Genomic DNA, 57,671 nt, shown 5'->3' with positions numbered 1-57,671 from the left:
GATCCAGTTCATACTGGCGTAGGGATGGTGCGGATGCCGGCATATTTACCTGTTTTGATACTGTGGGTACGCCCCGTTTGTCATGGCGGGTTTGCCATTACCGGTCGGCATTTTTCATCAGCAGCCTCTCGCAGAACTGGGTCTCCATTGCCTTGATTGCAAAGGGGCCTTTTATGTCTGTTCCATCTACCAAAACCGATATCAGTATTGATGTCACCAGCGATGTTACAACCGGGCCGTTGCCCGCATCGCGCAAAATCCACATTACGGGATCGCACTTTCCCGATATTCGCGTACCGATGCGTGAAATTGCGGTTCATCCCACCGCAGGCGAACCACCGATCAGGGTTTATGATCCGTCGGGGCCTTATACCGACCCGGATGTTACGATTGACATTGCCAAGGGACTGCCACGACTGCGCCGAAGCTGGATCGCGGCGCGTGCTGATACCGAACGATATGCCGGGCGCGACATCAAACCCGAAGATAACGGCTTTGTCGAAAGTGAAAGCTATGCGGTTCCGGCATTTCCGCAAAGCCATGCGCCGTTGCGCGCAACTGGCGGGCGGGCAGTGACGCAGCTTGCCTATGCCCGGGCCGGGATCATTACCGCCGAAATGGAATATGTCGCGATCCGTGAAAATCTGGGCCGGGCGGAAATGCGCGCCAATGCCAAGCGTGATGGCGAGGCATTCGGGGCGGTGATCCCCGATCATGTGACGCCCGAATTCGTGCGTGAAGAAATTGCACGGGGGCGCGCGATCATCCCGGCCAATATCAACCATCCCGAAGCCGAACCGATGATCATCGGGCGGAATTTTTTGGTCAAGATCAATGCCAATATCGGCAATTCGGCGGTGACATCATCGATGGCCGAAGAAGTTGAAAAGATGGTCTGGGCAACGCGATGGGGGGCGGATACGGTGATGGACCTGTCGACCGGGCGCAATATCCACAATATCCGCGACTGGATCATCCGCAATTCGCCGGTGCCCATCGGGACGGTGCCGATCTATCAGGCCTTGGAAAAGGTTGGTGGTATTGCCGAGGACCTGACATGGGAAATATTCCGCGACACATTGATCGAGCAGGCCGAACAGGGCGTGGATTATTTTACCATCCATGCCGGATTGCGGTTACATCACATCCCGTTAACCGTGGACCGGGTGACGGGCATCGTATCGCGGGGTGGGTCGATCATGGCGAAATGGTGCCTGTATCATCATCGCGAAAGTTTCCTGTATGATCATTTCTCCGAGATTTGCGACATCTGCCGGGCGTATGACGTTTCCTTTTCACTGGGCGATGGATTGCGGCCCGGATCGATTGCCGATGCCAATGATGCCGCCCAGTTTGCCGAACTGGAAACACTGGGCGAGCTGACCCGCATCGCGTGGGATCACGATTGCCAGGTGATGATAGAGGGGCCGGGTCATGTGCCGATGCATAAAATTCGTGAAAACATGGACAAGCAATTGTCGATTTGCGGCGAAGCACCGTTTTACACGCTGGGGCCGCTAACCACCGATATTGCGCCCGGCTATGATCACATTACATCGGGGATCGGGGCGGCGATGATCGGCTGGTTCGGCACTGCGATGCTGTGTTACGTGACGCCCAAGGAACATCTGGGCCTGCCGGACCGGGATGATGTGAAGACCGGGGTGATCACCTATAAGATTGCTGCCCATGCCGCCGATCTTGCCAAGGGTCACCCGGCAGCGAAGGCACGCGATGATGCGCTTTCGCGTGCGCGGTTTGAATTTCGCTGGGAAGATCAGTTCAACCTGTCGCTGGACCCGGAAACCGCACGGGCATTTCATGATCAGACCCTGCCGAAAGAGGCGCACAAGGTCGCGCATTTCTGTTCGATGTGCGGGCCGAAATTCTGTTCGATGCGAATTTCGCATGAAATCCGGGCCGATGTGCAGAAGGAAGGCATGGCGGCGATGGCGGAAAAATACCGTGATGGCGGGGATTTATACATGCCCCGAAACATCGGGAAATAAGCCTGTGAAAATGGCGGGCCCGGTGACGGACCCGCCTTCTTCTTTTGGTTTGCCGTGCCGAAAGGTTAAAGGACGGTCAGCATGCTGGCGACCAGCGGATGACGGACGATGTCCCGATCAGCCAGTTTGACGCAGGCGATGTCTTCGACATTTTCAAGACGGTCGGACATTTCCGACAGGCCCGACATTTCCGGCAGAAGGTCTGTCTGGTCCGGGTCGCCGGTCAGGATCATGGTTGAATTCCAGCCAAGGCGGGTGACCAGCATCTTGAGCTGTCCGTAGGTGCAGTTCTGGGCCTCGTCAATCACGACGAAGGCATTGTTGAGCGTACGGCCACGCATATAACCGATGGGCGCGATTTCAATCGTGCCGTCCGAAAGGTACTGCCGCAGGCGTTTGGCACCGAGACGGTCATTCAGTGCATCGTAAAGCGGGCGAAGATAGGGAGCCATTTTGGCTTCGACGTCGCCGGGCAGGAAGCCGATATTTTCGCCCGCCTCGACCGCGGGGCGGGCCAGAACGATGCGGCCGATTTCGCCCTTGTCCAGCGCTTCGACGGCCTTGGAAACAGCGATGAAGGTTTTCCCGGTTCCCGCCGGGCCAAGTGCAAGGATGAGGTTGAAGGCATCGATTGCTTCCATCAGGGCCGCCTGATTTTCGCTTTTCGGGCGAATGTGGCGGCGGAAGCTTTGATCGCGTTGGCCGTTCTGAGGGACGTCACCCTGACCGTTCAGGGGATGCCAGTTTGACTTGTCACCGTCAAACAGCTCGTGAACGTTGGTGTCTGCCTGTTGCGGACGGCTACGACGGCGTGCTGCGCGCTTACCCATAAGTCACCTCATCAATTGTGCCAATAAAGCAAAACGCGCCATTCCATCATGGAAAGGCGCGCATTCAATTTTCATCTTGCGATGGAAGTGGCGGGTGGGTTCACCGCCGTTCGCAGCAACATGTTGCATCTGCGATCCGGGGGGCGAAAAATTCCGTTTTACAACGTGCTCTCGCGTCACTCGGGAACCCCTCCTGCGGTCCAGTTATTGACCGTACAACAGAATCGTACGCCTACATCCTGTGTTTTGTCACTGTTTTTTATCTGATTAAATTTAAATGAAATCGGAAAGTGAGTCTTTTCAGAGATTTATGCCGCATCTGCGAGATGATTTTTTTCTAATGCAGTGCTTCGGGCGTCCCGGATTGGTGTTTTGGCAGGCCAAAACTGATTATCCAGCCGATCAGAAGGAAGGCGGCCGAGACGGCCAGACAGCCAACCAGACCGCCATACATATAGGCCAGTCCTGACAGGATGGTGCCAGTCAGTCGCCCGACGGCATTGGACATGTAATAGAAGCCGACATTCATCGCGACCCTGTCACCATCGGCATAGGCAAGGATCAGATAGGAATGCAGCGATGAATTGACCGCAAAGACCAGCCCGAAGACCATCAAGCCGCCCAGAACGGCGATTTCGGGCGAGATATCAAACTGCACGGCGGCCGCAATGCCCGCGGTGACGATGATCAGGGCGAAAATCCACAGGCGCGCACTTTGGCCATCCGGGGTGCGCGTGCCTGCGCGCAGGATTTTGGGCGCAATCGTCTGGATGAAGCCATAGCCGATCACCCACAGCGCCATATAGGTGCCGACCTCGATATGGCCCCAGCCAAGATGGGTTGCCAGAAAGACCGGCAATCCGACGACAAACCAGATATCGCGCGATCCGAACAGGAACATGCGGGCGGCTGACAGGATATTGATCTTGCGATCCTTGGAGAAGACTTCGCGGAATTTGGGTTTCGGTTTGTTGGCCGGGGCGGCCATTTCGGGACCGATGGACAGGGCCACCGCAATCAGGATGACGGTCAGCCCGGTTGCCATCGCGAGCAGCGCCCCGCCAAAGCCAAGCCACGCCAGAAGCGCACCGCCCATGAAAAACCCGGCCCCTTTGAGCGCGTTTTTCGAGCCGGTCAGAAGGGCGACCCAGCGAAACAATGCCCCGTTGGCATTTTCGGGCACCAGAACCTTGATGGCCGACTTGCTGGACATTTTGGTCAGGTCCTTGGCGACACCCGATGCGGCCTGCAGGCCCATGACATAGGCAACCGATATCCACGGCAGCCAGTTTTCATTGGTCAGAGACAGGGCGGAAAGGGCGGCGATCTGGGTGATCAGCCCGGCAAACAGGGTAAAGCGCAATCCGCGCGCCTGTGCCAGCCAGCCACCGACCAGATTGGTGATGACCCCGGCACATTCATAAAGGACAAACAGAAGGGCGATTTCAAAGGCCGAGTATCCAAGGTCATTGAAATGCAGCAGAACCAGCATGCGCAAAGCCCCGTCCGTCAGGGTAAATCCCCAATAGGCGGATGTGACAAGGGCATAATTGCGAATGGCCGATGACATGAAAATGATCCTAAAGGCTTTGCGCGACTTTGGCGGCCAGATCAACCATCCGGCAGACATAGCCCCATTCATTGTCATACCAAGCGAAGATTTTGACCTGGCGTTTGTCGATCACCATGGTTGATCCGGCATCAATGATCGAGGAGCGCGGATCGTTGAGATAATCGCAACTGACCAGCGGGCGTTCCTCGTATCCGAGAATCCCGGCAAGATAGGTTTCCGAGGCGGTGCGCAGCAGGTTATTGACGGTTTCGACATCGGTATCGCAGGCGACTTCGAACACGCAATCAGTCAGCGACGCGTTCAGCAGCGGCACGCGCACGGCAATGCCGTTCAGCTTTCCGGCCAGTTCCGGGTAGATCATGGTGATGGCGGTGGCCGAGCCGGTGCTGGTGGGGATCAGCGATTGCAGGCTGGACCGGGCGCGGCGCAGATCCTTGTGCGGCAGGTCAACCACGGTTTGGGTGTTGGTCACATCATGGATGGTGGTGATGGCACCATGCACGATACCCAGTTTTTCGTGGATGACCTTGACCACCGGGGCCAGGCAGTTTGTCGTACAGCTTGCCGCGGTCAGAAGGTGATGGATTGCCGGATCATAGAGATCGTCATTGACGCCATAAACGATGTTAAGCGCGCCTTCCTTGACCGGGGCGGCGACGATGACTTTTTTCACTCCCTGATCAAAATAGGGCTGAAGCGTTTCGGGGGTTTTGAATTTGCCGGTACATTCGAAAACGATATCGCAGCCCTGCCCGACCCAGTCGGTATCGCCCGGTGTGGCATTTTCCGAAAAGGTCAGGGTGGTTTGGCCGTCGATAACGACCGTGTCATCAATACAGGCGACCTGATGATCCCAGCGCCCATGCACGGAATCGAATTCCAGCAGATGGGCGGCGGTTTTGGCACCGCCGCTGATTTCGTTGATATGGACGAACTCAAGGCCGGGATGGCCCCAGCCCGCGCGCAAGGCAAGACGCCCCATGCGGCCAAAGCCGTTGATGCCGATACGGATTTTGCGGCTCATTTCGAGGACTCCTGAATATCAGGTCACTAACGGGGGCCGTTAGTGACCGTTTCGCGTTTTATGCGCTTTCGTTCGCGGGCATTCCGGTTTTGCCAATGTCGTCGAGCTTCTGTTGCAGCGACATCCGGTCAAGGGATGCGAAAGGCAGGCTCATGAAAATTGAAATCCGGTTGCGCAGCATGCGATAGGCATCGGCAAAGGCAAGGCGGATTTCGGCCTCGGTTCCGGTGGCACTTGCCGGATCGGGTACGCCCCAATGGGCGGTCATCGGGGAGCCGGGGAAAATCGGGCAGCTTTCCTTTGCCGTCTGGTCACAGACCGTAAAGATGAAGTCGAATTTGATTTCGTCCTGCGCGGAATAGACTTCCATCGGCTTGGAGGAAAAGACAGACGGATCATCGCCCAGACTTTTGAGAAGGTCGATTGTATAGGGATGCAGATTGCCGCGCGGATGTGCCCCGGCGCTATAGGCATGAAAATGCCCTGCGCCTTCACGGTTCATGATGGCCTCGGCCATGATGGAACGTGCGGAATTCCCCTGACACAGGAACAGGATGTTATAGGTACCGCCAGTCATGATGATGTCTCCGTCCGGTTATGCCGGTTTGGCGTTTCAACAGCAGGTCGAGGTCGATGTTTTGCCGGAAACCGCGATACCGCAAAGTTCCGGGCGGCCCTGACAGCAATCATCGGCAAGAAATCCCAAAAGATCACGCATAACATCGGGGACGATCCGATAGATGATCGACCGGCCGTTGCGTTGCGATGTGATCAGTCCGGCCTGGCTTAGAACCGACAGATGAGTGGACATGGTGTTGTGCGGGACCGCAAGGCTGCGTGCGAGGTCGCCTGCGGCCATGCCTTCTTCGCCCACGCGCACCAGAATCCTGAATGCTGCCAGACGGTGTTCCTGTGCCAGTGCGCCAAGGGCGCTGATTGCTGTGTTTATTTCCATATATCGGGAAATATTGACATATTATGCAGAAGTAAAATGACGAATTTGTTTCAGCGATGGATGCGATCATGCCCGATATGACGATTTCACGGTGGCATGCGCGCCAAAAATCAGTACAGTGCGCGCCAACCCGAAATCATGATCAATGGATGAACCATGCCGACGATCGACGAGCAGGTATCGCGCCGCCGTACCTTTGCCATCATTGCCCACCCGGATGCGGGTAAAACGACACTGACTGAAAAGCTGCTGCTTTTCGGGGGTGCCATTCAGATGGCCGGTGCGGTGAAGGCGAAAAAGGAACAGCGTGGCGCACGTTCGGACTTCATGAAGATCGAACAGGACCGCGGTATTTCGGTGTCATCCGCCGTCATGACGTTCGAGTTTGAAAAGAACATCTTCAACCTGCTTGATACGCCGGGCCACGAAGACTTTTCCGAAGATACATACCGCGTTCTGACCGCAGTTGATTCCGCCGTCATGGTGATTGATGGTGCCAAGGGGATCGAGGCCCAGACGCGCAAGCTGTTTGAGGTCTGCCGTCTGCGCGATGTGCCGATCACGACATTTGTTAACAAGCTTGACCGTGAATCGCGTGATTTCTTTGAACTGATCGATCAGATCGAACGTGACCTTGCGCTTGATGTGTCGCCGGTGACATGGCCGATCGGATCGGGCCGGGATTTCCATGGCTGTTACGATCTGGTCAATGATCAGCTTCTGTTCATGGAAAAAGGCGGCAATGTCGTCAAGGAAGCCATTCCGATCAAGGGGCTTGATGATCCGAAGCTTGATGAACTGATCCCCGATTACCTTCTGGAGAAGCTTCGCGAAGAAGTCGAAATGGTGCGCGAAATCTGCCCGCCATTTGATTTGCAAAGCTACCGCGAGGGGCATCTGACGCCGGTATTTTTCGGGTCGGCGGTCAATAACTTTGGGGTGCGTGAATTGCTGCGCGGACTTGGCGATATCGCACCGACCCCGCGCCCGCAGGAAGCGGCAACGCGGCTGGTTGAGGCCAACGAGACAAAGGTTTCGGGCTTTGTGTTCAAGGTGCAGGCCAATATCGACCCGAACCATCGCGACCGCATCGCGTTCATTCGCCTGTGTTCCGGCCATTTCAAACGCGGCATGAAATTGAAGCACGTGCGCGCGGGCAAACAGATGGCGGTGCATAACCCGATGCTGTTCTTTGCCAATGAACGCGACATTGCCGAAGAAGCCTGGCCGGGCGATATCATCGGCATTCCGAACCACGGCACATTGCGCATTGGCGATACCCTGACCGAGGGCGAAGATCTTCGTTTCCGGGGTGTTCCGGCCTTTGCCCCGGAATTGTTGCAGAAGGTGCGCCTTGATGATCCGCTGAAGGGCAAACATCTTCAGCGCGCGCTTGAACAGCTTGCCGAAGAAGGCGCATCACAGGTGTTCAAGCCGATGATGGGGGCGGACTGGATCGTTGGTGTGGTCGGGCAGCTTCAGTTCGAGGTTCTGAAAGAACGCATCGCGGCCGAATACGGCATCAAGGTGCATTTCGAACCGACACCGGCCTATGCCGCGCGCTGGGTGATGGGCAGCGATCCGCTGGAAATCAAGAAATTCCGCGATGCCAACCAGTCGGCCCTGTTCGAGGATCACGACGAAACGCTGGTGTTTATCGCGCGCAATGCTTGGCATCTTGAAACCACGCAACGCGATTGGCCGAACCTGAAATTCGAAGCCACGCGCGAGCAGAATATGGTTGCGGCGTAAAGCCAACCACGATCACGAAAAAGGCCGCCCGGAATTTTCGGGGCGGCCTTTTTGCATGTTTGCGTGTTGTGTCTTTAGCCGAGGAAATACCGCCCCGCCGCGACAAGCACCATACCCGCGACCATCGCGGCAAACAGGTTGCGGGCGACAATCATCGTGATCACGGTGGCAGCAGCCCCGGCGATGCCGATGGGCCCGGCGGACAGGGCGCTTGGCACCCAGACGGAAATCAGGACCGCACCCGGAAGGCGTTCAAGTACATGTGCCCAGCGACCGTGTTGCGGCAGGCGGTCGGCCATCAGAAGGCCGCCAAGGCGCATGCCATAGGTCACAATCGCCATGCCAAGGATGGTCAGGACCGAGGCGGTGCTGAAGGTGGTCAGATCAGGGAAACTCATCATTTGCCGGCCTCCGTCGAATAGGTGCCTTCGGGGGCGCCATAAGCATCTGCTGCTATTTCAGTTTCGGGTGCGGTGTCGTCCATGTCCTCGCGCCATGTCAGGGCGGCAACAATCACCCCGGCCCCGGCCCCGGCAAGGATCGACCATGTGCCGGGCAAGGTGTAATGTCCGATCAATGATCCGATGGCGGCGGCCAGCCACGGCAGAAGATCAACCCGGCCCTTCCACATGCCAACCGTGAGTGCGGCAAAGACCGCGGTAAAGGCGAAATCAAGCGCATAGACATTCGGGTCGGGTATGCCCCCGCCCAGCAGATATCCGATGGTGTTGCCCGCCGCCCAGACAACGCCAAGAAAAATTCCGCCGCCCAGCAGGAAGCCCGGATTGGCAAGGTTTTCCTGGGTCATGGTCACCGCCCAGTTTTCATCAGCCACCATATGCATGCCGCAGATTTTGACCCAGAGCGGACGGCCACGAAACACCGGGCGCAGCGACGCCCCGATCAGGACATAGCGCAGATTGATCACCGCGGTGGCGATGATGATCGTTACACTGGGGATGGTTTCACGCCACAGATCGACCGAAACGAATTGTGCCGATCCGGCAAAGACCGTGAGGCTCATGAACAGAAGTTCACCCAGCGACAGACCGCGCTGGGTGGCGAGCACGCCAAGCACCGCACCAAAGATCATGGTGCTGGGCAGCAGGGGCAGACAGGCGATGGCACCGCGTCTTATGGTGTCGGCATCGAAATGCCGGGTCGGGGCAGATCCGGGGCGAGACATCTTGTGCGTTTCCGTTTCAGTCTTTTCATTGTGATCGCTGGTGGCGACTTATGACTATTGGTGGTGGGCGAGGAGCCTGCCCTTAATCTAGGGAAGTTCCAAACAGGAATATTGGATAATATTGCTATTGCGATTTAACGGATTTCATCGCCAGCGTGGCCAAAATCATCGATCAGCATGTCGAGAAACAGCTTGGTGATCGGATCGGTCTGTTTGCTGTCATCAAAGCATGCCTGAAAGGTGACTTTGACCGTGAACTGGTCGCGTTGGATCATGCGCATGCGTCCGTCGTCGACGAATTGCCGGGCATAGTGTTCGGGCAGATACCCCAGATACGCCCCTGACAGGATCAGGCGGGCTTCGGCCTCCATATCGGATACGGTTGCATGTGGCCGGGCGATTGCGAATTCCTTTAAATCACGCCCCAGCCAAGGTTTGCGCCCGATCAGGCGATAACGCCGTATTTCATCAATATTGATTTCGGGGTCGGGCCGCGCAAACAGCGGATGCGCCGACCCGCAGTAAAAGCGATGGATTTCGGTATAAAGCGGGATATAGCGCAGGCCGAGAACCGTTTTGGGAAAACTGCAAATCCCGATCTGGATATTGTCGGTCACCACCTCGCGCAGCAGATCATTGGGCGGGAGGGTTTCCACATTCAGTGTGACATCGGGGGCGCGTTCGATGAACCGGGCGATGGTTTTTTCAAATCGGCGCGTGCCAGGATCGGTGATGGTGTTATCGGTCAACCCGATGGTCAGCGTGCCACTTAGCTTGTCACGCAGGGCACGCATCTTGGTTTCATATTGTGCAATAGATTTGAAAATCCGGTGGGCTTCGTCAAATACGACCTGACCCTCGGCAGTCAGGGCAAAGCCGCTGCGCCCGCGTTTGCACAGCGTAAATCCCAAGCGGGTTTCAAGGGCAGTGACATAGCTTGAGATTGTTGAAAGTGAAAGGTTCAGATCGCTTTGCGCGGCGGCAAATCCCCCAGCCTCTACAATGGTTGCGAAGATGCGCAACAGTTTCAGATCGGCCTGTTCTGTGATCACCGGGCGGTTTCCCCACGCAAATGAAATTACTTTGATAATTACCAAAGTAAAGTTCAGGAATATGTGATTTTTTTAGAGCGTGCAATTTGATCTGATGGCCCGATCAGACAAATTCTGCGGTCCTGCCTGTTTGTGCGGGGCAAAGGGCGTGCAGTGATCAGGAGGTTCCATGTTCACAGATGACAAGCTTGCCAGGCTGCGCGAAAAATATGGCAATGCCAAAGGGGCGGATGTGTTCGATCCGCATTTCAGCGAGGTTGCCCGGTCGCAGTTTTCTGAAAGTGGCGGGCGGAAATGGCCGTTTGCCGGGGTGCCGACCTTTCTGGATGCGCCATATGCCGTCGATGCGGCACAAAACAACTTTGCCGGTCTGGATGTCGTGCTTGTTGGTGTCCCGATGGATTTGGGGGTTAGTAACCGCGCAGGCGCACGCCTTGGCCCGCGCGCCGTGCGCAATATTGAACGGATTGGCCCATATGAACATGTGATGCGCATGGTGCCGGGGGCGATTGCCCGTATTGCCGATATCGGCGATGTGCCATTTCGCAGCCGTTATTCGCTGGAAAAATGTCACGAGGATATCGAGGCCTATTTCAACAGGATTGTTGATGCGGGGGTGATCCCGATTGCAGTCGGCGGCGATCATTCGATCAGCTATTCGATCCTGAAGGCGATTGGCCGGGATCGTCCGGTTGGCATGATCCATCTTGATGCCCATTGTGATACCTGTGGGGCATATGATGGTTCGAAATTCCATCACGGCGGGCCGTTCCGTGAGGCGGTGATGGATGGCGTTCTGGACCCCGAACGCACCATTCAGATCGGTATTCGTGGGCCGTCGGAATATGTCTGGGAGTTTTCCTATGACAGCGGCATGACCGTGATCCATGCCGAAGACGTGCCCCAGATGGGCGTGGAAGCCGTCATTGCCAGGGCTTGCAAAGTTATTGGCGATGGTCCGGTTTACCTGTCGTTTGATGTGGACTGCCTTGATCCGTCATTTGCACCGGGTACGGGGACACCCGAAATCGGCGGCCTGACTTCGCGCGAGGCATTGGCGATTTTGCGCGGGTTGCGCGGTCTTGATTTTGTTGGTGCGGATGTTGTCGAAGTTGCCCCGCAATATGACGCGACAAGCAACACGGCCCATGTCGGGGCACAGATTTTGTTCGAGGAACTTTGCCTGATTGCAGACAGCCTGAAGACCCGCGCGGCAAGGTCGGAAGCCTGACGAGGAACATTCCCGGTGCGGTTTAACCCGGTTTGTGTCCCAGATTAGCGATGAAGGCACCGGGGCTGACACCCCACATGGTTTTGAAATGACGGTTGAGGTGGCTTTGATCGGCATAGCCGGTGGCCGCCGCGACATCGGCGATGCCAAAGCCGTCAAACAGCATGCGTTTTGCCCGGCGCAGGCGCATGTGATTGAAATAGGTGTGCGGTGGCAAGCCGGTGGCGTGGCGGAAGACGCGTAGCAGGTGAAAGCGGCTGAGCCCGGTCAGGCTTGCCAGTTCATCAAGCGATATGTTGGCATCAAGATGGTCGGCCATATAGTCGATGACCGCACGCACACGTTTGTCTTCGGAGCCCGGTTGATAGGAAAAGGGCGGCGCATCGGCATGGCGAAGGGCGAGGCGGGCGGCACTGTATAGAAGCTGGCTGTCACGTTCGAGCAGGGTTGTTGTCTGATCAAGGTCGGGGCGGAACATGCGGTGCAGGGATTGCAGTTGCAGATGCAGTTCCGGGTCATCGACCACATGATTGCCAAAAAACGGCAGCCCGGTACTGTTGGGGGAGAGTTCGGCCACCAGATCGCCAAAGATTTCAGGCGCGATAAACATGATCTGATACTGGTAACCGTCATCGGATGCCGGGCCGCCGTCATGAACCTGCATCGGGTTCATCATCAGCAACTGCCCGCGTCTGGCGACATAGTTGGTGCCGCCGGTCATGAATTGTTCGGCTCCGTTCAGGATGGTGCCGAACGCATAATAATCATGACTGTGTTTGGGAAAGGAAAACCGTTTGTAATCGGCTTCGAACAAATCAATGCCGTCTGCCGCCCGCCAGTGACGGGCGACTTCGCGGGAGGGGTTTGATTTCCGTGCGCCGCGCGACGGATCATGTCGAAGTGAATGCGCCATGGCGCAAGTATAAACATCCGATGGCCTTTCGGCTTGGACAATATTGTCACCGATACATTTGTCGGTTTTGCCGGTTTGATCGACCAGAAACGAATCGGTAAACAGAGTGTAAATTTTGCCCGAAAGGGCCGCGGACATACGGATATGGTGCGCCTGAACGATGGTATAGAGTGCTTTCGTGTCGGGGATTTTGCGGCGCGGCAAATGTTCGAATGAACATTCAAAAGTCCCCATCTGTCCGTGTTGGCATAGACAAATGCGGATTTCATCTAACTGTTACAAAAACGACGGGAAACTCGGGTTAGAGACACGGGAAATATGTCCCCCATTCCGGATCATTGGAGATCCCATGTTTCTTGACCGTATTCGTATCGGTTACCGCATTTTCGCGGGGTTTCTTGCGCTTGTCATCATGCTGATCGGGTTAAGCGCCCTTTCATCATGGTATCTGCTGGGTTTTGGTGGTCATGCGGACCGTATTGCCAAAAGCACCCAGCTTGTCGGGCTTGCAAACGAATATGCGTTGAAGCTTGAACGGTTGTCGAACCAGGTTCTGCTGTTTGCCCAGACGGTTGATCCGCTGGACCGCGAAGGTATTGCGACAATTCGTGAAAGTGCAGAAGCCAGTGGTGCCGCGCTGATTGGTCAGCTTCGCGCCGAGGGCGATACCGAAAAAGCCGACGCGCTTGAAAGTCTGAATGCGGAATATATCGCAACCCTGGAGCCGCTTGTCCTGCGTGCCGAGAATTTGACGGCGGCGTCCGATACGATGCTGCTTGGTGCGCATCAGCTTGGCAAGTCGGCAGGCGAGCTGGTGGATTTCATCAGCAAACGTGATCCGGCACTGGCGGAAAAATATGCCGATAAACTTGGTGCCGCCAACCTGAGCGCAATTGTGAACAATCTGCAATATGCGATCCTGCGGACACCTGAATCGCTTGATACGGCGCGTACGCAAACCTCGGCGTTGACCGATCTTCAGGAAGAAATCAAAGGCTCGGTCGATGGGTTGAAACGCGCGGATAAAAAGCTGTTTTCCTATGCGATCCGCGATAATGACCTTTTAAAGCAGGGAGCGAACCAGCTTGAAGGGTCGATCGCGGGGTTCCGTCAGTCGATGGATGACTTCAAATCCGCCGTTCGCGAAGTTCAGGCAATTACCCAGAATATCCGCGAGGAAGCGGTTGCCGGTCAGAACATGCTGGTCGAGGCGGCGCATAGCGAGTCCGAAAGCAAGGCGATCACCAATATGGTGGTGGCCGGGATCGGGGCGCTGATTGCCTTTGGTCTGGCGATTGGCATCGCACTTAGCATTCTGCGTCCATTGGGACGTGTGAATGGCGATATGACGCGGTTGAGCGAAAACAACACCGATATCGATCTGATTGATTTCAATCGTGGTGATGAATTTGGCGCGATGTCACGCACGGTCGCGATCTTCCGCGAAAATGCCCTTAAGATCGAACAGATGGCCGAGGAACGCATCGCCCTTCAGCGCGAGGAAGAGGAAAAACGCCGGGCGTCGCTGGGTGCGATGGCCGAAACCATCGAAGGCGAAACTGCCGGGCTTGTCCAATCCGTCACCCATCAGGTCACAAGGATGCGGGACGCGGTTGGCGAAGTGGCCGCCGCCGCAGAACGTGTGACAGGCCAGACCGAAATGGCAACCAGTGCGGCCACGCAAAGCCAGTCGCACGCCCATTCGATCAGCGAGGCGGCGACGCGGTTGTCCGATGCCATCGGATCGATTGCCAACCGGGTGGATCGACAGCGCGCCATTGCGCAGAATGCGGTTAGTTCGACCAAGCAATCCGCAGAGGCGGTCGATGACCTTCGCGAAGTGGCAACCAGTATCGAGCAGATTGTCGATCTGATCCGCGGGATTGCCGGGCAGACCAACCTTCTGGCGCTGAACGCGACCATCGAGGCCGCACGCGCGGGCGAAGCGGGAAAAGGATTTGCCGTGGTGGCCGCCGAGGTCAAGAACCTTGCAGGCCAGACGGCACAGGCAACCGAACAGATCACCGCCCATGTCAGTGCGATGGGCAATGTGACGGATCGTTGTGTGCGGTCGATGGAAGAGGTCGGTGTGACCGTGCGCGACATGATGTCGATTTCCGAAGAAGTGGCAGGTGACGTTGAACATCAGCGCCGCGAGACAGAGGAAATCAGCCTTGCGATTGCATCAGCGAGCGATGCGGCCCTTCATGTCAGCAACGCCATCCAGGAGGTATCGCGCGATATCGAGGTCACGCGGAAACTGAGCGTTGATCTGACCCGCCGGGCCGATGAGGTTGACCGTAATGTGACGGAACTTTCGGGGTCGCTTGACCGGGCGGTGGAATCGGCCGCCAGCGACGAAAGCCGCGATGATGGCAGCGATGCCAATGATGCCGACATCGTCGAAAAGGACGCGCAATCCAATCTTGTTGATTTTCCGGCGCAGTATATGCGCGGGGCGGCCTGAACCAGCCCGTTTTCGCCGTTTTTGACAACGGATTTCATGGTTGATGAGCCAAAAGCCTGTGCAGATCGTGCACGGGCTTTTGTGCTTTTGGGATGACAGGAGTGATCCGGATCGGTTGAAGGAGCCTATTACCTGATGAGTACAAGTTGCGACATTTCTGATACAATTTTACGGTCGCTGCCCTTGGGGAACTAAAGTAAGTTCTATAGTCTTGAATTCAAGACATATTCAGCGATGTCTTTGTATCTTTCCAGAACACACAAGAACGGGCATTTGATGTCACGCACAGGTAGGCTAGCCGTATTTCTGTTGATTATTGCCGCAGTCGGGGGCGGCTGGTTTGCCTATGACAAAGGGATGCTGCCCTTTGTCGCGTCAAAAAGCCAAACCGAAGGCGATGCTGCAAAGCGCACCGGCAACCCGGCACTGCCGGTGATTGCCGAATATGCCAGCATCATGGAAGAAAAGACGGTTGTTGAAGCGGTTGGAACCGGCAGGTCGACACTGGGCGTTTCGATTTATCCGGCGGTTTCGGGCGAAGTCGATGATGTTCTGTTTCATGCCGGTGAAAATGTATCGCGCGGGCAGGTTTTGCTGATCCTTGATTCGGATCGCGAACGGCTGGCGCGGGATCTGGCGTCCGTGCAGGTCAAGGATGCCAAGCAGCTTCTGGATCGTTACGAGCAGGCAAGGCCGCTTGGCGCGGTATCTGCAAGCGAGGTTGATGCGGCACGCACCGCCCTTGCCGAGGCGCGCATCCGGCTCGATCAGGCGGAAGTGGACCTGGCCGACCGGACCATTCTGGCACCGTTCAACGGCACGGTTGGTATTCCGCAGGTGGAGCCGGGCGACCGGGTAGACAGTTCCAGCCTGATCGCGACACTGGATAACGTTGAAAGTGTTCTGGTGGATTTCGAGGTTCCCGAAACCCGGTTTGACAATGTGAAGATCGGCCAGTCGCTTCGGGTTGAGACATGGAGCCTTCCGGGGGAGTGGTTTGAAGGCACGGTCGATTCCATCGCCAGCCGTATTGATGCGGAAAGCCGCACCTTCAAGGTGCGCGCGCGCATTCCGAACCCGACCGGGCGGCTTTTGTCGGGCATGTCCTTTGCGGTTTATGTCGATATCGAAGGTAAAACCTATCCGTCGGTGCCGGAAATTTCCGTCCTGTGGGGTGATGGCGGGACCTATATCTGGCGGATCAAGGATGACAAGGTCGAACGTGTTCCGGTTCGCGTCGTAAAGCGGACACAGGGGCGTATCCTGCTTGAGGGGCCGATTGCCAAGGGTGATCTGATTGTGGTCGAAGGCGTGCTTCGCCTGCGGCCCGGCCGGGATGTGGCGGCAACCATCCGTGGTGGCGATGAAACCGGCGTTGCGCAGCGCAACGGCACCGGCGAAGGGTCGTAACATGCAGGACGGAAATCAGAACGAAAACCAGAATGATCTGGCGTCACTCAGCATCCGTCGCCCTGTTCTTATTTCCGTGGTGTCGCTTCTGATCATTCTGGCGGGCCTTGCGGCGATGCTCGGCGTTGAAATTCGTGAACTGCCCAACGTGGATCAGCCGACCGTGACGGTTTATGCGACCTATGACGGGGCTTCGCCGGAAACGGTTGATGCCGAGGTGACCAGCATCCTTGAAGGGGCGGCATCGCGGGTCAGCGGTGTCAAACGCATCAGTTCCAACAGCGAAGAGGGCACATCGCGGGTTCGGGTTGAATTTTACCCCGACATTGAAATCAATGACGCCGCCAATGACATCCGCGAGGCGGTCAGTCGTGCGTCAAGAAGCCTTCCGGACGAGGTCGAGGATGTCCGCGTGGTCAAGGCCGATGCCGATGCCAGCGCGATCATGCGCCTTGCCGTGGTCAGCAACCGCCTGACCGAGGAAGAGCTTGCCAATATCGTGGATGACCAGATCAGCCCGGCGCTGCTTTCGGTGCCTGGTGTGGCCGAAATCACCGTCAATGGCGAACGCGAGAAGGTTTTGCATGTCCGGGTCGATCCGCTGCGTCTGGCCAGTTACGGTTTTTCGGTTCAGGACGTTGCGGATGTCCTGAAAACCGCCAAGTTCGACATTCCCGCCGGCAGTTTTGATTCCAGTGATCAGAAGCTTTTTGTCCGTGCCGATGCGTCGGTCTGGCAGGTCGAAGACGTCAAACAGATGTTTATCCGCAATCAGGTCCGGCTGGGCGATGTGGCGGATGTCTATTACGGGCCCGATGATGCAACGTCCTATGTGCGTCTGGATGGCCGGACCGTGATCGGGCTTGGCGTCGTGCGCCAGGCGCAATCGAACACTATTGCGATATCGGACGGCATTCGGGACGTGGCCGAACGCCTGAACAATCAGTACGACGATATCAATGTTTTCGTGAATTCCGACGATGCGGTGTTTATCGAAGGCGCGCTTTGGGAAGTTCTGAACAGTCTGGCGCTGGCGATTATCATCGTGATCGGCGTGCTTTATCTGTTCCTGCGGTCCTTTACCGCGACGCTGATTCCGACGGTGACCATTCCGATTGCGCTGGTCGGGACGGTGGCCGCGATCTGGATGATGGGCTTTTCGATCAATATCCTGACATTGCTGGCCCTTGTTCTGGCAACGGGGATGATTGTCGATGATGCGATTGTGGTTCTGGAAAATATCCAGCGCCGCCGTCATCAGGGATTGGGATCGATGGCGGCCGCGGTTCTGGGCACGCGGCAGGTGTTTTTTGCGGTGATTGCCACCACCCTGACGCTGGTATCGGTGTTCGTGCCGATTTCGTTTTTGCCGAGCACGGCGGGGCGGCTTTTCAGGGAATTCGGGTTCGTGCTGGCGTTTTCGGTGGCGGTGTCGTCGTTTGTGGCACTGTCGCTTTGTCCGATGCTGGCGTCGCGCTTAAAGCATATTGACCCGCATGACGGGGACAAGGATGCCAAGCCGAACTTTTTGGAACGGGTCGGGTTTTACTGTTCGGGGATTTACAAAAACATTCTTGAATGGGTTTTGCGGTTCCCGCTGATTACCCTGATCGTGTCGATCTTTGCCGGTGTGCTGGCCTTTGGGGTTTATAACAGCGTCACGCAGGAACTTCTGCCCGACGAGGATCGCGGCCGTATTCTTGTATCGCTGCGCGGGCCGGACGGGGTTGGCATTGATTACATGGACCGGCAGGTTGAAACGGTTGAAAACATCCTGCGTCCGATTGTCGAGGCCGGCGATGCCTATAACATCTATACGATTGTCGGTCTTTGGGACCCGAACCGTGCGCTGGTGATTGCGCCCCTGGTGCCGTGGGATGAACGCAGCCGCAGCCAGCAGGAAATCACCGGTTCGATCCGTGGGGCGCTTAATGCACTGCCCGGTGTGCAGGCCTTTGTCTATCAGCCCAACAGCCTTGGGCTTCACGGCGGGACCGGCGAAGGATTTGAATTTGCCCTGACCGGTACGAATTACCGCACATTGGCGGCGAATGCGCGCGCCATGCAGCAGGAGCTTGAGGCGAATTATCCGCAGTTTGTCGGGCTTCGGGTTTCCTATCAGACGACACAGCCGCAATTGCTGGTCAATATTGACCGGCAGCGGGCATCCGACCTTGGCATTCCGATCGAAAGCCTTGATACGACGCTGCGTGCGATGATCGAGGGATATGAAGTTACCGAGATTACGGTCGATGATGAAAACATCCCGGTCAAACTGCGCAGCAGTGCGGGCAGCATCAATGATCCGTCGGATCTGGAGAATCTGTTTGTCAGCAACCGGGATGGTCGTATTTTACCGCTATCTTCGGTGATCAATCTGAGCGAAGAGGCGGTGGCATCGGAACTGGATCGCGAGGGACAGCAGCGCGCAGTCAAAATTTCGGGCAACCTTGCGCCGGGATATACGTTGCAGCAGGCAGTGGTCGATATTGATCAGGTCGGTGACAAGGTCCTGCCGCCCGGGGTGAATGTTCTGTTTCTGGGCGATGCGGCGACACTGGGCGAAACATCGCATGATGTGCAGATCACCTTCCTGATTGCGGTTCTTGTGGTGTTGCTGGTTCTCGCCGCACAGTTTGAAAGCTTCATGTCTGCCCTTGTCGTGGTTCTGACCGTTCCGTTCGGTCTGGCGGCGGCGATTTATGCGCTGGGCATCAGTGGCACGTCGATCAATATCTATAGCCAGATCGGGTTGGTGATGCTGGTTGGGCTTATGGCCAAGAACGGTATTCTTGTTGTCGAATTTGCCGACCAGTTGCGCGATGCCGGGAAATCCGTGCGCGAAGCGGTGCATGATGCGGCGATGATCCGCCTGCGCCCGATCATGATGACAATGATTTCAACCGTTCTGGGTGGTTTGCCGCTTGTGCTCGGCACCGGGGCCGGGGCGGAGGCGCGTGCCGCGATTGGCTGGGTGGTGTTTGGCGGGCTTGGTTTTGCGACGGTCTTTACCCTGTTCTTAACACCGGTTTTATACCTTTTGCTGGCGCCGCTGGTGTCAGCCCGTGCCGATGGCGGCAAGAAACTGCAAAGCCAGTTGCGGGCTGCGGAAAGCATCCCGGACAAGGGCGAGATCGAAGGAAGTGCCAGCTAGAATGTCTGTAAAACGTCTTTCAATCTGTTGTGCCCTGCCGCTTATGATCGGACTTTCGGCCTGTCAGACGGTCGGCCCGGATTATGTTGCGCCGAAATTTGATCTTGTCGGGGCCTATACCCCGGCAGTACCGGTGATCGCCGCCAATCAGGCCGATCATGGCCGTTGGTGGGAAAGTACGCGTGATCCGGTTCTTTCTGAGCTGATTGCGCTTGGGCTTGCCAATAACCTTGATTTGCGGATCGCGGCCAGCCGGATCGAGGAAGCCCGGGCGGTGGCGCGCGGTGTTTCGGGGGCAAATGGCATCGAGGTCGGTGCCAGTGTTAACGGCGATGCCGAACGCGGCACATCGTCGCGCGAACGCGGCAGCCAGACCACCGATATCGGATACCGGGCCGGGATTGATTTTTCATGGACGGCGGATGTCTGGGGCGGGCAGCAGCGCGAGGACGAAGTCGCGTTGGCGGATTATCTGGAACAGGTTTATCTGCGCGAAGACGTTTACCTGACGGTGATTGCCGATATCGTACGCAACTATATCGAGCTGCGCGGCACGCAGAAACGGCAGGAATTGCTGCGCAGTTCGCTTGATCTGCAACGTCAGACCAGCAACATCGTTGAGGTCCGGATGCAGACGGGGCTGGCGTCCGAACTTGATCTTTCGCGCGCCCGTGCCGAGGTTTCCGATATTGAGGCGACATTGCCGACATTGCAGACCGATATTGATCGGTCGATCAATGCGATTGGAATCCTTCTGGGGGCGCAGCCGGGAAGCTATCGCGACCGTCTGGTCGATGTGCAGCCCCTGCCGGAATTTGACAGTGCGCCGCCGATTGGCATTCCAGCCGACCTTTTGCGCCGTCGCCCCGATGTCCGCGCGGCCGAGCTTTCACTGATTTCCGCCACCGCCGAAATCGGGGTTCAGACCGCCGATCTTTATCCTGAATTGACGCTGGACGGGTCACTTGCCCTTGGGGCGACGGGGTATGGCACCGGGCCGATTGTCCGTACCGCAATGGCCGCCATCGGGGCGCTGATTGATGCGACGCTTTATGATAGTGGTGCCCGGCAGGCCGATATCGATGTTGCCGAACAACAGGCGCAGCAGGCATTTTATGGCTATCAGCAGACGCTTCTGGTCGCCATTCAGGATGTTGAAAGTGCGATTTACGGCTATGTCGGGGCGGTCCAGCAACGCGATTCCCTGATTTCATCGGTGCAGTATCACCGTCAGGCGTTCGAGCAGTCGCGGGTGCGATATGTTCAGGGGCTTTCAAACTTCCTTGATGTTCTTGATTCGCAGCGCACCCTGACGCAGTCGCAGCAGGACCTGGCGGATGCGGAAACCGATCTGGAACTGGAAACCATCAATCTTTATGCCGCGGTCGGACTTAGCGTTGATGATGTCGAACGTTATGCCGACAAGGCCGGGATTGACATGAATAATGGCTAGCGCCGCCAAACATCTGTAATAACGCTGATTTCCATAAGCTGTTGCTTGTTTTCGCCGCCAGTTCGGCCTAGGTCTTGGGTATCGTGAACCGGGGAAGAAAATGACGGGAGATCTGTTTGCCAATGAGCCACCACACAATCTGCTGCCCTTTGATGGGGAGGCATTGCTGCTGCGTGAGGTTATGGCGGCAGGCGACGCGGATCGAACGTTTGAGCGGCTTTTAAGCGGCATTGTCTGGCAGCAGGAAGTTGCCAGATTGATGGGGCGCGAAATTGCCGTGCCGCGATTGACGGCGTGGTATGGCGATGTGGCCTATCGTTATAGCGGTGTCTATCACCCGGCATCACCATTTCCAAAAATTGTCGTGCCACTTCGTGAACTGGTCGAAGAAAAATCCGATGCGTCGTTCAACACGGTTTTGCTGAACCAGTATCGCGACGGGCGCGACAGCGTTGCATGGCATGCCGATGACGAGGATGTGCTGGGCGAAAATCCGGTCATTGCCAGCCTGTCATTTGGTGAGGAACGCCGGTTCCATTTCCGGCACAAGAAAACCGGGGATCGGGTCAGTGTCGATCTGCCGCATAATTCGTTGCTGATCATGCGGGGCGCGACACAGCATCACTGGTTACATCAGATTCCCAAAACCGCGCGCCAGATCGGGCCCCGGATCAACCTGACATTCCGTCATACCGCGCCGGAAAACAAGGTGCGCGGCCGATGAGTTCGGGGGGGCTTCGAAAAAAGCCGCCCCGGTCAGGGCGGCTTGAAGTCAGCAATTCGAGATTGCCGGGAAAACCGTCAACACCGGGGTGCAAACGGACAAACATATCGGTGGTTGTGCAATCGGTGCGCACAATAATGAATCGATTCAATGAATGCAGTGTGGCGGTCCGAAAGGGGTTCTGTCAATATCGGGATGAAACGATTCAAAAAAAATGTCACGTGATTGCCGGTTAATCCGTAAGCCGGGGTGAATGAAGGGGAGACATCGCAAGCATGGCAGAACGGGTACGTCTTCTGGATGTGGCCAAGGCGGCCGGGGTATCGCAAGGCACGGCATCGAATGCCTTTGGCAAGCCCGATCTGGTCCGCAAGGAAGTCCGGGAACGCATTCTGGAAGTTGCCAGGGAGCTTGGCTATCGCGGGCCGCATGTGATGGCGCGGATGCTCCGCACCGGCAAGGCCGGGGCGCTTGGCGTGGTGTTTCCCGATAACCTTGAATATGCGTTCAGTGATCCGGTGGCGATTGAGCTTCTGCGCGGTGTCGGGCGGGAATGTGCCCGTCAGGCGGTCAATATGATGATCATTTCCGCAGAAAACCCTGAACAGGCGATTACGGCGATCAACAATGCGGCGGTTGATGCCTTTCTGGTGCATTGTTATTCCGATGACAATGACATCATTTCCGCCATTCAGCGCCGCAACCAGCCGCTGGTCTGCATTGATACAGATATTGCCGGGGCGGCGGGGACCGTGGTGCTTGATGATTTTGCCGGTGCGCAAATGGCGGCCCAGCATTTGATTGATTGTGGTGCGCTCAAATTCGCCATCCTGTCCCTGCAGGCCAACAAGGCGGAAAATTTCGGCCCGATGAATGCCAAGCGCCGCGGGGCGGTCAGCCACCGTGTGGTGCGCGAACGGCTTGGCGGATATCACGCGGCCCTTAAAAAGGCCGGGATTGCGATTGAGGATATCGTCCATATCGAATGCGAAAACATGTCATCGCACAGTGCCGAAATGGTCGAAACCATGTTACGCGACCACCCGGAAATCGACGGCATTCTGGCGATGTCCGATGTGATTGCCATCGGGGCACTTGATGGTGCACGCGCAAGCGGGCGCAAAATCCCCGATGATCTTAAAGTGATCGGCTTTGACGGCATTGCCGAAGGCGAACGCACCGACCCGCCATTATCGAGCATCCGTCAGGATTCCGTTGAAAAGGGACGTCTGGCCGCCGAAATGGCGCTTGGCGAAGCGCAGGGCGACAACAATCGCGTGCTTGAAACCAGTCTGCTTGTCAGGGGATCGACGTGTTAAGCCGAAAGTGCCGGGTAGCAGTGGCAATCGGTGGTGTGGTCCATTACAAGACCGGTGGCCTGCATGAAGGAATAGATGATTGTCGTGCCGACAAACTTCATGCCGCGTTTTTTGAGGTCCTTGGACAGGGCGTCGCTGAGTTCCGTCGATACGGGCACGTCGGACATGGCGTTCCAGTGATTTATGATGGGGTTGCCGCCGATGAAATTCCAGATATAGGCATCGAAGCTGCCAAATTCCTTCTGGATTCCGATGAAGGCCCTGGCGTTCAGGATGCTTGCCGCGACCTTGGCCCGGTTGCGGATGATGCCGGGATCGGCCAGAAGGGCCTGTTGTTTGGCCTCGTCATACTTGGCGATCTTCTGGACATCAAAATTGTCATAGGCCGCGCGATAGGTATCGCGCCGTGCAAGGATCGTCAGCCAGCTTAGGCCTGCCTGCGCGCCTTCGAGGATCAGCATTTCGAAAAAATGCCGGTCATCATGAACCGGAACGCCCCATTCCTGATCGTGGTAATCGACGTAAAACGGCTTGTCGAGATGGGTTTCGGCCCATTTGCAACGGAGGAGCGTGTTTGCCGACATGGTCGATCCTTCTTTGTCGTTTGATGGCGGGGCATTGTTGGCTGGGATCGGCGGGGCTGGCAAGCCTGATGACTTTATCCTGACATTTCTCCTGACAGAAACTGTCGGGGCGGGGATGTTCGGAGAACCATTTTGGCGAAAAGGTCGTGCCAAAATCGCGCAATGTCTGGTGAAGCATGTCACATCATGTGGAAAACTTGATCAAAGCATCGGAAAATAGGTGCTCTGTGCTTGCGCCCGGAGCCAAGGCCGACTAGGTTTTGCAGCGTGTTAACACAATTCCGATCAGATCGGCCCGATCTGGACCGACTGCTACAAGGAGCGGCGATGCTGGCGATTTTTTGGCTTATTGACACCGTTATCGGTATCTACATTTTCATGCTGATTGCGTCGGCAATCCTGTCATGGCTTGTGGCATTTGACGTGATCAATTCCAGCAACCGGTTCGTTTATATGGTTGGCGATTTCCTCTATCGGATTACCGAACCGGCATTACGACCGATCCGCCGGATCATTCCGAATCTGGGCGGCATCGATATTTCGCCGATCATCCTGATCCTGATCCTGCAGTTTGCCAATATGCTGATCCAGACAGACGTGCGTGCGGCGTTGCTGGGTTACTAAGCCCGCAGATGGGTAAACCGTTCTGCGAGAAGCTTTCGGATGGTACCGGCATCAAGGTGTTTTTGCGACTGACGCCAAAGGCTTCGCGAAATGCGATTGCCGGGGTGGGCGTTGATGGCAACGGGCAGAAGCAGGTCAGGGCGACGGTTACGGCGGTGCCTGAAAATGGCAAGGCGAATACAGCCCTGATAAAGCTTTTGGCAAAAACGGCCAAATGGCCTAAATCGTCAGTCGAAATTGTTGCCGGGCATACGGACCGCAACAAGGTGCTGGAAATTTCAGGCGATCCGGACGCACTGATTGCGCAACTTCATGAATTGACGGGCGGACAAGACATATGAGCGACGCAAAAATCATCGACGGCAAAGCATTCGCAGCCAAATTGCGCGGCGACATCGCAGCAGAAGTGGCCAAGATCAAAGATGCGCACGGCATCACGCCGGGCCTTGCGGTTATTCTGGTCGGTGAAGACCCGGCAAGCCAGGTTTATGTCCGTAACAAGGGCAAGCAGACCCTTGAATGCGGCATGAATTCGTATGAGCACAAGCTTTCGGCTGATACGTCGCAGGAAGATCTGCTGGCGCTGATTGCCAAGCTGAACGCTGATCCGAATGTGCATGGCATTCTGTGCCAGTTGCCGGTGCCCAAACATATCGACGATCAGGCGATCCTTGCGGCCATCGATCCGGCCAAGGATGTTGACGGCTTCCATGTCGTCAATGCCGGTGCGCTGGCAACCGGGGGCGAGGGATTTGCCCCCTGTACGCCTTATGGTTGCCTGATGCTGCTTAAGGACACGCTTGGTGATCTTTCGGGGATGCGGGCGGTGGTTGTTGGCCGGTCCAATATCGTCGGCAAGCCGATGGCGCAGTTGCTTCTGAAAGAAAGCTGCACGGTGACCATCGCGCATTCGCGCACCCGTGACCTGCCCGAAGAAGTCCGACGTGCGGACATCGTCGTTGCCGCCGTCGGCCGCCCGAACATGATCAAGGGCGACTGGATCGCGCCCGGTGCCACTGTGATTGATGTTGGCATCAACCGCGTTGAAGGGGCAGAAGGCAAGATGAAGCTGGTTGGCGATGTCGAATTTGAAACCGCATCCAAAGTTGCCGGTGCGATCACCCCGGTGCCGGGCGGTGTTGGCCCGATGACGATTGCCTGCTTGTTGAACAATACTCTGATTTCGGCGTGTCGTGCCAATGGGCTCGCGGTGCCAAATCTTGGCTTTGACAGCTAAGTCGTCATCAAATCGAATTTTAAAAGGGCAGCTTCGGGCTGCCCTTTTGCGTTTCAAGTTAAAATGTATGGATACTCAATGATAGGCTAACTTTGATCGCTCAATAGCAGTTATTAAGGTGATGAGTAGATGAAGGCATGGAAGAAATATCAAGAAGATGTGAGAGATCTATTTAGGGCCCTTGGACTGCAGGCGGAAACAGATTTCTCGGTGGAAGGTGTTCGCACATCGCATGATATTGACGTCTTCGTCTCCACGGAATTCAAAGGATTTCGCGTAAAATGGCTTGTTGAATGCAAGCTCTGGAAAACGCCGGTAACTAAACTCCACGTACTTGCCCTTAGGGAGATTGTAACTGACGTCGGTGCAGACCGTGGAATTATATTGTCGGAGTCCGGCTTTCAAAGGGGAGCCCAAGAGGCGGCCAACCTTACAAACGTACATCTAGCGAGTCTTACTTCAATCGGAGACAGTGCTTCTCAAGAATTCAGCTTGATGGAAATTCATGAGCTATATGACAAGGCTGAAGAAAATAAGATAATTTATTGGGATATACCCAAATCAACGCGGATTAAATACGGGTTAAGGTTCGATGTTGGAGGTCCGGTTGGGTACTCCGGCAATATAATTAGCGAATTCTGCCTGGATGTTCTCGCGAAGGCGTTAAGGGGAGTATACCCGTTCACAAGTACTTCGAACGAGGGATATCAGCTCTTTGGGAAGGACATGGAGTTTGGAAATGTGAAAGATGTCCTTAGTATTGTTCAGCCACTTGTAGATGAGCTATCCGAAAAGCTTGAGTTTTGCCGTGCTCAAGAGTCGAAGTGATAATCAATTGATTCGTTCACAACGGCCAAACCCACAGAAGCATCGGCACACCAACCGCCACGACGATGATTTCAATCGGCAGGCCGAGCCGCCAGTAATCGCCAAAGCGGAAGCCGCCGGGGCCGAGGATGAGGGTGTTGTTCTGGTGGCCGATCGGGGTCAGGAAGGCACAGGATGCGCCGATGGCGACCGCCATCAGGAAGGCGTCGGGATTGGCGTCGAGTTGCGCGGCACTGCCAATCGCAATCGGGCACATGACGGCCGCCGTGGCGGCATTGTTCATGAAGTCCGAGAGCGTCATGGTGATGATCAGGATCAGGCCAAGGGCGATGATGGCATTCCCCTGTGCGACCCAGTTTAACAGAAAGCGGGCAACCAGATCGGCCGTGCCGGTGGTTTCCATGGCATTTGCCACCGGGATCAGGGCGGCAAGCAAAACAATTACCGGCCAGTCCACCGCGTCATAGACATTGCGCGGTGCGACCACGCGCGTCACCATGGCGATCAGAACCCCGATGGCAAAGGCAACGGCAGCGGGCATGACGCCAAAGGCGGCAGCACCGATGGCCGCGGCCATGATGCCCGTGGCCTTTAGCGCCTGTGCATTGTCGGGGATGCGAAGCGCGCGTTGCGCCAGCGGCACACAGCCAAGGCGCGATGCAAAATCATGAATGGCTTCGGGCGGACCTTGCATCAAAAGCACGTCGCCGGCCTTCATTGACATGGTACGCAACCGCGCCATCGAGCGTTGCCCCTGCCGCGACACCGCCAAAAGGTTTACGCCATACCGGGTGCGCAGATGGATATCGGTGGCGGACCGGCCGATAAAGCCGGAGTTCGGCAAAATCGCCAGTTCCATGAGCGCAATGTCATCGGACTGGATCGCGCCGCGGCGGCCATCATCGGGCTTTTGCGTATCGGTTTCGGGCGTGTCGGCTTTCTTTTCGGCCTTTGCTGATTTGGTGGCAATTGTCTTTGTATTTTTGGCTTCCGGGGCTTCCGGTGCATCCGTATCGCCTTTATCTTCCTGTTGTTCCGCCGCCTTTGCCTGTGCCTCCAGATCGCGTAATTCTTCCTCAAGCTTCAAATCAAGGGCGGACAGGGCAATGGCCAGTGCTTCGGGATCGGCTTCGATGATCAGGATGTCGTTTTCATAAAGTTCGCGAAACGGATTGGGGGCGGGAATGCGTTTTTCGTTGCGGATCAGGCCGATGACCTGCGCGTCGCCCTTTTCAAGTTCGCGGTTTACATCGCGCAGCATCATGCCAATCGCTTTGCTGCCCGCGGCAATGCGCGCCTCGGTCAGGTAGGAGCCGGTTTCAAAGCCCTCCGCCCCGGCGCGTTCGCGGGTGGGAACAAGCCAGCGGCCAAACACCATGACGAAAATCAGACCGGCGGCGGCGACAACAATCCCGACCGGGGTATAATCAAACATCGTAAAGCCGCCATCCCCGGCCTCGGCCCGGAAACCGGCGACAATCAGGTTGGGCGGGGTCCCGATCAGGGTGGTCATGCCGCCCAGGATCGACCCGAAGGCCAGCGGCATCAGGATTTTACCCGGCGGCAGGTTTTGTTTGGCGGCGATTTGCAGGGCGACGGGCATCAGAAGCGCCAGCGCGCCGACATTGTTCATGAAGGCCGACAGGATCGCGGCCAGCAGGCTGAGTGCGGCCATGGTCACGACCGGACCGGCGGATTGCGGTAGAACCATGCGGGTCAGGTTATCGACCGCGCCCGATTGCTGGAGTGCCGATGACAGGATCAGGATACAGGCAACCGTGATCACCGCCGGATGACCGAAACCCTGAAAGGCATTATCGATTGGCACCAGACCGACCACCACACAGCACAGCAGCGACCCCATCGCGACCATGTCATGACGCCAGCGCCCCCACAGGAACATGACGACCGTTCCGACAAGAATGGCAAGGATCAGGATTTGTTTGAGTTCCATGGATGCCTGTCTGGTTGCGTTATCGGGTTGAGAACATGGTCAGGATCAAAGATGGCAGAAACATAGATGCCACAGGGAATAGAAACCGCAGGGAATAGAAACCGGCCATAGGAAACGATTCGACCCATCGAAATGTTCCTGTAACCTACTGACATAATTGTCAGGAGGGTATGATACCATCACACTGTTTTTCTTTGCGATTTTTCAAAGGCCACCATGATTAACGACAAAGCCGCGATTTCCGTATCCGCCCGGCAGGCGCGCAATCTGGCCCTTGCCGCACAAGGGTTTGATCAGGACGAAAGCCGCCCGGTGACGAAGCGCCGGATCATGAAAGCCATCCGCCAGACCGGCATGTTACAGGTCGACAGTGTCAATGTTCTGACGCGTGCGCATTACATGCCGGTCTTTTCGCGGCTTGGCGTTTATGACCCGGCGGACCTTGATCAACTGAGCTGGGGTAACGCCCGGCAGCGGCGATTGTTTGAATATTGGGGCCACGAGGCATCGATGATCCCGGTTGAGGATTACGGGCTTTATCGATGGCGCATGGCGGATGCCGCCGAGGGCAAAGGCACCTGGGGGCAGATCGCCAAAATGATCCGTGATCATCCTGAATTTGTGCGCAGCATTCTGGACCGGATCGAAAAGGAAGGGGCACTTGCCGCCAGTGATCTGGAACAGGAAGGCGCATCAAGTTCGAAATGGTGGGGATGGTCGAAAACCAAAACCGCGATGGAATTCCTGTTCTGGAGCGGGCAGGTGATGGCGCGCAAACGGCGCACCAGTTTCGAGCGGGTTTATGACCTGCCCGAACGGATCATCGGCCCGGAGGCGCTTGAACCGCCAATGCCGCGTGCCGAGGCCCAGCGTGCCCTGATCCGCAACGGGATTGCCGCGATGGGGATCGCGACCGAGGCCGACCTTCGGAAGTATTTCCGCCTGCCGACCGACGATGCCAAGGCGCGCGTTGCCGAAATGGTCGAGGACGGCACGTTGTTGCAGGCGAATGTCGAGGGTTGGAAACAGCCGGGATATTTGTGCCCGCATGTCAACCCGCGGTGCCGTGCCAAACCGACCGCCTTGATGGTGCCGTTCGATCCGATCATGTGGGAACGCGACCGGGTGGAACGGATATTCGGTTTCAATTACCGCATCGAAATCTATGTTCCGGCGGAAAAGCGGCAATATGGTTATTACGTTCTGCCGTTCATGCAGAACGGCGAATTTGTCGCGCGAGTTGATCTGAAAGCGGATCGGCAGGAAGGGGTTCTTCGGGTGCAGAGCGCACATCTGGAAGATGGGTGTGATGGGGCAACTGTTGCGGGCAATCTGATGGTGAATCTGTCGCGACTGGCGCGGTTTCTGGGGCTTTCGGGCGTTGTCGTTGTCCCGTGCAATCCGTTTTCGGTGTATCTTGGCCGCCAGTGTGAAGGCTGAAAAGGTGAACGGGGCGAAGGTCCCACAACCACGCCCCGTTCTACCACAGTCCTGACCTGATCGCAGAAGCTTCAGGACAATGCGATCAACAGTTTTACCTGTGCCTTACCAGCAGGTATAACCCCCATCAGCCAGGACAATGGAGCCGGTCATCAGGCTGGACGCGTCGGATGCCAGGAACAGCACAACCGATCCGATTTCCTCGGTCAGGCCAAGGCGGGCCATCGGGGTGCCATTGATCCAGGCGTCATACATGTCCGGCTTGGATTTCACGAATTCATTTAGCGGGGTTGCGATATAGGTCGGTGCAACCGCATTGACGCGCACGCCACGCCCGCCCCATTCGGCAGCCAGCGATTTGGTCAGATGATGCACGGCGGCCTTGGATGCGTTGTAATAGGCCTGTTCCTGCGGTTTGTTGACGATGAAGCCCGACATGGAGCCGACATTGACGATCACGCCGTTTTTCTTGGCCAGCATCTGTTTGCCAAATTCGCGGCAGCACCAGAATGTGCCGTTCAGGTTGACGTCAATGACGTTGAGCCAATGTTCATCGGTGACGGTTTCGGCCGGGGTTTCGGAACGTGCGATACCGGCATTGTTGACCAGAATGTCAACGCCGCCTTCACGGCCCATTTTTTCGGCACTGGTGCGAACCTGATCGGTGTTGGTGACGTCCATGATGTCGATATCGGCGGTGTAACCCTTTGATTTCAGGTAATCACGGCCTTCTTCGGCTACACCTTCGCTGATGTCACCGATAATGACATGCGCGCCTGCTTCTGCCAGTGCCTCGCAGCATGACAGGCCAATTGCGCGACCGCCCCCGGTGACATAGGCGCGGCGTCCGGTAAGATCGAACTTTTTGAGGTACATTTTGGTCTCACATTCTTGTGGTGGTCAGGCTGGGTCGCATGGCGTATGGGGCAATGCGATCCGGTTTTTTGAAAGTCTCAGGGGTTTCCAAGAGCGATACCGTTCGCATCAAAACGATGGATGCGGTCCTGTTCCGGGGTCAGCCAGATTTTGTCATGTTCGCCCAGCGGGACTTCGCCGGTTGCGCGCACCGTCATCGGGCCAAAGCCGTCGGCATTGACGTGCAGATAGGTTTCGGCACCAAGATGTTCGGCAATCTTGACGGTTGCGGGAAGATCGCCGCTTTCGGTACTGACGGCGACATGTTCGGGGCGAATGCCGACTTCGTGGCAGTCATATTTTCGGGCGTAGTCGCCACCGAGGAAGTTCATTTTCGGCGACCCGATAAAGCCCGCGACAAACTTGTTGGCGGGATTGTTATACAGTTCCATCGGTTTGCCGACCTGTTCGACCCGGCCGGCCTGCAACACGACGATCTTGTCGGCCATGGTCATGGCTTCGACCTGATCATGGGTCACATAGATCATCGTGGTTTTCAGTTCCTGATGAAGGCCGGTGATTTCAAGGCGCATATTGACGCGAAGGGCGGCATCAAGGTTTGACAACGGTTCGTCAAACAGGAAGGCCGCCGGGTTACGCACAATCGCACGACCGATTGCGACACGCTGGCGCTGCCCCCCGGAAAGCGCGCCGGGGCGGCGTTCCAGATAATCCGTCAGGTTAAGGATTTTGGCCGCGTTCTGAACTTTTTCTTCAATCACGGCCTTGCTTTCCCCGGCCATTTTCAGGCCAAAGGCAATGTTGTTATAGACCGTCATATGCGGATAAAGCGCATAGGACTGAAACACCATCGAAAGACCGCGTTTTGCCGGTGCCTCGTTGGCGACGTCGGTACCGTTGATCAGGATTTTGCCATCAGTGACGTCTTCAAGACCGGCGATCAGGCGCAGCAAAGTGGATTTGCCACAGCCTGACGGGCCGACAAAGACAACAAATTCACCATCATTGATATCAAGGTCCACACCCGGAATAACATCTAGCGTTCCGAAGGTTTTCTTGACTTTTTCCAGTCGGATAGCACCCATTTCGGTGTTCCTTCTTGTTGAATTTCGATCAGGCGGCGGTTACTTGACCGCGCCAAATGTCAGGCCACGCACAAGCTGTTTCTGCGAGAACCAGCCGATGATAAGGATCGGTGCAACCGCCATCGTCGATGCGGCTGAAAGCTTTGCCCAGAACAGCCCTTCGGGGCTGGAATAGGAGGCGATGAAAGCGGTCAGCGGGGCAGCATCGGCGGTGGTCAGGTTCAGGGTCCAGAAAGCTTCGTTCCAGGCCAGGATGATGTTGAGCAGCATGGTCGATGCGATGCCCGGAACCGCCATTGGCAACAGCACAAAGATGATTTCCTTGGGCAAAGTGGCCCCATCCATGCGGGCGGCTTCAAGGATGTCGGCCGGGATTTCCTTGAAATAGGTGTAAAGCATCCAGACCATGATCGGCAGGTTCATCAGGAACAGAACCATGATCAGACCGAACCGGGTATCGAGCAGGCCCCAGTCGCGAAACACCAGATAGATCGGGACCAATACCCCGACTGGCGGCATCATCTTGGTCGACAGCATCCAAAGAAGCGCATCCTTGGTCCGTTTGGTCGGATTGAAGGCCATCGCCCATGCACATGGCACGGCAAAAAGCAGACCCACCAGGGTAGAGCCAACCGACAGGATGACCGAATTCATGGCGAACCGGAAATAATCGGACCGTGCCTGTACCTCGGCGTAGTTTTCGAGAGTCCAGTCAAACGAAATGAAGCTTGGCGGGATCGATACGGCTTCAAGCTCGGTCTTGAAGCTGGTCAGGACCATCCAGAAAATCGGGAAGAAAATCAGAAGCCCGACAATCCACGCAAAGATCGAAAAACCGATATGGCCAAGGGCTGTTTGTTTGTTTTCCATCTCGTGTCCCCTACCTGTCCAGGTTCTTGCCAATGAGGCGGATCAGGAAGATCGCCACGATATTTGCCAGAACGACCGCAACGATACCGCCCGCCGATGCCCCGCCAATGTCGTATTGCAGCAGGGCCTGCGTATAGACGAGGAAGGCGATATTGGTGGTTGCAAGGCCGGGACCGCCGCCTGTTGTCACGAAAATCTCGGCAAACACGGTCAGCAGGAAGATCGTTTCGATCAGCACGACCACCGTGATCGCACGGCTGAGATGGGGCAGCGTGATATAGAAGAAAATCGAAACCGGGCCGGCACCATCCATCTGGGCGGCTTCCTTCTGATCGCGGTCAAGCGATTGAAGAGCGGTCAGCAGGATCAGCACGGCAAAGGGCAGCCATTGCCACGACACCATGATGATGATGGCCGTTAGCGGGGCTTCGGAAAACCAGTCGATTGACTGGAAACCCAAACCGGTGGCGATCCAGGCAAACATACCCGATACCGGATGCATCAGAAGGTTTTTCCAAACCAGCGCATTCACGGTCGGCATGATGAAGAAGGGGGCAATCACCAGCAGGCGCAGGATGCCACGGCCGAAAATCGGCTGATCCAGCATCAGGCCCAGCAGAACACCGCCGACCACCGTGATCACAAGTACCGATCCGACGAGCAGAAGCGTATTGGCCAGCGACGCAAAGAAGGCCGGGTCGGTCAGGAAGAATTCATAGTTCAGCGTACCAACCCATTCTTCCATACCGGGCGAAAGAAGGTTGTAACGCAGGAACGAAAAATAAATTGTCATGCCCAACGGCACGATCATCCACAAAAACAAGGCGATGATCGACGGTGCAGACATAATGCGCCCGGTCAGGGTAGAGGACCGTGTCGACATGATGTGCTCCCTGTTTGAAGTCCCTGTTGCCTCGATCCGGATGGAAAGAGGGTGGCGGTCAGATGTGCCGCCACCCCAAGTTCATCAGGTCAAGGAGGCACAGGCCAGAATTCATTGCACTAGGTGCGGCATCCTGGCCTGTCATGCATCAGTAGTAACCAGCCTTGCGCATGGTGCGGTCGGTGCTTGACTGTGCGGATGCAAGCGCATCTTCAACAGTCGAGGAACCGGCCAATGCGGCAGAGAACTGCTGGCCTACCGTGGTGCCGATACCCTGGAATTCAGGGATCGCGGCAAACTGAACGCCGACATAGGGCTTCGGCTTCATGGTCGAATTGATCGGATCAGCACTGTCGATGGCGAGAAGGGTTTCGTCAGCGAACGGTGCGGCTTCCAGATATTTCGGGTTTTCGTACAGGGACATACGGGTACCCGGCGGAACGTTGGCCCAGCCTTCTTTGGAGGCTACGAGTTCCAGATAGTCTTTGGAGGTTGCCCAGGCGATGAATTTCTGGGCGGCTTCGACTTTCTGGGAACCGGTCGGAATGCCAAGGTTCCATGCCCAGAGCCAGTTGGCGCCAGTGCAGGTTTCAGCGCACGGGGCTTCGGTGAAGCCGACCTTGTCTGCAACGGTCGATTCCTTGGGGTTGCTGACAAAGGATGCTGCAACGGTTGCATCGATCCACATGCCGCATTTGCCCGAGTTGAACAGCGAAAGGTTTTCGTTAAAGCCGTTCGACGTTGCCCCCGGAGGACCATATTTGCCGAGGATTTCGACATACATGTCGAGGGCGTTTTTCCATTCGGCACTGTCGAAGGTCGGGTTCCAGTTCTCGTCAAACAGGCGCGCGCCATAGGCATTGCCCATGGTGGTGATCAGCGCCATGTTTTCGCCCCAGCCAGCCTTGCCGCGCAGGCAGATGCCATAAACACCGTTATCCGGATCATGGAGCTTTTTGGCAATGTCGAGAGTCTGGTCCCAGGTCAGGCGACCATTGATGGTGATGCCTGCTTTTTCAAACAGATCGGTGCGGTACATCATCATCGAGCTTTCGGCATAGAAAGGTGCCGCATAAAGCTTGCCATCGTTGCTTACGGCGGAACGGATGGCGGGCATGATGTCATCGGTATCGTAATCGGCACCAAGGTTATCGAGCGGTGCCAGCCAGCCCTTTTCCGCCCAGATCGGAACCTCGTAGGTGCCAATCGTCATGATGTCATACTGACCGCCCTTGGTGGCGATGTCGGTGGTGACACGCTGACGCAGGGTGTTTTCTTCGAGCGTAACCCATTCAAGGGAAATGTCGGGGTTTTTGGAGGTGAAGTCATCCGTCAGCTTCTGCATGCGGATCATGTCACCGTTGTTCACGGTAGCAATGGTAAGTTTTGTTTCGGCATTGGCGGAGAATGCGACACCGCCTGCCAACAGCGCGCAAAGCGCTGCTCCCGTTACGCGTTTCATAGTTCCTCCCAAAGGACTGTGTACCCGATGGGCAAATTATCTTGCCCGTTTGATCATTTGTTCAGGTAATGAGCATTCACTCAATTTAAGGATGCCTTGTCAAACGAAATCGTTTTTGCGCTGCAACAAGAAAACCCCGCCAAAAGCTTTGGCGGGGTTGATTTCTGTATTGATTCAAAACGTGTTTTGCGGTGCCTAGCTTTGCAGCAAAGCTTCGGCGGTGGCTTCGTCGGTGATCAGTGTGGTGATCAGTTTGCCGCGCATTGCCCCGCGAATCGCGGCGACCTTTTTGGCCCCCTTGGCGACAGCAATCGTGTTTTGCGCGGGAATATGGATTGGCGCACTGGTGACGCGGTGATTGACATCGTGATCAAGGATCGCGCCGTTTTCATCAAATGACCAGCTGACGACTTCGCCGATACCGCCGTTTTTTTGCAGGGATTGCAATTCATCCCTGCTGATGAAGCCATCGATATAAAGCGGTGCGTCGGTGCCAAGATCACCCACCCCGACAAAACGCACATCGGCCTTGGCGGCAAGATGCATGATATTGTCCATCGGCGGCTGTTGCTGCATCTGGGCGCGCACATCGGCACTTTCGACAATTACCGGGATCGGCAATGGATAGTGAGGCGCGCGGGTGCGATCCGCCAGATCGGTGACCGCATCATAGAAACTTGCAGCCCCGTCATGGGCAATGGTCCCGACAAGGGATACGATCTTGTGATGGCGGGCATCGACGCGTTGAACTTCATCGACCATGCCGCGCATCGCACGCCCGGTGCCAATCGCAATGATCTTGGGATCGGAGGATTGCAGAACGCGTTCAAGATAGGTCGCGGCCGTCTGCGCCATGCCAAACATGGCATCGGGGGCGGCGGGATCGGTCGGCACCACTTCGCAGTTGGCTAGGCCAAATTGCTCGCACAGCGATGCAGCCAGTTCCATGCAGCGCGCAATCGGATGATCAAGGCGGACTTTGACCAGACCTTCGCTAATGGCGGCCGATACCAGACGCTGTGCGGTCGGGCGTGAAACGCCAAGTTTGGTGGCGATTTCGTCCTGCGTGTTACCGGCGCAATAATAAAGCCAACCCGCGCGGGCGGCTTCGTCAAGCCTTGCAGCTTCTTTGCGTGTTCGTTTTACCATCCCTGTCCTCGATTTATTTTTCTTTATGGATCGCAGCGCTGATGGCGGGAGCGCCGGTTAATCGATATAAATTCCCTATCGTTTTTTTGCGGTTCTGACCAGCGGGAATGATCCGGGCAAAAAGAAACCCGCCGATCCCGGCGGGTTTCAAAGACGTTTATTAGGCGCGCGATTATTTCTTTGGCAGATATTCCGCAACCAGCATTTCGGCGATCTGAACCGCGTTAAGGGCGGCCCCTTTGCGCAGGTTGTCACCAACACACCAAAGCGAAAGCCCGTTTTCAACCGTCGGGTCCTTACGCACGCGGGAGACGAAAACATTGTCTTCGCCCTGGACTTCCTGCGGCGTGACATATCCCTCGTCCTGGCGATAATCCACCACGGAAACACCGGGGAAAGCTTTCATTGCCTTGCGGGCTTCTTCGACGGTGACTGGCTGTTCGAATTCGATATTGATGGCTTCGGCATGACCGACAAAGACCGGCACCCGCACGCAGGTCGCATGGACCGCGATATCCGGATCAAGGATTTTGCGGGTTTCGGCGGTCATTTTCCACTCTTCGCGGGTAGCACCATCATCCATGAATTCGTCGATATGCGGGATGACGTTAAAGGCGATCTGTTTGGTGAACTGTTCTTTGACCGGCAGGTCGTTGACGTAAATGCCCTTGGTCTGATTGAACAGCTCATCCATCGCCAACCGACCGGCACCGGAAACCGACTGATAGGTTGCAACGACAACGCGTTTGATCGGTTGCAGGTCATGCAGGGGTTTAAGCGCCATGACCATCTGAATGGTCGAGCAGTTCGGATTGGCGATGATGTTTTTCTTGGCGTAACCGGCCAGCGCGGCACCATTTACCTCTGGCACGACCAGCGGTACACCGGGCTCCATTCGCCAGTAGCTGGAATTGTCGATGACAACGCAACCCGCAGCAGCAGCCTTGGGCGCCAGCGTTTTGGCCGTTGTGCCACCGGCAGAGAACAGCGCGATATCGACCTTGGAAAAATCGAAGGTTGCGGCATCTACGACCTTGATTTCCTTGTCACCGTAATCCAGTTCGCGGCCGACCGAACGCGAGGAGGCGAGTGCGAAAATTTCATCGGCCGGAAATTGGCGTTCTTCAAGCGTATTGAGCATCTCGCGCCCGACATTTCCGGTCGCGCCGACAACGGCGATTTTATAGCCCATCAGGAGCCTCTTTCAGTCTTTCTGGCATTGCTTATACGCGTTGCCCCTCTTTGGTATGGGGCGTCGTGATTTGCATATGCCTGTGGATAATCGTCTGTACAGTATGGGGCGAGATGTAAGGTTTTATCGAGTACCACGCAAGGAGTTCGTTGGCTTTTACCTCTTGAGATTGCAAAAAATTCTGGCAGAATTACCCACGGGGTTCGAGTACCGAACCCTAAATCAGAATCGTTCGGCCCCGGCTTTGAGTTTTCTGTTTTCAATGTCTGTGGGTAAGTTGCCTGCGACTGTGCTGTTTCCGCATTTCCTTTTTCGAACGATTGACCAGACGATCCTGATTTAGGGTCCGGTGCTTATGTGAAATCCGGAAACGGGTTTTATGTGGGGCGATGGCATTTCCGGCTTAAAAAGGACGGCAGATGACGTACCCGATGACATTGGACTGGACACAGAAAAAGGTTCTCGATTTTTTCCGGGAACATGTCACGCGCGGAACACTGGTATTCCGGGCAGACGATAGACACGAGATTGTTCTGGGTGATGGCAGCGATCCCAGGGCAACAATGACTGTACCGAACTGGACCGACACATTGAAAATGGCGCTAAGTCCCGATCCGGGATTTGGTGAAGCCTATATGCGTGGCGGTTTTGACGTTGTTTCAGGCGAGATGGAAGACCTGATCAGGGTCTTGCGGCTTAACTTCGAAGGTGGTCATTCGGCAAACGGATTTGGCCTGTTTATCGAAAAGCTGCAATCGCTTAAATTCCAGATCGCGCAATTTACCTCGGTCAAGGCCGCGTCCCGGCGCGTGCGCCATCATTATGATATCGGCAATGATCTTTATACCCGTTTCCTTGATCCGGAAATGCAGTATTCCTGCGCCTTCTGGGACGATGGTGCCCAGACGCTGGAAGAAGCGCAGAACCGCAAAATGACTTTGACCACCCAGCGGCTGAAGATTGACCAGCCGGGCCTTCGGGTGGTTGATGTCGGGTGCGGTTGGGGCGGGTTGAGCCGCTTTATCCGGCGGACCACCGGGGCGGAGGTGCACGGTATTACGCTTTCGACCGAGCAATATAACTGGGCGCTGGAACGCAAAGAGGAACTGCCCGATAACTTCCACGAAGGTCTTGGTTATCATCTTCTGGATTACCGGCTGTTTGCCGATGCGAATGAAGGGAAATACGACCGGGTTGTTTCGGTTGGCATGTTTGAACATGTCGGGCGGCCGCAGTTCAAAACCTATTTCGAGAAGGTCGGCAAATTGCTGAAAGCCGGGGGGCGGGCTGTGATCCATACGATCATCAAGCCGCGCCCGGAATTCACATCGCCGTGGATTGATCGCTATATTTTCCCCGGTGGTTATATTCCGGCGGTGCATGAAGTGATCGAGGCCGCGGAAAACGCCGACCTTAAAGTCGAAGCATCGCATTTCCATGCCGGACTGAACTATGCCCGAACTTTGGTGGCGTGGCGCGACCGGTTCCGCGAGATTGCCGATCAGCTTGACCCGGAAAAATACGACACCGAATTCAAACGGATGTGGGAGTTCTATCTGGCGGGCTGCATCAATGCCTTTGACGAGCGTGAAGGCGGTGGCGGGATGCGGGTCGGGCAGTTTGTTTTCACCAAACCCGGTTATCGTTTTACGTAAAAACGCATCGGTCGGACTGTCGTTTTGCGGCAGTCCGACCCATATAGAATTATTAACGGGCCAAAGAGCCCGGACAGCGTGAACCGTGAAACAACCGGCACGGTGTAGAACGCGACCAACCGGTTGTTCCTTCGGGAGGAAACAACATGCAGAACATGACACACCGGGAAACCCCGGGCGCACGTGCATATTCCACCCAGATCACCCATCGTACCGGCCCCCATATCGGCCGCGTTGAGGACTATGTCCGGGCGCTTCAATCCATTGATATGTCAAGTTGCGAACGCGACATGCTGCGCGCCCATGCCAAGGCACCGGGGCGCGAAATTACCGGTAATCAACTGGCAAATACGATTGGTCATTTCGGGTCCCGGATCGGGAACAGGAAATACGGCAAACTGGCGCAAAAAATCGCCCTCGCGGCCGAATTGCCGATGTGCAAATCCGATGTCAGCGATTATCTGGCGGCGGTCTTTACGCTGGCAGATGGTGAACAGCAAAATAGCGAAGACTGGCATTGGGTCATGCATGACGAGGTGGTCGAGGCGCTTAAAAAGGCGCGGATCGTCTAGTTTTTGCGGGCGGCCAAAGTTTTGTCCATGTGTGTAACACGGGGCTAAGCTGTCTCGTCCTGATTGCAAAGGGGGATTTTCCCCGGTTTGCAACAAGGACGAAACATGATGAGCCGTTTTGACTTTCCGAAATCCAGCCCTAAACTTTTCGAAGCCATGCTGGGACTTGCCGGCAAGCTTGACGACAACCCGAGAATCCCGCGTGTTTTGCGCGATCTGGTGGAATGCCGGGTGTCGCAGATCAATGGATGTTCGCATTGCCTGCGGATGCATGCCAAAAGCCATGCCGATCACGGTGGGGATGCCATCAAGGTAACCATGCTGGCGGTCTGGCGCGCGGCCAAGGGATATGACGAGGCCGAACGTGCCGCACTTGATTGGGCCGAATGCCTGACCGAAGCGGTTGATCAGGACCGCATTTCGCAAAGCTATCGCAATCTTGTCGATCATTTTGAAGCAGACGCCATTTCCGAACTGACCTGCATCATTTCAACGATGAATGCATGGAACCGTCTTGGTATTGCGCAGCATGAGCTTGCCTGATCGCAAACCCCCATCCGATAGGCCCTTTGCTTCAACGGACCTATCGGGCAGGATGACCACCCAATCGGCGATACGGGCCTGTCCCGTATCGCTTCATGTGTTTGACGGGGATCGCATGGCGGATCAGGTTTTCGAAACCCATCGCGGGCGGCTGCATGCCCTTGCCTATCGCATGCTGGGCAGCCATGCCGATGCCGAAGATGCCGTGCAGGATGTCTGGTTACGCTGGCGGGCGGCGGCAAAGGATGACATCCGCGATGCGACCGGCTGGCTGGTGCGGGTCTGCAGCAATATCTGCCTTGATGTTCTGAAATCGGCACGTCGCAGGCGTGAACATTATGTTGGGCAATGGTTGCCCGAACCCTGGGTGCCGCCAGTTTTTCCTGAAGCGGAAAACAACCTGATCGAACGGGATGGCCTGGGGCAGGCCTATGTCATGATGCTGGAACGGTTGGGGCCGGTTGAACGGGTGGCACTTGTTCTGCATGACGTTTTTGACTGGTCACACGAAGATATCGCCCCGGTGATCGAGCGGACCGAAAACAATACCCGCCAGATCCTGTTTCGCGCACGCCGCAAGGTGAACCGCGAAGACGACCGTGATCCAACCCCCGTTCCAGACAGCGAGACCGCAAACAGGGAACAGGTCACAGCCTTTGTCGATGCCCTGATCCACGGTGATCTGAACGCGTTGATCGGGCAACTGGCCCCGAACGTGATCATGCATTCCGATGGCGGAGGCAAGGCAAGTGCGGCGGTTAATCCGATATTCGGTGCAGATAAGGTTGCGCGGTTCTTTGTCGGTATCTGGCGCAAGAATCCGGTGTACGACATTGAATTCAGGGCCGTTGACGGGCGGGAATACTGGGTGCTTGTGCGTGAAGGCGACCGGGTGGCGACCGCCATCAGTATGGCCATGCACCAAAACGCAATAACGGATGTTTTCATCCACCGAAACCCCGACAAACTGGCGCGTTTCGATGAGCTTGGATCGCGAACATGATAACGGGCCGGATCATTACGATCCGGCCCGTTATTTTTATTCTGCGGCTGTCATTGGCCGTTGGCGGTGATACGAAGGCCCAGCATTTGCGCCCCCATCTGCGGGAACATCAGGCCACCGGCCGCCATGCCCATCGCAACCGGTTCCTGCGGTGCCAGTTCGATCAGCAGGTGGCGCGGATCATCAACCCATGCCAGCAATTCGCCGAACGCATCATAAAGCGTTGCGTCATCGGCAAATTGTTCCTGCGCCTGCATCAGGTTCATGGTGACCAGCATTTTCATGTCTTCGGCGGTGTTGCCATTAAGCAGGGAGGCAACGCCCAGAGCAAAAGGCAACATTTTCTCACCTGAAATTTCAAGGCGTGCACCGCGGAAGGCCGCGTCGACCGTCAGGGCCTGTTCGAGTGCCGCGTCATCGCCGATCCGGGTTTTCAGAAGACGGGTCATGACATCATCGTTGATCCCGGTGACCGTGACCGAAAGGCCGATCTGGCCGATATCGCGCAGGGCAACCTTGTCGATGCTGTAAACAAAATCGCCAGCCGTCTCATCCCAGATAATGCTGTTGGAGACATCCAGCACAAGATCATCGAAGCTGTTGATACCAAGGTAGATTGCGGTATCGTTGCCACCGGTAATGCTGTCATCAAGGGTGGCATGCAGCCCTTCGAGGGTGCTGTTGTTGATTTTGACAAATGTCAGTGCGCTGTTTTCAGGGGTGAAAGGCTTTTCAAGGGTGCTTTTGAAGCTGTCGAGCCGGATTTCGACCTTTTCACCGTCCGGCGCGCCCGAGAATGAGAGGCCATTTATGGAAAACGCACCGTAAAGCGCCTGACTGAGCGGCAGGTTCATCTGACCCAGTGTGAAATCTTCGAACTGGTCGATATGTTGACCAACCATTTCATCGGCAACGTCGTAAATTTCGCCAAAGCCGGTGATTGCCATTAAATCCAGATCGGTGACGGAAAGTCCGTCCAGACCGAAATTGGCGGGACCGTCCGGGGTTTTCTGCGTGATGTGGCTTCCGGTGATGTCGATCCCGGCAAGCCTGCCATCACGCATGTCGCGCAATGTGACATTATCGAGCGCGATTTCGACTTCCTCGTCGGAAATTACCGGATTTTTGACGATGATTGTCTGGAAGGAGGTGTTTTCGACCATCTTCCTGGCGTCCGCCATGCTGAGCCTTGTATCAAGATCAATCATGTCACCCGTCAGATCGACGCGGAAATCAGCAAGCGAGATTTCGCCAATGGCAAGCCTGGCAGGATTGTCTGGCTGCTGCATCGACAGACCGGTCAGCGTGCCGGATTTGATCACCCGGGATTCCAGACCCGACAGGGCAATTGCATCAACCGACATTTCCAGGCCTGCGTCATCGGCAAACGACAAGGTGGTGGCCGAAATATCGTCACAGATGGCGAAATCGCGGGCAATGTCGGGATCGAAACTGGCGATCAGATCGGCCGGTCCGGCACAGCCGACAAAGGTCATATTGTCGATGCTGCTGGTGATTTTTGTTTCCTGATCATCCATTTTCCAACCGGTAATGTTCAGGGCATCGATATTGGCCGAACCGGCATTTTCCGCCAGCAGGTGATCAATATTGATGCGGCGGATGTCGCCATCCGAAATGGTCAGGTTTTGCAGATCAGCACGACCGGTGGTGATGTCGAAATTGCGCGAAGCCAGATCCATCGCAAGATCGCCAAGTTCCGCCTTTGGGGTGGTGATGCCATAGGCATCATGGGCAATTGCCAGTTCTTCGAGATCGGCCTGACCGGCAATGCCGTTGCCAAACGGGTTTGCCCCGATCAGGGTCAGCCAGTTGACCTGATTGAGATGCATTGATCCGATGGTGTAGGTCACTCCGTTAGGATCGATCAGTTTGACGTTCCTGGCGGCCAATGTGCGGCCCAGAAGCGACATTTCGAAATCGGAAAATTCACCGCGAAGGTCTGAGTCCGGGCTGCTGAGGATCGTGCGGAACCGGTTTTCGAGATAGGCCGGTGCCTTGTAGTGAAGACCAGCACCCGCGGCCGCCAGAACGGCAAGGCCACCGACAAGAAGAACTGTTTTTTTGCTCATGTTATCCAGCTTTTATTATGTTTCTGCACGTATTGGATGCAGACAGTAGTTGCCTGGGCAACATCTTTGTTGTCGCGCAACAAGTCAAGAAAACGTGCTTATGGCAAAGGCCGGATCATTGACCCGGCCTTTGTTTTTTTGAAGCGTGATCGGAAAGATCAGGCGATCTTGTCAAGTTCGTTGATCAGGGATTCGCCCATGACGGTGGTCGAAACCTTTGCCATGCCCGGCTGCATGATATCAGCGGTGCGAAGCCCGCCTTTCAGAACGTTCTGAACGGCGGTTTCGATCATGGTTGCATCATCGCCCATGTCGAACGAATAACGCAGCATCATGGCGAAGGACAGGATGGTTGCCAGCGGGTTTGCGATGTCCTGACCGGCGATGTCCGGGGCGGAGCCGTGCACCGGCTCGTAAAGCGCCTTGCGGGCACCGCTTGCATCGGCAGCACCGAGCGATGCGGACGGCAGCATGCCAAGCGATCCGGTCAGCATGGCGGCACAATCGGAAAGGATGTCGCCAAACATGTTGGTGGTGACCATCACGTCGAACTGTTTCGGGTTACGGACCAGCTGCATGGATGCGTTATCGACATACATGTGGCTGACCTCGACTTCCGGGAAGTCCTTGGCAACGCGTTCAACAACTTCGCGCCACAGGACGGTCGATTCCAGAACGTTGGCCTTATCGACCGAACACAGGCGTTTGTTGCGTTTCATGGCCATGTCAAAGGCGACACGGGCAATACGTTCAACTTCCGGCTCGGAATAAACCAGCGTGTTGAAGCCAAAACGCACACCGTCGCGTTCTTCGATGCCGCGCGGCTGACCGAAATAGATGCCGCCGGTCAATTCGCGCAGGATCATGATATCCAGGCCCTTGACGATGTCTTCTTTCAGGGTCGAGGCACCGACAAGCGCATCAAACACAAGGGCCGGACGGAGGTTGGCAAACAGGCCCATTTCCTTGCGGATTTTAAGCAACCCGCGTTCCGGTTTGATATCGAAGGGAAGGTTGTCCCATTTCGGGCCACCGACAGCACCAAGCAGAACCGCATCGGCCGCCATGGCATCGGCAAGCGTTTCGTCGGTCAGCGGGTTGTTATGCGCATCAATTGATGCGCCGCCGATCAGACCTTCGGTGATTTCGAAATTGACGTTACGCTTTTTGGCCATCCAGTCCATGACGCGCTGAACCTGGCGCATGACTTCGGGGCCAATGCCGTCGCCGGGCAGCATCAGAACTTTTTTGGTGGTGCTCATCAAACAATCCTTCCCAGATATTATCGGGGTCGTTCACCCCGTATCGACAAAAAGGGCGGCAGACCGATCTGGACTGCCGCCACTTTGAATTACAGCGACAGCCAGGGCTGCGACGCAGCGCGCTTGGCTTCGAAATCGTTGATTGCGTCGCCCTTTTGCAGGGTCAGGCCAATGTCATCGAGGCCGTTCAACAGGCAATGTTTGCGGAACGGTTCGACATCAAACGTGATGCAACCGCCATCCGGACCATGGATTTCCTGTTTTTCAAGATCAATGGTGATGGTGGCGTTTTCACCGCGTTCGGCATCATCCATCAGCTTGTCGACATCTTCCTGCGGCAGACGGATCGGCAGAATGCCGTTCTTGAAGCAGTTGTTATAGAAAATGTCGGCAAAGCTTGGCGCGATGATGCAGCGAATGCCGAAATCAAGCAGCGACCACGGCGCATGTTCGCGCGATGAACCACAGCCGAAGTTGTCACCTGATACGATGATCTTGGCATTGCGATAGGCCGGTTTGTTCAGAACGAAATCCGGGATTTCGTTGCCCTTGTCGTCATAGCGCATTTCATCAAACAGGTTCTTGCCAAGGCCCGAACGTTTGATGGTTTTAAGGAACTGTTTCGGGATGATCATGTCGGTATCGACATTGATCATCGGCAGCGGTGCTGCCACACCGGTGAGGGTCGTGAACTTATCCATTAATCTTATCCCTTGCTTCCAGTTTCCCAGGCAAGACCGAGGGCCTCGATCAGTTCCTCGGTTGCGTCGATATCCTTCGCAACGAATTCGGGCAGGTTGATCCCGGTCAGCTGCGGGAGCAGCTGTTCAAGGATCGGTGCCCGGCCGCAGCGCGCTGCGCCGTCACGGAAACTGATGAATGCTCGTTCTGCCATGGGTTTCTGCCTTAACCGAGTTTGCGGACGTCAGTCAGATGACCGGTGACTGCTGCGGCCACGGCCATCGCCGGGCTGAGCAGGTGGGTACGGCCACCACGGCCCTGACGGCCTTCGAAGTTACGGTTGGAGGTCGATGCGCAACGCTCGCCCGGCTCCAGTCGGTCCGGGTTCATCGCCAGGCACATCGAGCAGCCCGGTTCACGCCATTCAAAACCGGCTTCGAGGAAAATCTCGTGCAGGCCTTCGGCCTCGGCCTGTTCCTTGACCAGACCGGAACCCGGAACGACCATGGCACTGACGTGATCGGCAACCTTGCGACCCTTGGCGATAACCGCCGCGGCGCGCAGGTCTTCGATACGACCATTGGTGCAGGAACCGATAAAGACGCGATCAATCCTGATGTCTTCGATATTGGTGCCAGCCGTCAGGCCCATATATTCGAGCGAACGGGCGATGGCTTTCTGTTTGCCGGGATCCTTGGCGTCGGACGGTGCCGGGACTTTGCCGTTAACCGGTACGACGTCTTCCGGGCTGGTGCCCCAGGTGACCTGCGGGATGATGTCGGCAGCATCGATTTCGACGATCTTGTCGTAATGCGCGCCTTCGTCAGACGGAAGGGTCTTCCAGTATTCGACGGCCTGTTCGAATGCGGCCCCTTTGGGTGCCATCGGGCGGCCCTTGATATATTCAAAGGTTTTTTCGTCCGGTGCGATCAGGCCTGCGCGTGCGCCGCCTTCGATCGACATGTTGCAGACGGTCATGCGGCCTTCCATCGACAGCGAACGAATGGCCGAACCGGCATATTCGATCACATAACCGGTGCCACCAGCCGTGCCGATGCGTCCGATGATGGCAAGGGTGATGTCCTTGGCGGTAACGCCCGGATGCAGATCGCCTTCGACCTTGACCAGCATGTTTTTTGCCGGTTTCTGAACCAGCGTCTGGGTAGCCAGAACATGTTCGACTTCGGACGTGCCGATGCCGAATGCCAGGGTGCCGAATGCACCGTGGGTCGAGGTGTGCGAATCGCCGCAGACCATGGTGACACCCGGCAGGGTGAAACCTTCTTCCGGGCCGACAATGTGGACGATGCCCTGACGCAGGTCATTCATCGGGAAGTAATGGATACCGGTATCCTTGGCGTTCTGGTCAAGGGTGTTGACCTGGATACGGCTGTCTTCTTCCTTGATGCCTTCGGAACGGTCCGTGGTCGGAACGTTATGATCCGGAACGGCAAGGGTCAGTTCCGGGTGGCGCACTTTGCGGCCGGCATTGCGAAGGCCTTCGAAAGCCTGCGGGCTGGTCACTTCATGAACGAGATGGCGGTCAATATAAATCAGGCAGGTACCATCATCCTGCGTATCGACCACGTGACTTTCCCAAATCTTGTCAAAAAGGGTTTTAGGCGCACCCATCTCGACCTCCTCTTAAAATCGATCTTTTATGCAGCGACGACCAGACAGTAGTGCCGGCAAAGGACATTAAACCGGGGATGTTTTTTACGACGGCAATCCTGGGATTGCGATGTCATGTGGCGCACGGCGTCGCCTGTTCCTCCGGGCATCCGGGTTTGTCCCGATATGCGAAATTTTATTATCCAGAACCGCACGGACTTGATCGTTTTTGCCGCGGGAGTGCCTTTATACACTCAAGCTTCCAAATCGCAAGCAACCCGGCGCGTGTTTTTTTACGCTACTGCATCTCAAAGTAGATTCGGGGAAAATTGAGCATCTTGTGGTAGCCAAAACTACCAGATTCCGGGGTGAGGCAGCCAAAGCAGGGATAGCTGATATAAAATAAAGTTATATGTTATTCGCAAGGTTTCTGCGCGTTACATCGATCAGGCATGAAAACCGGCGATTCGATATGATGCACGCATAAGGTGTATTTGTCGGTTGTTTGTCGCCCGAAACCACAGGCAATAGAAACAGCCCAAAAGAAACGGGCCCACCCGAAGGTGAGCCCGCCAATCATTCCGACAATGCGGAACGCAGATTATTTCTTGCGTTCTGCAGCCGTCAGTTTGCCTTTGTGACCGGTGGTCTGTTCGGCGATACGCGCCGATTTACCGGTACGGCCACGCAGGTAGTAAAGTTTTGCGCGACGAACGTCACCGCGACGGACGACTTCGATTTTGTCGATCGCCGGGGAGTAGTTCTGGAAGATACGCTCGACACCTTCGCCCGATGCGATTTTACGCAGGGTGAAGGACGAGTTCAGGCCGCGGTTTTTCTTGGCGATGCAGACGCCTTCGAACTGCTGGATACGTTCGCGGGTACCTTCAACGACTTTCAGGTGAACACGGACGGTGTCGCCTGCGTCGAATTCCGGAACTTCGCGTTTTGCAGCGATTTTATCGAGCTGATCTTTTTCGATCTGCTGGATGATTGCGTTGGTCATGGTTTAACCCTCTTTGATGTGCCCGCGTGCGACATACTGATCCCAAAGGTCAGGACGCCGAGCACGGGTAATTTCTTCTGCCTGAGCATGCCGCCAGGCTTGTACCTTGGCATGATGTCCGGAAAGCAAGATCTCCGGCACGTCACGCCCGTTCCAATTGGCCGGGCGCGTGTAATGCGGATATTCAAGCAACCCGGTTTCAAAGCTTTCCTCGTCGACGGATTCGGTCTTGTTGACCACACCTTCGATAAGGCGAATGCACGATTCAATCAGGACCATGGCCGGCAGTTCGCCGCCCATGAGGATGTAGTCGCCAATGCTGATTTCCTCGACCTGATGTTCATCAAGTACGCGCTGGTCGATACCTTCGTAGCGACCACACAACAGGATGGCACCCGGTCCCGCTGCCAGTTCGCGGCAACGTTTCTGGTTCAGCATTTTCCCGCGCGGGCTGAGATAAATCAGCGGCAATTGCGGAGCTTCCGCACGCAATTCACGCAGGGTGGCGTCGACAATATCCGGGCGCATGACCATACCGGCCCCACCCCCGAAAGGATTGTCGTCAACAGTGCGGTGACGGTCGGTTGCATGATCACGGATGTCTTTGACATCCAGCGACCAGATCCCGTTTTCCAGTGCCCGTCCGGCCAGAGACTGACCGAGCGCGCCCGGGAACATTTCCGGGAACAGGGTTGCAACCTTGGCCTGCCACACAGACATCGATCAGGCCTCCTTTCCGCTGCCGGTCGCATTTTCTGCGCCTACTGCATCGGCAGTGACGGCATCAGAATCGCGGTCGGCCTGAGAGTCCTTGCGGGAGCTGCCCGGACGGCGGGTACGATTTCCCGGTCCTTCTTCTTCCTGCAAAAGCCCCTCGGGCGGATTTACCACCAGCTTGCGTTCCGAAAGCACCACATCGGGCACGACTTCCTTGGTAAACGGCAGGACGACGACTTTGCCACGGACTTCTTCCAGCGCGATTTCGATCACATCGCCCGCGCCAAAATCAGCCACACCCCGTACGGTCCCGAACAGCGAACCATCAACATGATGGGCTTTCAGGCCGACAAGATCGGCAAGATAGAATTCGTCTTCGTCTTCCGTTTCCGGCAGGGCCGTCCGCGGTACGTAAAGCTTGGTTCCCCGCAGCCGTTCGGCGGCGTCCCGGTCGTTCACACCATCGATCTTGGCGATCAGCTGGTCGCGAACATGTCCGACAGGAGACAGTTTGAATTTCGCCTGTCCCTTGGCGTCGAACAACGGGCCGTAACCGACAAGGTTATCCGGATCGACGGTATAGCTTTTGACGCGCACGGCACCACGCACCCCGTGCGGGGCGGTGATCATGCCGACGCAGACAAATGCATCGTCGGTTTTGGATTTGCGGGTATCAGCCATTTCGGTTCACAAATTTCCGGTATCTGATCAAAGCGTGCGAAAAGCTTATTCTTCGCTGGCAGCTTCTTCAGCAGGAGCCGCAGCAGCTTCGGCAGCTGCAGCAGCAGCGGCTTCGGCTTTTTCAGCTTTCTCACGAAGACGTTCCTGGGCTTTCGCTTTCGGAGCCGACTTCTGGGGCTGTTCGGTCGGTTTGAACGCGTCAGCCAGGCCAGCTTTGCCCAGGAAACGTGCAACACGATCGGTCGGCTGTGCGCCAACGCCCAGCCAATATTTGATGCGCTCTTCTTTGAAGGTCACGCGGTTGTCAGCATCCTTCGGGAGCATCGGATCATAGGTACCGACTTTCTCGATGAAGCTGCCGTCACGCGGGGCACGGGCATCTGCAACTACGATACGGTAGTACGGACGCTTTTTGGCACCGCCACGGGAAAGACGAATCTTGACAGCCATTCGGATAAGTTCCTTTCAGCTTGGGTTTGTAGTCTTCAAGTTACGATCCCGGAGGATCAATTTATTCCGGTTCAGGGAACCGGGGTGTTTGGTTCTTTCGAAAAATCTTGAGAACCGGGGGCTTGGCTATTTCTTTTTACCGAACCCCGGAAATCCCGGCGGCAAACCACCGCCGCCCAATCCCGGGAACCCGGGCGGTAATCCGCCCCCGGCACCGGGAAATCCTTTTGGCAACTTGCTCATATCGGGCATGTCGCCGCCTTCGAGCATCGAGGGATCCATTTTCGGCATGCCGCCAAACAGTCCCTTTTTGCCCATCTTGCCCATCTTTTTGATCATGGTGGACATGGTCTGATACTGTTTGAGCAGCTTGTTCACATCCTGAACCGAAAGACCGCAACCTGCGGCAATACGCTTTTTGCGCGATGCCTTGATCAGGGCCGGGTTTTCTCGTTCCTTGGGCGTCATCGACAGGATGATCGCCTCCTGATGGGTCAGAAGTTTGGGATCAAGCTTGGTCTGCGACATCTGTTTTTTCAGCGCGCCCATGCCCGGCAGCATCCCCATGATGCCGGAAAGATCACCCATTTTCTGAAGCTGCTTGAGCTGGGAAAGAAGATCGTTCAGGTCAAACTGACCCTTTGCGAGCTTCTTCGCCATTTTCTCGGCGTCTTCCTGCTTGATCGTTTCGGCAGCCTTTTCGACAAGACTGACGACATCGCCCATCCCGAGGATGCGGTTGGCGATACGATCCGGATGGAAGGCTTCCATCTCGTCGATTTTCTCACCGGTACCGAGCATCTTGATCGGGCAACCGGTGATCTGGCGCATCGACAGGGCCGCACCACCACGTGCATCACCGTCGATACGGGTCAGAACGATACCGGTGATGCCGACCTTGTCGGCGAATTCCTTGGCCACATTGACCGAGTCCTGACCGGTCATCGCATCGGTGACCAGAAGGGTCTCGGCCGGGTTGACCGCGTCACGGACCTGGGCGACTTCGCTCATCAGTTCCATATCGATATGCAGGCGCCCTGCGGTATCGAGGATGACGGCGTCATAGCCTTCCTTGCGGCCCATATCCATTGCGCGTTTTGCGATCGATACCGGCTTTTCGCCCATAATGATCGGCAGAACGTTCAGGCCGTTATTGTCGGCCAGAATTTTCAACTGCTGCTGGGCGGCCGGGCGATAGATATCAAGCGACGCCAGCAGGACTTTCTTGTTGCGCTTTTTGGTCAGATGCAGCGCGATCTTGGCCGAGCTCGTGGTTTTACCTGAACCCTGCAAACCGACCATCAGGATCGGAACCGGCGGGGTGGCCGCAAGGTTGATATCCTCGCCTTCACCCAGCATGTTTTTCAGTTCGTCATGAACGATCTTGACGACCATCTGACCCGGTGTGACCGAACGCAGAACGTCCTGACCAACCGCACGCTCGGTTGCATTGGTGATGAATGATTTGACGACCGGCAGCGCCACGTCAGCCTCAAGCAGGGCGACGCGTACTTCGCGCATGGCTTCCTTGACGTCGGATTCTTTCAGCGCGCCACGTCTGCGCAGCTTATCAAGAACCCCGCCAAGGCGATCGCTTAGTCCTTCAAACATTCCAAATCCCGTCTGTGTTTCCGGTGTTTCTACCGTGTGCGCACAAAAAACTAAAACCCAGTGCTCGACAACTCGAGGACTGGGGGAGTCACCCCTTGGGCGACCTTTGTTGCGCAGGGTTTATGCGATAGGGGGGATAGAGTCAAGCGCAATCAGGCGCAAAAGCGCGATGTTCTGCGCTTTTGATGCCAATCGCATCGCAATCCGCGATTCATCGGGACCAAGCTGCTGTTTAACCCGTGATGTTGATCGGGTCGATGGCGTGATTGTCGATCAGGCGGGCTTTGCCAAGATGGGCGGCGACAAAGACGCGGCTACGTTTGCGCACCCGATCTTCGACCCGTTCAAGCGTGTCTGCGTCGCGGATTTCAAGGTAATCAATCGATTTGAAACCGGCGTTCAGAATATCTTCGCGTCCCTTGGACAGAAGCGGGGCGATTTCCGCTCCTGTTGCCGCGGCTTTGGTGATTTCGCCCAAAACCCGGTCAAGTGTCGGGGCAATCGCGCGTTCTTCCGGTGTCAGATAGCGGTTGCGCGATGACATCGCCAGCCCGTCATCTTCGCGCAGGATCGGTGCGCCGATAATTTCGACCGGGATGTTCAGGTCGGTGGTGAAACGGCGGATGACCATCAGCTGCTGATAGTCTTTCTGGCCGAATATCGCGCAATCGGGCAGGGCTTGCAGCAGAAGTTTGGTGACGATCTGGGCAACGCCGTCGAAATGGCCGGGGCGGGAAGCACCGCACAGGACGTTGGTAAATGATCCATCGACGCTGACACGGGTGGCAAAGCCTTCGGGATACATTTCTTCGACCGAGGGGGCAAAGCACAGCTCCACCCCGGCGGCATCGAGCATTTTCTGATCGTCTGGCAATGTACGGGGATAGGCACCGAAATCCTCGTTCGGGCCAAACTGCGTCGGATTGACGAAAATGCTGACAATGACGCGGTCGGCGTGATTGCGGACATGATCGGTCAGGCTGATATGACCGGCATGAAGAGCACCCATCGTCGGGACCAGTGCCACGCGCAATCCTTCTGCGCGCCACCCGGCAACAACCGCGCGCAGTTCTGCAACGCTGTGAACGGTTTTAAGCGTCATGTTCGTCTTGTCGATCGTCTGTTGGGCAAAAAGGTGGCACCGTTATTTTACGGCGCGCAATTTGCCGGGTTTGGTCACGCCAAAGCAATGATCGTCGGTCGGGAACTGACGGTTCCGGACTTCGGTGGCATAGCTTTCAACCGCTTTGGAGACCTGATCGCCCAGATCGGCATAGCGTTTGACGAATTTCGGGGTGAAATCGGAAAACAGGCCAAGGATATCCTCGGTCACCAGCACCTGCCCGTCGCAGGCAACAGATGCACCGATGCCAATCGTCGGAATGTCGATTTCCGTGGTGATAAGCCGTGCAACGGCCTCGACCGTGCCTTCGACAACCACTGAAAATGCACCGGCTTTGGCGACGGCCTTGGCATCGGCAATCACCTTGGCAGCAGCTTCTTCGCCGCGACCCTGGCTTTTGAAGCCGCCCATGGTGTTGACCTGCTGGGGCATCAGGCCGATATGGGCCATGACGGGAATGCCCCGCTGGCTGAGGAATTCGACGGTGTCAGCCAGTTCGGCGCCACCTTCGAGTTTCACCCCCGCGCATCCGGTTTCGGCAAGAATGCGCGATGCCGTGCGAAAAGCCTGTTCTTTGGATTCCTGATAACTGCCAAACGGCAGATCGACGATCACGCAGGCGTTGGAACTGCCGCGCATGACGGCCTTGCCGTGGTTGATCATCATGTCGACGGTGACGGCAAGGGTGCTTTCCATGCCGTACACAACCATGCCCAGTGAATCCCCGACCAGCAGAAGATCGCAATGCGGGTCAAGGCGTTGCGCCATCGGCGTGGTATAGGCCGTCAGGCAGACAATCGGTTCTGCACCCTTGCGGGCGCGAATGGCAGGAACCGTGATGCGGCCCTGTTTTCTGGTGGTGGCACTCATGACGTTTCTCCCCCGGTGTTACCGGATCTGGCTGCCCGATCTGTGTCAGGCGTGCCGTCATGTTTACAATATGATGACCATTTGCGGGAACTGTTTTTTCGCAATCGCGAAACAGGCTTTTGGTCGAATAGCCTTTAACAGGAAGGGTTCCCTATTGTTGCCGCAGGATATTCCGTCCATTTCGGGATTTGTTGTGCAATTGCACAACGCAATCACAAACCTTCGGCAAGATCTTCAAGCATATCAATGCCGACGGCTTCGATATGGCGATTATCCTTAAGCGTGATCGTTGCTTCCTTGCGCAGCTGCGTCAGGGTGCGTGAAACCGTTTCGATGGTCAGGCCAAGGTAATCGGCGATGTCCGAGCGGCTCATCGGGACCTGGATCATGTCGCTTTCCTCGCCGCGATGTTCCTGACGGCGGGCCAGCATCAAAAGGAAGGACGCAACCTTTTCCTTGGCCGTCTTGCGACCCAGCAGCAGCATCTGATCCTGTGCGGCGGCAAGTTCGTCAACCGCCATGCCCAGCATGCGTTTTTCAAGACGCGGGAATTCGTCAAACAGCTTTTCAAGCTTTTCGCGCGGGAAACGGCAGGCGGTTACCGGCTCGATTGCCTCGGCGGTGTAGCTGTATGTGGTGTTCAGCGCCAGACCAAGGAAATCACCAGGGAACAGGAAACCGGTGATCTGGCGGCGGCCGTCGCCCAGAAGTTTGTATAGTTTTACCGAACCCGACGTGACGTTAAACACGTAATCGGCATCTTCGGCTTCGTGGAAAATCGTGCTGTGCGGATCGAACTGAACATGGGTCAGCATCTGGCGCAAACGATCATGCTCCGTGCCCTGCAAAGAAGAGCAGAAGGTCAGGTCCTTGATTCCGCAGGCCTCACAAAGCTGGGAACGGACAGACATGGCAAACTCCGGAGCTACATGTACTTAAGATGTCAGATTGGAATTAATCTATGCGATCTGACTGCATCAGTTCAAGCGATACTAACGTTTGTCTCCGTTGTTTTTCGTATGGCTGTCCTGCGGTTGCTGTTCATCGTCATCAAAAAGGATGCGATTGGCGGCTCCTTCCATGTCATCGAACTGCCCCGATTTAAGCGACCACAGAAATGCTGCCAATCCGAGAAGCCCCAGAAACAGGGCGATTGGTATCAGAAGTAATAGGTTGCTCATACTGACGGCGCTCCTGCCTCTTGGGCATGTACGGGGAGGGCGGAAGGATCTTCAGCCCGTTGTTTGTCTGTTCCAGATCGCAGGCGCAATGCGTTGGCAATCACAATCAAAGAGGATGAAGACATCGCAATGGCGGCAATCAGTGGTGTGACCATGCCCGATACCGCCAATGGAATCGTGATCAGGTTATAGGCAAATGACAGGGTGAAATTCTGTCGGACAAGCCGGTCGGATTTCCTGGCAACGTCGATGGCCTCGATCACGGCCGAAAGGCGGTCGCCCTGAAACACGATATCGGCGACATTCTGGCTGATTTCGGCTGCACTTGCCGGTGACATGGATGCATAGGCTGCGGCAAGGGCCGGCGCATCATTAATGCCGTCACCGACCATCAGGTCACATTTGCCATTTTCGGCGCGACGGGCGATTTCGTTTGCCTTGTCCGCCGGTGAAAGCTGCGCCTTCCAATCGCGAATGCCCAGTGTTTCCGCAAGTCGAGCAACCGTCACGGCCCGGTCCCCCGATAGCAGCGATATGTCAAAACCACGCGAAGACAGGGTTTCGATGACCTGTTCGGCATCATGACGCGGGGCATCGTGGAAAACAAAACGGGTTGCGGCCCGGCCCGGTTCCTGCAACCACATTTCGGGGCCTGCAATGTGGCTGGACAGGTCGGCATTTTCTGCAATACCGCAAAATGCACGGCTGCCCAATCGGACCGTGCCGCCGGGCAATTCTGCTGAGAGTCCCTGGCCGGGATGTTCCGAAACATTGGCGATTGGCGTTACATTTCCGGCGGCCCGTACAAGGGCACGCGACAGTGGGTGGGTGCTATTGGCCGCGATGGATGCAGCCAGTTCAAGCGCAGTGTCATCGTCCGGATTGGAGATCAATTCGGGCTTGCCGGTGGTCAATGTGCCGGTCTTATCAAAAATGACACCGCGAATACGGGTCAGTCTTTCAAGGGCCGTGGCTGATTTGACCAAGATACCAGCGCGCAACAGCCGCCCGGTCGCAATCACCTGAACAACCGGCACGGCAAGGGCAAGGGCACAGGGGCAGGTGATGATCAGAACGGCAATCGCATTCATCAGGGCATCCTGCCAGCCAATCCCGCCAATCAGCCACCAGCCGAGAAATGTCGTGCCCGAAAGAAGGTGGACCACCGGGGCATAGGATTTGGCGACACGGTCGGCAAGGGCGACATATCGGGCGCGTCCCTGTTCGGCGTTTTCCATCAACCGGACAATTTCAGCCAGAAGCGTTGTTTGACCGGTCGCAGTAACGCGGATGCGCAACGGGGCCGATATATTGGTTGTTCCGGCGAAAACGGTTGTGCCTGGTTTGGCGGTGTTCGGGGTGCTTTCCCCCGTGATCAGGCTGGTATCGATATCCGATTGACCATCAAGGATTTCACCATCAATGCCGATCCGCTCCCCCGCTGCCACCAGAACGATCATGCCCGGTTTGGCCTTGTCCGGTGCGATCAGTCGGCGGGTGCCATCGTCAGCCAGAACCGTGACCGAGCGCGCATTTAGCGATAGCAGATGTTCGGCGGCTGATCGGGCCTGACCACGGGCGCGGCTGTCAAGATATCGGCCAACCAGCAGGAAAAACAAAAGCGTTATGGCAGAATCGAAATAGGCATGGGGGCCGCCGCGCATGGTTTCGGCCAGGCTCATGCCAAGGGCAAGAATGACCCCCAGGCTGATCGGCACATCCATATTGACCCGGCGATTGCGGATCGCACCCCATGCGGACCGGTAAAACGGCATTCCGGCATAGATGGCTGCCGGAAGGGCAATCAGGGCCGATATCCAATGGAAAAGATCGCGGGTTGCCCCGCCCATTCCCTGAAAATATCCGGCCCAGACAGAAACCGACAGCAGCATGACGTTGCCCGCGGCAAATCCGGCAACCGCCAGACAGCGCAGCAATTCGCTGTTGCGGGCCTGTGTTGCCTGTTCTAGCGCTGCGGGATCGAACGGGATCAGCCGGTATCCCATCTGCAGAACCGGTTTAACCAGTTCATCCACATCGGCAATGTCACCGTTCCATGTCAGCCGTAACCGACGGGTGGTCATATTGACGCGCGCATGCAGGACAGACGGATTTTTTTGCAGCAGGGTTTCGATCAGCCAGACACAGGCCGCACAATGTATGCCATCCACCATCAGGTTAAGATGATGAACGCCTTCGTCGTCGGTGCTGACAAGATCGGTGAAATTAACCGCAGCGATTTCATCGCTATCAGGGCGCAATGGCCGGGCTTTGGGATCGATGCTTCGGCGGCTGTAATAGGATTTAAGACCCAGATCGCCCAGAAGTTCAAACGCACCTGCACATCCCCGACAGCAAAAATCAGGCCCGACCGGTGACATCGAGGTCACCGGATCTCCACAATGGCGGCAGGTGGTTTGGGGGGTCATGGTTTTACGACAACGGTCTCGACAGTCTGATAATCATCACCAAGGGCGTGCGCAATGGTCCGGATTTCCCAACGGCCATAAACCGGGAACGCGGCACTTGCCCGATATTCCCCGGGCGCGATTTCCGCCATTCGCACGGTCTGGTCAAGATCGTCACGGTCCGAACGCCGCAAAACGATTTCCATTTTGGCACCGCTGATCGGTTGGGAATCGCGATCCCGGAACAGGACAGTAACCGTCGCAGACTGATTGATCAGCCCCTCGACCGACAGTTTGCTGCGCCATCCCAATTCGGCCTGACGCTGCGCGCCCGACATTGCGGCGTTATAATTGTTGCCTTCTTCGAAGGCGTGTTTGGTGACAAGCCCGTTCCAGCTTGTCATTGAAAACGTGATCAGCGAAATGTTGGCGATCAGCATGATCGCGAAACCGCCAACAAAGTACCACGGGATCAGGCGATCCGATTTGCGCGGACCCGCAACAGAGGATGGTGAGGTTGTGGTCTGGGTCGTCATCTTTCTATCTCCTGTCCGGCGCAATAGGGTCGGTGGCCGGATCGTCAGGCGGGTGTCGGTTATTTCGGACCGGCAAACACGGTATCATAAGTTTCGCGAATATTGTCCTTTGGATCGGTCACGCTGAACTCGAACGGTGTGGCTTCGCCGTCCAGTGCTTCTGGATCGGCCGCAACAAAGACACGGAAACTGCCAACGCGGTCCGGGGCAACATCCAGGCTGAATGTGCCATCCTGGTTAGGTGTCAGACCGATAACCTGAAAATCGGTGGCAACAAGCCCTTCGATTGCAAGGACATAGGTTTTGGCAGCCTGTTCCTTGTTCAGGACCTTTAAGGTGTAGCCATTCCGGACATCACCATCGGACAGTCGGACGAATATCGGGTTGCGATCCCGCAAAACGTTGACTTCAAGTGTCGTGCGATTGAACAGGCCA

Annotated in this window: 53 protein-coding genes and 1 riboswitch (2 of these 54 cut by a window edge); of the genes, 18 read left to right on the top strand and 35 right to left on the bottom strand. The window is 56.2% G+C overall.

Annotation, left to right across the window (positions count from 1 at the left end):
- Positions 1–43: riboswitch (TPP riboswitch) on the top strand; it begins 73 nt to the left of the window's first position.
- Positions 44–173: 130 nt separating this feature from the next.
- Entirely contained in the window at positions 174–2,009 is a 1,836-nt protein-coding gene (thiC, locus tag ABIE64_RS14555; protein ID WP_354377790.1) for a phosphomethylpyrimidine synthase ThiC, read from the top strand.
- Positions 2,010–2,074: 65 nt separating this feature from the next.
- On the opposite strand, the gene ABIE64_RS14550 is transcribed toward thiC, so the two are convergent.
- The 5 genes from ABIE64_RS14550 to ABIE64_RS14530 all read right to left on the bottom strand — a co-directional run bounded on the left by ABIE64_RS14550 (position 2,075) and on the right by ABIE64_RS14530 (position 6,391).
- A complete protein-coding gene (locus tag ABIE64_RS14550) occupies positions 2,075–2,839 on the bottom strand; it encodes a PhoH family protein (RefSeq protein WP_007089171.1) in 765 nt (254 codons plus the stop codon).
- Between the two features lie 337 nt (positions 2,840–3,176).
- Positions 3,177–4,409, bottom strand: a complete 1,233-nt coding sequence (arsJ, locus tag ABIE64_RS14545) for an organoarsenical effux MFS transporter ArsJ (RefSeq protein ID WP_354377789.1) — start codon at positions 4,407–4,409, stop codon at positions 3,177–3,179.
- 10 nt (positions 4,410–4,419) lie between these two features.
- Positions 4,420–5,436 (bottom strand): ArsJ-associated glyceraldehyde-3-phosphate dehydrogenase, encoded by a 1,017-nt coding sequence (locus ABIE64_RS14540; RefSeq protein WP_354377788.1) that lies wholly within the window; start codon positions 5,434–5,436, stop codon positions 4,420–4,422.
- Positions 5,437–5,494: 58 nt separating this feature from the next.
- Entirely contained in the window at positions 5,495–6,013 is a 519-nt protein-coding gene (locus ABIE64_RS14535; protein ID WP_007089168.1) for an arsenate reductase ArsC, read from the bottom strand.
- 36 nt (positions 6,014–6,049) lie between these two features.
- Positions 6,050–6,391 (bottom strand): ArsR/SmtB family transcription factor, encoded by a 342-nt coding sequence (locus tag ABIE64_RS14530; protein WP_354377787.1) that lies wholly within the window; start codon positions 6,389–6,391, stop codon positions 6,050–6,052.
- Between the two features lie 156 nt (positions 6,392–6,547).
- Here ABIE64_RS14530 and ABIE64_RS14525 point away from each other — a divergent pair, with 156 nt between their 5' ends.
- The gene (locus ABIE64_RS14525; protein WP_007089166.1) at positions 6,548–8,143 is read left to right on the top strand and encodes a peptide chain release factor 3; all 1,596 of its coding nucleotides are present in this window, start codon (positions 6,548–6,550) and stop codon (positions 8,141–8,143) included.
- Between the two features lie 74 nt (positions 8,144–8,217).
- On the opposite strand, the gene ABIE64_RS14520 is transcribed toward ABIE64_RS14525, so the two are convergent.
- The 3 genes from ABIE64_RS14520 to ABIE64_RS14510 all read right to left on the bottom strand — a co-directional run bounded on the left by ABIE64_RS14520 (position 8,218) and on the right by ABIE64_RS14510 (position 10,381).
- On the bottom strand, positions 8,218–8,544 hold the full coding sequence (locus ABIE64_RS14520; RefSeq protein WP_071240898.1) for an AzlD family protein: 327 nt from the start codon (positions 8,542–8,544) through the stop codon (positions 8,218–8,220).
- Positions 8,541–9,329, bottom strand: a complete 789-nt coding sequence (locus tag ABIE64_RS14515) for an AzlC family ABC transporter permease (protein ID WP_354377786.1) — start codon at positions 9,327–9,329, stop codon at positions 8,541–8,543. Before ABIE64_RS14515 ends, ABIE64_RS14520 begins: the two co-directional genes overlap by 4 nt.
- Before the next feature lie 134 nt (positions 9,330–9,463).
- The gene (locus ABIE64_RS14510) at positions 9,464–10,381 is read right to left on the bottom strand and encodes a LysR family transcriptional regulator (protein ID WP_341363112.1); all 918 of its coding nucleotides are present in this window, start codon (positions 10,379–10,381) and stop codon (positions 9,464–9,466) included.
- 169 nt (positions 10,382–10,550) lie between these two features.
- On the opposite strand from ABIE64_RS14510, the gene speB reads away from it, so the two are divergent.
- Positions 10,551–11,612, top strand: a complete 1,062-nt coding sequence (speB, locus tag ABIE64_RS14505) for an agmatinase (protein WP_354377785.1) — start codon at positions 10,551–10,553, stop codon at positions 11,610–11,612.
- A gap of 22 nt (positions 11,613–11,634) precedes the next feature.
- On the opposite strand, the gene ABIE64_RS14500 is transcribed toward speB, so the two are convergent.
- On the bottom strand, positions 11,635–12,759 hold the full coding sequence (locus ABIE64_RS14500; RefSeq protein WP_354377784.1) for an AraC family transcriptional regulator: 1,125 nt from the start codon (positions 12,757–12,759) through the stop codon (positions 11,635–11,637).
- A 115-nt stretch (positions 12,760–12,874) separates the two neighbouring features.
- On the opposite strand from ABIE64_RS14500, the gene ABIE64_RS14495 reads away from it, so the two are divergent.
- The 6 genes from ABIE64_RS14495 (at position 12,875) to ABIE64_RS14470 (ending at position 23,052) form a co-directional block, all read left to right on the top strand.
- Entirely contained in the window at positions 12,875–14,992 is a 2,118-nt protein-coding gene (locus tag ABIE64_RS14495; protein ID WP_037990482.1) for a methyl-accepting chemotaxis protein, read from the top strand.
- A gap of 276 nt (positions 14,993–15,268) precedes the next feature.
- Entirely contained in the window at positions 15,269–16,402 is a 1,134-nt protein-coding gene (locus tag ABIE64_RS14490) for an efflux RND transporter periplasmic adaptor subunit (RefSeq protein WP_354377783.1), read from the top strand.
- Between the two features lies 1 nt (position 16,403).
- Positions 16,404–19,556: an efflux RND transporter permease subunit gene (locus ABIE64_RS14485; protein ID WP_354377782.1), complete on the top strand. Its 3,153-nt coding sequence runs from the start codon at positions 16,404–16,406 to the stop codon at positions 19,554–19,556.
- Between the two features lies 1 nt (position 19,557).
- Complete coding sequence (locus ABIE64_RS14480; protein WP_354377781.1) at positions 19,558–21,009, top strand: efflux transporter outer membrane subunit; 1,452 nt, start codon at positions 19,558–19,560, stop codon at positions 21,007–21,009.
- Positions 21,010–21,109: 100 nt separating this feature from the next.
- A complete protein-coding gene (locus tag ABIE64_RS14475) occupies positions 21,110–21,733 on the top strand; it encodes an alpha-ketoglutarate-dependent dioxygenase AlkB family protein (RefSeq protein ID WP_037990485.1) in 624 nt (207 codons plus the stop codon).
- Between the two features lie 275 nt (positions 21,734–22,008).
- Positions 22,009–23,052, top strand: a complete 1,044-nt coding sequence (locus ABIE64_RS14470; RefSeq protein ID WP_354377780.1) for a LacI family DNA-binding transcriptional regulator — start codon at positions 22,009–22,011, stop codon at positions 23,050–23,052.
- On the opposite strand, the gene ABIE64_RS14465 is transcribed toward ABIE64_RS14470, so the two are convergent.
- On the bottom strand, positions 23,049–23,636 hold the full coding sequence (locus ABIE64_RS14465; protein WP_354377779.1) for a DNA-3-methyladenine glycosylase I: 588 nt from the start codon (positions 23,634–23,636) through the stop codon (positions 23,049–23,051). The genes ABIE64_RS14470 and ABIE64_RS14465 overlap by 4 nt on opposite strands.
- A 327-nt stretch (positions 23,637–23,963) precedes the next feature.
- On the opposite strand from ABIE64_RS14465, the gene ABIE64_RS14460 reads away from it, so the two are divergent.
- The 4 genes from ABIE64_RS14460 (at position 23,964) to ABIE64_RS14445 (ending at position 26,325) form a co-directional block, all read left to right on the top strand.
- Positions 23,964–24,260 (top strand): YggT family protein, encoded by a 297-nt coding sequence (locus tag ABIE64_RS14460; protein ID WP_007089155.1) that lies wholly within the window; start codon positions 23,964–23,966, stop codon positions 24,258–24,260.
- 8 nt (positions 24,261–24,268) lie between these two features.
- Entirely contained in the window at positions 24,269–24,601 is a 333-nt protein-coding gene (locus ABIE64_RS14455; RefSeq protein WP_354377778.1) for a DUF167 family protein, read from the top strand.
- Positions 24,598–25,497, top strand: a complete 900-nt coding sequence (gene folD, locus ABIE64_RS14450) for a bifunctional methylenetetrahydrofolate dehydrogenase/methenyltetrahydrofolate cyclohydrolase FolD (protein ID WP_063093667.1) — start codon at positions 24,598–24,600, stop codon at positions 25,495–25,497. The genes ABIE64_RS14455 and folD overlap by 4 nt, the downstream gene beginning before the upstream one ends.
- Before the next feature lie 129 nt (positions 25,498–25,626).
- Entirely contained in the window at positions 25,627–26,325 is a 699-nt protein-coding gene (locus tag ABIE64_RS14445) for a restriction endonuclease (protein ID WP_354377777.1), read from the top strand.
- A gap of 16 nt (positions 26,326–26,341) precedes the next feature.
- Here ABIE64_RS14445 and ABIE64_RS14440 read toward each other — a convergent pair whose 3' ends face one another.
- Complete coding sequence (locus ABIE64_RS14440; RefSeq protein WP_354377776.1) at positions 26,342–28,279, bottom strand: SLC13 family permease; 1,938 nt, start codon at positions 28,277–28,279, stop codon at positions 26,342–26,344.
- Between the two features lie 216 nt (positions 28,280–28,495).
- On the opposite strand from ABIE64_RS14440, the gene ABIE64_RS14435 reads away from it, so the two are divergent.
- Positions 28,496–29,719: a winged helix-turn-helix domain-containing protein gene (locus tag ABIE64_RS14435; RefSeq protein WP_354377775.1), complete on the top strand. Its 1,224-nt coding sequence runs from the start codon at positions 28,496–28,498 to the stop codon at positions 29,717–29,719.
- A 105-nt stretch (positions 29,720–29,824) separates the two neighbouring features.
- Here ABIE64_RS14435 and ABIE64_RS14430 read toward each other — a convergent pair whose 3' ends face one another.
- From ABIE64_RS14430 to ABIE64_RS14400, 7 genes are all read right to left on the bottom strand, one after another.
- Positions 29,825–30,595, bottom strand: coding sequence for an SDR family NAD(P)-dependent oxidoreductase (locus ABIE64_RS14430; protein ID WP_007089149.1), 771 nt, complete (start codon positions 30,593–30,595; stop codon positions 29,825–29,827).
- A 77-nt stretch (positions 30,596–30,672) separates the two neighbouring features.
- Complete coding sequence (locus ABIE64_RS14425; protein WP_007089148.1) at positions 30,673–31,680, bottom strand: ABC transporter ATP-binding protein; 1,008 nt, start codon at positions 31,678–31,680, stop codon at positions 30,673–30,675.
- 39 nt (positions 31,681–31,719) lie between these two features.
- On the bottom strand, positions 31,720–32,550 hold the full coding sequence (locus tag ABIE64_RS14420) for a carbohydrate ABC transporter permease (RefSeq protein ID WP_051682277.1): 831 nt from the start codon (positions 32,548–32,550) through the stop codon (positions 31,720–31,722).
- Positions 32,551–32,560: 10 nt separating this feature from the next.
- Entirely contained in the window at positions 32,561–33,433 is an 873-nt protein-coding gene (locus ABIE64_RS14415) for a carbohydrate ABC transporter permease (protein ID WP_354377774.1), read from the bottom strand.
- A gap of 148 nt (positions 33,434–33,581) precedes the next feature.
- The gene (locus ABIE64_RS14410) at positions 33,582–34,895 is read right to left on the bottom strand and encodes an ABC transporter substrate-binding protein (RefSeq protein ID WP_007089145.1); all 1,314 of its coding nucleotides are present in this window, start codon (positions 34,893–34,895) and stop codon (positions 33,582–33,584) included.
- 195 nt (positions 34,896–35,090) lie between these two features.
- On the bottom strand, positions 35,091–36,044 hold the full coding sequence (locus ABIE64_RS14405) for a sugar-binding transcriptional regulator (protein ID WP_354377773.1): 954 nt from the start codon (positions 36,042–36,044) through the stop codon (positions 35,091–35,093).
- A gap of 172 nt (positions 36,045–36,216) precedes the next feature.
- On the bottom strand, positions 36,217–37,236 hold the full coding sequence (locus tag ABIE64_RS14400; protein ID WP_037990495.1) for an aspartate-semialdehyde dehydrogenase: 1,020 nt from the start codon (positions 37,234–37,236) through the stop codon (positions 36,217–36,219).
- 419 nt (positions 37,237–37,655) lie between these two features.
- Here ABIE64_RS14400 and ABIE64_RS14395 point away from each other — a divergent pair, with 419 nt between their 5' ends.
- From ABIE64_RS14395 to sigJ, 4 genes are all read left to right on the top strand, one after another.
- Complete coding sequence (locus ABIE64_RS14395) at positions 37,656–38,891, top strand: SAM-dependent methyltransferase (RefSeq protein ID WP_240478823.1); 1,236 nt, start codon at positions 37,656–37,658, stop codon at positions 38,889–38,891.
- Between the two features lie 146 nt (positions 38,892–39,037).
- Positions 39,038–39,463: a hypothetical protein gene (locus ABIE64_RS14390; protein WP_341363126.1), complete on the top strand. Its 426-nt coding sequence runs from the start codon at positions 39,038–39,040 to the stop codon at positions 39,461–39,463.
- A gap of 108 nt (positions 39,464–39,571) precedes the next feature.
- A complete protein-coding gene (locus ABIE64_RS14385) occupies positions 39,572–40,006 on the top strand; it encodes a carboxymuconolactone decarboxylase family protein (RefSeq protein WP_037990499.1) in 435 nt (144 codons plus the stop codon).
- Between the two features lie 52 nt (positions 40,007–40,058).
- On the top strand, positions 40,059–41,009 hold the full coding sequence (sigJ, locus tag ABIE64_RS14380) for an RNA polymerase sigma factor SigJ (RefSeq protein WP_354377772.1): 951 nt from the start codon (positions 40,059–40,061) through the stop codon (positions 41,007–41,009).
- Positions 41,010–41,059: 50 nt separating this feature from the next.
- Here sigJ and ABIE64_RS14375 read toward each other — a convergent pair whose 3' ends face one another.
- From ABIE64_RS14375 to ccoG, 17 genes are all read right to left on the bottom strand, one after another.
- Positions 41,060–43,099: an aq_1923 C-terminal domain gene (locus ABIE64_RS14375; RefSeq protein ID WP_354377771.1), complete on the bottom strand. Its 2,040-nt coding sequence runs from the start codon at positions 43,097–43,099 to the stop codon at positions 41,060–41,062.
- Positions 43,100–43,257: 158 nt separating this feature from the next.
- Positions 43,258–44,361, bottom strand: coding sequence for a 3-isopropylmalate dehydrogenase (gene leuB, locus ABIE64_RS14370; RefSeq protein WP_007089131.1), 1,104 nt, complete (start codon positions 44,359–44,361; stop codon positions 43,258–43,260).
- A gap of 89 nt (positions 44,362–44,450) precedes the next feature.
- Positions 44,451–45,062 (bottom strand): 3-isopropylmalate dehydratase small subunit, encoded by a 612-nt coding sequence (gene leuD, locus ABIE64_RS14365; RefSeq protein ID WP_007089130.1) that lies wholly within the window; start codon positions 45,060–45,062, stop codon positions 44,451–44,453.
- Positions 45,063–45,067: 5 nt separating this feature from the next.
- Positions 45,068–45,256 carry a hypothetical protein gene (locus tag ABIE64_RS14360; protein ID WP_007089129.1) on the bottom strand — a complete coding sequence of 63 codons (189 nt, stop codon included), beginning with the start codon at positions 45,254–45,256 and terminating at the stop codon, positions 45,068–45,070.
- A gap of 11 nt (positions 45,257–45,267) precedes the next feature.
- Positions 45,268–46,674 (bottom strand): 3-isopropylmalate dehydratase large subunit, encoded by a 1,407-nt coding sequence (gene leuC, locus ABIE64_RS14355; RefSeq protein WP_007089128.1) that lies wholly within the window; start codon positions 46,672–46,674, stop codon positions 45,268–45,270.
- Between the two features lie 580 nt (positions 46,675–47,254).
- The gene (rplS, locus tag ABIE64_RS14350) at positions 47,255–47,659 is read right to left on the bottom strand and encodes a 50S ribosomal protein L19 (RefSeq protein ID WP_007089127.1); all 405 of its coding nucleotides are present in this window, start codon (positions 47,657–47,659) and stop codon (positions 47,255–47,257) included.
- A 3-nt stretch (positions 47,660–47,662) separates the two neighbouring features.
- Positions 47,663–48,379: a tRNA (guanosine(37)-N1)-methyltransferase TrmD gene (trmD, locus tag ABIE64_RS14345; protein ID WP_007089126.1), complete on the bottom strand. Its 717-nt coding sequence runs from the start codon at positions 48,377–48,379 to the stop codon at positions 47,663–47,665.
- 3 nt (positions 48,380–48,382) lie between these two features.
- Positions 48,383–49,057 (bottom strand): ribosome maturation factor RimM, encoded by a 675-nt coding sequence (rimM, locus tag ABIE64_RS14340; RefSeq protein WP_062951619.1) that lies wholly within the window; start codon positions 49,055–49,057, stop codon positions 48,383–48,385.
- A gap of 45 nt (positions 49,058–49,102) precedes the next feature.
- Complete coding sequence (rpsP, locus tag ABIE64_RS14335; protein WP_007089124.1) at positions 49,103–49,507, bottom strand: 30S ribosomal protein S16; 405 nt, start codon at positions 49,505–49,507, stop codon at positions 49,103–49,105.
- A 126-nt stretch (positions 49,508–49,633) separates the two neighbouring features.
- Complete coding sequence (gene ffh / locus ABIE64_RS14330; protein ID WP_037990688.1) at positions 49,634–51,118, bottom strand: signal recognition particle protein; 1,485 nt, start codon at positions 51,116–51,118, stop codon at positions 49,634–49,636.
- 232 nt (positions 51,119–51,350) lie between these two features.
- On the bottom strand, positions 51,351–52,220 hold the full coding sequence (panC, locus tag ABIE64_RS14325; RefSeq protein WP_354377770.1) for a pantoate--beta-alanine ligase: 870 nt from the start codon (positions 52,218–52,220) through the stop codon (positions 51,351–51,353).
- A gap of 42 nt (positions 52,221–52,262) precedes the next feature.
- Positions 52,263–53,111, bottom strand: coding sequence for a 3-methyl-2-oxobutanoate hydroxymethyltransferase (gene panB, locus ABIE64_RS14320; RefSeq protein ID WP_007089121.1), 849 nt, complete (start codon positions 53,109–53,111; stop codon positions 52,263–52,265).
- 212 nt (positions 53,112–53,323) lie between these two features.
- Positions 53,324–54,022, bottom strand: coding sequence for a cyclic nucleotide-binding domain-containing protein (locus tag ABIE64_RS14315; RefSeq protein ID WP_354377769.1), 699 nt, complete (start codon positions 54,020–54,022; stop codon positions 53,324–53,326).
- A gap of 81 nt (positions 54,023–54,103) precedes the next feature.
- Complete coding sequence (ccoS, locus tag ABIE64_RS14310) at positions 54,104–54,292, bottom strand: cbb3-type cytochrome oxidase assembly protein CcoS (RefSeq protein WP_007089119.1); 189 nt, start codon at positions 54,290–54,292, stop codon at positions 54,104–54,106.
- Positions 54,289–56,673 (bottom strand): copper-translocating P-type ATPase, encoded by a 2,385-nt coding sequence (locus ABIE64_RS14305; RefSeq protein WP_503012853.1) that lies wholly within the window; start codon positions 56,671–56,673, stop codon positions 54,289–54,291. The genes ccoS and ABIE64_RS14305 overlap by 4 nt, the downstream gene beginning before the upstream one ends.
- Positions 56,674–56,717: 44 nt before the next feature.
- Complete coding sequence (locus ABIE64_RS14300; RefSeq protein WP_007089117.1) at positions 56,718–57,236, bottom strand: FixH family protein; 519 nt, start codon at positions 57,234–57,236, stop codon at positions 56,718–56,720.
- A 59-nt stretch (positions 57,237–57,295) separates the two neighbouring features.
- Positions 57,296–57,671: the final stretch of a cytochrome c oxidase accessory protein CcoG gene (gene ccoG / locus ABIE64_RS14295; protein ID WP_354377767.1), read on the bottom strand. The gene runs 1,121 nt beyond the window's last position; the window shows 376 of its 1,497 coding nt (coding positions 1,122–1,497); its start codon lies off the right edge, out of view; the stop codon is at positions 57,296–57,298.

The organism is Thalassospira sp. MBR-102 (genome assembly GCF_040549275.1).
GTDB classification, from domain to species: Bacteria; Pseudomonadota; Alphaproteobacteria; order Rhodospirillales; family Thalassospiraceae; genus Thalassospira; species Thalassospira xiamenensis.
This window is presented reverse-complemented; position numbering and strand designations above follow the sequence as displayed.

Excerpts from the sequence above, each read along its gene's own strand:
- thiC (WP_354377790.1), top strand. The coding sequence starts at position 174 with ATGTCTGTTCCATCTACCAAAACCGATATCAGTATTGATGTCACCAGC.
- ABIE64_RS14550 (WP_007089171.1), bottom strand. The coding sequence starts at position 2,839 with ATGGGTAAGCGCGCAGCACGCCGTCGTAGCCGTCCGCAACAGGCAGAC.
- arsJ (WP_354377789.1), bottom strand. The coding sequence starts at position 4,409 with ATGTCATCGGCCATTCGCAATTATGCCCTTGTCACATCCGCCTATTGG.
- ABIE64_RS14540 (WP_354377788.1), bottom strand. The coding sequence starts at position 5,436 with ATGAGCCGCAAAATCCGTATCGGCATCAACGGCTTTGGCCGCATGGGG.
- ABIE64_RS14535 (WP_007089168.1), bottom strand. The coding sequence starts at position 6,013 with ATGACTGGCGGTACCTATAACATCCTGTTCCTGTGTCAGGGGAATTCC.
- ABIE64_RS14530 (WP_354377787.1), bottom strand. The coding sequence starts at position 6,391 with ATGGAAATAAACACAGCAATCAGCGCCCTTGGCGCACTGGCACAGGAA.
- ABIE64_RS14525 (WP_007089166.1), top strand. The coding sequence starts at position 6,548 with ATGCCGACGATCGACGAGCAGGTATCGCGCCGCCGTACCTTTGCCATC.
- ABIE64_RS14520 (WP_071240898.1), bottom strand. The coding sequence starts at position 8,544 with ATGATGAGTTTCCCTGATCTGACCACCTTCAGCACCGCCTCGGTCCTG.
- ABIE64_RS14515 (WP_354377786.1), bottom strand. The coding sequence starts at position 9,329 with ATGTCTCGCCCCGGATCTGCCCCGACCCGGCATTTCGATGCCGACACC.
- speB (WP_354377785.1), top strand. The coding sequence starts at position 10,551 with ATGTTCACAGATGACAAGCTTGCCAGGCTGCGCGAAAAATATGGCAAT.
- ABIE64_RS14500 (WP_354377784.1), bottom strand. The coding sequence starts at position 12,759 with ATGGGGACTTTTGAATGTTCATTCGAACATTTGCCGCGCCGCAAAATC.
- ABIE64_RS14495 (WP_037990482.1), top strand. The coding sequence starts at position 12,875 with ATGTTTCTTGACCGTATTCGTATCGGTTACCGCATTTTCGCGGGGTTT.
- ABIE64_RS14490 (WP_354377783.1), top strand. The coding sequence starts at position 15,269 with ATGTCACGCACAGGTAGGCTAGCCGTATTTCTGTTGATTATTGCCGCA.
- ABIE64_RS14485 (WP_354377782.1), top strand. The coding sequence starts at position 16,404 with ATGCAGGACGGAAATCAGAACGAAAACCAGAATGATCTGGCGTCACTC.
- ABIE64_RS14480 (WP_354377781.1), top strand. The coding sequence starts at position 19,558 with ATGTCTGTAAAACGTCTTTCAATCTGTTGTGCCCTGCCGCTTATGATC.
- ABIE64_RS14475 (WP_037990485.1), top strand. The coding sequence starts at position 21,110 with ATGACGGGAGATCTGTTTGCCAATGAGCCACCACACAATCTGCTGCCC.
- ABIE64_RS14470 (WP_354377780.1), top strand. The coding sequence starts at position 22,009 with ATGGCAGAACGGGTACGTCTTCTGGATGTGGCCAAGGCGGCCGGGGTA.
- ABIE64_RS14465 (WP_354377779.1), bottom strand. The coding sequence starts at position 23,636 with ATGTCGGCAAACACGCTCCTCCGTTGCAAATGGGCCGAAACCCATCTC.
- ABIE64_RS14460 (WP_007089155.1), top strand. The coding sequence starts at position 23,964 with ATGCTGGCGATTTTTTGGCTTATTGACACCGTTATCGGTATCTACATT.
- ABIE64_RS14455 (WP_354377778.1), top strand. The coding sequence starts at position 24,269 with ATGGGTAAACCGTTCTGCGAGAAGCTTTCGGATGGTACCGGCATCAAG.
- folD (WP_063093667.1), top strand. The coding sequence starts at position 24,598 with ATGAGCGACGCAAAAATCATCGACGGCAAAGCATTCGCAGCCAAATTG.
- ABIE64_RS14445 (WP_354377777.1), top strand. The coding sequence starts at position 25,627 with ATGAAGGCATGGAAGAAATATCAAGAAGATGTGAGAGATCTATTTAGG.
- ABIE64_RS14440 (WP_354377776.1), bottom strand. The coding sequence starts at position 28,279 with ATGGAACTCAAACAAATCCTGATCCTTGCCATTCTTGTCGGAACGGTC.
- ABIE64_RS14435 (WP_354377775.1), top strand. The coding sequence starts at position 28,496 with ATGATTAACGACAAAGCCGCGATTTCCGTATCCGCCCGGCAGGCGCGC.
- ABIE64_RS14430 (WP_007089149.1), bottom strand. The coding sequence starts at position 30,595 with ATGTACCTCAAAAAGTTCGATCTTACCGGACGCCGCGCCTATGTCACC.
- ABIE64_RS14425 (WP_007089148.1), bottom strand. The coding sequence starts at position 31,680 with ATGGGTGCTATCCGACTGGAAAAAGTCAAGAAAACCTTCGGAACGCTA.
- ABIE64_RS14420 (WP_051682277.1), bottom strand. The coding sequence starts at position 32,550 with ATGGAAAACAAACAAACAGCCCTTGGCCATATCGGTTTTTCGATCTTT.
- ABIE64_RS14415 (WP_354377774.1), bottom strand. The coding sequence starts at position 33,433 with ATGTCGACACGGTCCTCTACCCTGACCGGGCGCATTATGTCTGCACCG.
- ABIE64_RS14410 (WP_007089145.1), bottom strand. The coding sequence starts at position 34,895 with ATGAAACGCGTAACGGGAGCAGCGCTTTGCGCGCTGTTGGCAGGCGGT.
- ABIE64_RS14405 (WP_354377773.1), bottom strand. The coding sequence starts at position 36,044 with ATGGTAAAACGAACACGCAAAGAAGCTGCAAGGCTTGACGAAGCCGCC.
- ABIE64_RS14400 (WP_037990495.1), bottom strand. The coding sequence starts at position 37,236 with ATGGGCTATAAAATCGCCGTTGTCGGCGCGACCGGAAATGTCGGGCGC.
- ABIE64_RS14395 (WP_240478823.1), top strand. The coding sequence starts at position 37,656 with ATGACGTACCCGATGACATTGGACTGGACACAGAAAAAGGTTCTCGAT.
- ABIE64_RS14390 (WP_341363126.1), top strand. The coding sequence starts at position 39,038 with ATGCAGAACATGACACACCGGGAAACCCCGGGCGCACGTGCATATTCC.
- ABIE64_RS14385 (WP_037990499.1), top strand. The coding sequence starts at position 39,572 with ATGAGCCGTTTTGACTTTCCGAAATCCAGCCCTAAACTTTTCGAAGCC.
- sigJ (WP_354377772.1), top strand. The coding sequence starts at position 40,059 with ATGACCACCCAATCGGCGATACGGGCCTGTCCCGTATCGCTTCATGTG.
- ABIE64_RS14375 (WP_354377771.1), bottom strand. The coding sequence starts at position 43,099 with ATGAGCAAAAAAACAGTTCTTCTTGTCGGTGGCCTTGCCGTTCTGGCG.
- leuB (WP_007089131.1), bottom strand. The coding sequence starts at position 44,361 with ATGAGCACCACCAAAAAAGTTCTGATGCTGCCCGGCGACGGCATTGGC.
- leuD (WP_007089130.1), bottom strand. The coding sequence starts at position 45,062 with ATGGATAAGTTCACGACCCTCACCGGTGTGGCAGCACCGCTGCCGATG.
- ABIE64_RS14360 (WP_007089129.1), bottom strand. The coding sequence starts at position 45,256 with ATGGCAGAACGAGCATTCATCAGTTTCCGTGACGGCGCAGCGCGCTGC.
- leuC (WP_007089128.1), bottom strand. The coding sequence starts at position 46,674 with ATGGGTGCGCCTAAAACCCTTTTTGACAAGATTTGGGAAAGTCACGTG.
- rplS (WP_007089127.1), bottom strand. The coding sequence starts at position 47,659 with ATGACCAACGCAATCATCCAGCAGATCGAAAAAGATCAGCTCGATAAA.
- trmD (WP_007089126.1), bottom strand. The coding sequence starts at position 48,379 with ATGTCTGTGTGGCAGGCCAAGGTTGCAACCCTGTTCCCGGAAATGTTC.
- rimM (WP_062951619.1), bottom strand. The coding sequence starts at position 49,057 with ATGGCTGATACCCGCAAATCCAAAACCGACGATGCATTTGTCTGCGTC.
- rpsP (WP_007089124.1), bottom strand. The coding sequence starts at position 49,507 with ATGGCTGTCAAGATTCGTCTTTCCCGTGGCGGTGCCAAAAAGCGTCCG.
- ffh (WP_037990688.1), bottom strand. The coding sequence starts at position 51,118 with ATGTTTGAAGGACTAAGCGATCGCCTTGGCGGGGTTCTTGATAAGCTG.
- panC (WP_354377770.1), bottom strand. The coding sequence starts at position 52,220 with ATGACGCTTAAAACCGTTCACAGCGTTGCAGAACTGCGCGCGGTTGTT.
- panB (WP_007089121.1), bottom strand. The coding sequence starts at position 53,111 with ATGAGTGCCACCACCAGAAAACAGGGCCGCATCACGGTTCCTGCCATT.
- ABIE64_RS14315 (WP_354377769.1), bottom strand. The coding sequence starts at position 54,022 with ATGTCTGTCCGTTCCCAGCTTTGTGAGGCCTGCGGAATCAAGGACCTG.
- ccoS (WP_007089119.1), bottom strand. The coding sequence starts at position 54,292 with ATGAGCAACCTATTACTTCTGATACCAATCGCCCTGTTTCTGGGGCTT.
- ABIE64_RS14305 (WP_503012853.1), bottom strand. The coding sequence starts at position 56,673 with ATGTCACCGGTCGGGCCTGATTTTTGCTGTCGGGGATGTGCAGGTGCG.
- ABIE64_RS14300 (WP_007089117.1), bottom strand. The coding sequence starts at position 57,236 with ATGACGACCCAGACCACAACCTCACCATCCTCTGTTGCGGGTCCGCGC.